The organism is Endothiovibrio diazotrophicus, assembly GCF_054657215.1.
Genome location: NZ_BAAHXB010000044.1, coordinates 1 through 44244, shown reverse-complemented (window position 1 = coordinate 44244; position 44244 = coordinate 1). Strand labels below are relative to the sequence as shown.

22 protein-coding genes and 1 pseudogene are annotated in these 44244 nt (G+C 68.4%); 11 read left to right on the top strand and 12 right to left on the bottom strand.

All coding sequences use genetic code 11. The features are described from left to right. Window positions 1-193 precede the first annotated feature (193 nt). From ACYQ2W_RS12620 to mpl, 3 genes are read left to right on the top strand one after another with little or no spacing between them, the layout of a single operon-like run. Complete coding sequence (locus tag ACYQ2W_RS12620) at window positions 194-1024, top strand: vitamin B12 dependent-methionine synthase activation domain-containing protein (protein ID WP_459867391.1); 831 nt, start codon at window positions 194-196, stop codon at window positions 1022-1024. Beyond that, complete coding sequence (locus ACYQ2W_RS12615) at window positions 1025-1546, top strand: hypothetical protein (RefSeq protein WP_459867388.1); 522 nt, start codon at window positions 1025-1027, stop codon at window positions 1544-1546. Further along, window positions 1543-2901: a UDP-N-acetylmuramate:L-alanyl-gamma-D-glutamyl-meso-diaminopimelate ligase gene (gene mpl, locus ACYQ2W_RS12610; RefSeq protein WP_459867385.1), complete on the top strand. Its 1359-nt coding sequence runs from the start codon at window positions 1543-1545 to the stop codon at window positions 2899-2901. Before ACYQ2W_RS12615 ends, mpl begins: the two co-directional genes overlap by 4 nt. A gap of 83 nt (window positions 2902-2984) precedes the next feature. On the opposite strand, the gene ACYQ2W_RS12605 is transcribed toward mpl, so the two are convergent. Continuing rightward, on the bottom strand, window positions 2985-4046 hold the full coding sequence (locus tag ACYQ2W_RS12605) for a methyltransferase domain-containing protein (protein ID WP_459867382.1): 1062 nt from the start codon (window positions 4044-4046) through the stop codon (window positions 2985-2987). A 167-nt stretch (window positions 4047-4213) separates the two neighbouring features. On the opposite strand from ACYQ2W_RS12605, the gene ACYQ2W_RS12600 reads away from it, so the two are divergent. Continuing rightward, complete coding sequence (locus ACYQ2W_RS12600) at window positions 4214-4498, top strand: hypothetical protein (RefSeq protein ID WP_459867379.1); 285 nt, start codon at window positions 4214-4216, stop codon at window positions 4496-4498. Window positions 4499-5253: 755 nt separating this feature from the next. On the opposite strand, the gene ACYQ2W_RS12595 is transcribed toward ACYQ2W_RS12600, so the two are convergent. From ACYQ2W_RS12595 to glnE, 3 genes are all read right to left on the bottom strand, one after another. Then, a complete protein-coding gene (locus ACYQ2W_RS12595; RefSeq protein WP_459867376.1) occupies window positions 5254-8568 on the bottom strand; it encodes a tetratricopeptide repeat protein in 3315 nt (1104 codons plus the stop codon). A gap of 22 nt (window positions 8569-8590) precedes the next feature. Further along, window positions 8591-9826, bottom strand: coding sequence for an AAA family ATPase (locus ACYQ2W_RS12590; RefSeq protein ID WP_459867373.1), 1236 nt, complete (start codon window positions 9824-9826; stop codon window positions 8591-8593). Between the two features lie 169 nt (window positions 9827-9995). Then, window positions 9996-12941: a bifunctional [glutamate--ammonia ligase]-adenylyl-L-tyrosine phosphorylase/[glutamate--ammonia-ligase] adenylyltransferase gene (gene glnE, locus ACYQ2W_RS12585; protein ID WP_459867370.1), complete on the bottom strand. Its 2946-nt coding sequence runs from the start codon at window positions 12939-12941 to the stop codon at window positions 9996-9998. Between the two features lie 121 nt (window positions 12942-13062). Between glnE and ACYQ2W_RS12580 the strand changes: the two genes are divergently transcribed. Together ACYQ2W_RS12580 and ACYQ2W_RS12575 are read left to right on the top strand one after the other, a co-directional pair. Further along, entirely contained in the window at window positions 13063-14703 is a 1641-nt protein-coding gene (locus tag ACYQ2W_RS12580; protein WP_459867367.1) for a GmrSD restriction endonuclease domain-containing protein, read from the top strand. Then, a complete protein-coding gene (locus ACYQ2W_RS12575; protein ID WP_459867364.1) occupies window positions 14704-15924 on the top strand; it encodes a type II toxin-antitoxin system HipA family toxin in 1221 nt (406 codons plus the stop codon). A gap of 85 nt (window positions 15925-16009) precedes the next feature. Here ACYQ2W_RS12575 and ACYQ2W_RS12570 read toward each other — a convergent pair whose 3' ends face one another. Further along, entirely contained in the window at window positions 16010-18403 is a 2394-nt protein-coding gene (locus ACYQ2W_RS12570) for a glycine-rich domain-containing protein (RefSeq protein ID WP_459867361.1), read from the bottom strand. A 512-nt stretch (window positions 18404-18915) separates the two neighbouring features. Beyond that, window positions 18916-19890 (bottom strand): helix-turn-helix domain-containing protein, encoded by a 975-nt coding sequence (locus ACYQ2W_RS12565; RefSeq protein ID WP_459867358.1) that lies wholly within the window; start codon window positions 19888-19890, stop codon window positions 18916-18918. Window positions 19891-20242: 352 nt separating this feature from the next. On the opposite strand from ACYQ2W_RS12565, the gene ACYQ2W_RS12560 reads away from it, so the two are divergent. The 4 genes from ACYQ2W_RS12560 (at window position 20243) to ACYQ2W_RS12545 (ending at window position 35691) form a co-directional block, all read left to right on the top strand. Continuing rightward, on the top strand, window positions 20243-25396 hold the full coding sequence (locus tag ACYQ2W_RS12560) for a hypothetical protein (RefSeq protein WP_459867355.1): 5154 nt from the start codon (window positions 20243-20245) through the stop codon (window positions 25394-25396). Window positions 25397-25525: 129 nt separating this feature from the next. Then, window positions 25526-31558: an alpha-2-macroglobulin family protein gene (locus tag ACYQ2W_RS12555; RefSeq protein ID WP_459867352.1), complete on the top strand. Its 6033-nt coding sequence runs from the start codon at window positions 25526-25528 to the stop codon at window positions 31556-31558. Window positions 31559-31743: 185 nt separating this feature from the next. After that, complete coding sequence (locus ACYQ2W_RS12550) at window positions 31744-34137, top strand: transglycosylase domain-containing protein (RefSeq protein WP_459867349.1); 2394 nt, start codon at window positions 31744-31746, stop codon at window positions 34135-34137. Between the two features lie 237 nt (window positions 34138-34374). After that, on the top strand, window positions 34375-35691 hold the full coding sequence (locus tag ACYQ2W_RS12545) for a sialidase family protein (RefSeq protein ID WP_459867346.1): 1317 nt from the start codon (window positions 34375-34377) through the stop codon (window positions 35689-35691). 673 nt (window positions 35692-36364) lie between these two features. On the opposite strand, the gene ACYQ2W_RS12540 is transcribed toward ACYQ2W_RS12545, so the two are convergent. The 3 genes from ACYQ2W_RS12540 to ACYQ2W_RS12530 all read right to left on the bottom strand — a co-directional run bounded on the left by ACYQ2W_RS12540 (window position 36365) and on the right by ACYQ2W_RS12530 (window position 42532). Then, window positions 36365-36766: a barstar family protein gene (locus ACYQ2W_RS12540; protein ID WP_459867343.1), complete on the bottom strand. Its 402-nt coding sequence runs from the start codon at window positions 36764-36766 to the stop codon at window positions 36365-36367. Next, entirely contained in the window at window positions 36766-41265 is a 4500-nt protein-coding gene (locus ACYQ2W_RS12535; protein ID WP_459867340.1) for an RHS repeat-associated core domain-containing protein, read from the bottom strand. Before ACYQ2W_RS12535 ends, ACYQ2W_RS12540 begins: the two co-directional genes overlap by 1 nt. 784 nt (window positions 41266-42049) lie before the next feature. Then, complete coding sequence (locus tag ACYQ2W_RS12530) at window positions 42050-42532, bottom strand: hypothetical protein (RefSeq protein WP_459867337.1); 483 nt, start codon at window positions 42530-42532, stop codon at window positions 42050-42052. A gap of 238 nt (window positions 42533-42770) precedes the next feature. On the opposite strand from ACYQ2W_RS12530, the gene ACYQ2W_RS12525 reads away from it, so the two are divergent. Beyond that, window positions 42771-42935: a hypothetical protein gene (locus ACYQ2W_RS12525; RefSeq protein ID WP_459867334.1), complete on the top strand. Its 165-nt coding sequence runs from the start codon at window positions 42771-42773 to the stop codon at window positions 42933-42935. A 449-nt stretch (window positions 42936-43384) separates the two neighbouring features. Here ACYQ2W_RS12525 and ACYQ2W_RS12520 read toward each other — a convergent pair whose 3' ends face one another. The 3 genes and pseudogenes from ACYQ2W_RS12520 to ACYQ2W_RS12510 all read right to left on the bottom strand — a co-directional run. Then, the gene (locus ACYQ2W_RS12520) at window positions 43385-43528 is read right to left on the bottom strand and encodes a DUF6364 family protein (protein ID WP_459867331.1); all 144 of its coding nucleotides are present in this window, start codon (window positions 43526-43528) and stop codon (window positions 43385-43387) included. Window position 43529: 1 nt separating this feature from the next. Beyond that, window positions 43530-43748 (bottom strand): type II toxin-antitoxin system HicB family antitoxin, encoded by a 219-nt coding sequence (locus ACYQ2W_RS12515; RefSeq protein ID WP_459867328.1) that lies wholly within the window; start codon window positions 43746-43748, stop codon window positions 43530-43532. After that, window positions 43729-44244 (bottom strand): annotated as a pseudogene (locus ACYQ2W_RS12510) (hypothetical protein); the annotation flags it as partial. The gene ACYQ2W_RS12515 and the pseudogene ACYQ2W_RS12510, both read right to left, overlap by 20 nt.

Sequence of the window (44244 nt, the reverse complement as noted above, 5' to 3'; positions counted from 1 at the left end):
TCCCAAAACAGGAAGTTATTCTTTCGCGAGCCCTAAGGGCCGCTCCTACAGGAAACCGAAGCGCCACGCACCAACGGCGACGGCCAAAACAGACTTAGATTACCTCCCGGTGGGGGTGTCGGCCAGCCATTGTCTTCACCGCCCGCCACCCCCATTGGGGTATCATGCGTCCTTTCCCCGATCCCGCCCCGCCATGACCGAACGCTCCGCCATCCGCCACGACAACCCGCTGCCGACGCCCCCCTTCTGGGGCTCGAAGTGCCTGGAGCAGATCCCGCTGCGCTCGGTGGCGCCGTACATCAACCGCACCGCCCTGTACAAGTTCCAGTGGGGCTTCAAGCCGAAGGGGAAGAGCCCGGAGGAGTACCGGGAGTGGGCGCGCCACGAGGTGGACCCGCTGTTCACCCGCCTGCTCGCCCAGAGCGACGCCGAGGGGATCCTGCGCATGCAGGCGGTCTACGGCTACTTCCCGGCCCGCGCCGAGGGTGACGAGCTGGTGATCTACAGCGACCCGTCGGGGGCGGCGGAGCGCTGCCGCTTCCCCTTCCCCCGCCAGAGCACGGCGCGCCGCCTGTGCATCGCCGACTTCTTCCGTCCGGTGGAGTCGCAAGAGATGGACGTGGCCGCCTTCCAGCTGGTCACCGCCGGCCAGCACGCCAGCGACTACGCCCGCGAGCTGTTCGAGGCCGACCGCTACCAGGACTACCTCTACTGGCACGGCCTCAGCGTGGAGGCGGCCGAGGGGTTGGCCGAGTACGTACACAAGCGGATCCGCGCCGAACTGGGCTTCGCCCGCGAGGACGCCCGCGCAATCCCCGAGATGATCAAGCAGAAGTACCGCGGTTCACGCTACTCCTTCGGCTACCCCGCCTGTCCCAATCTCGCCGACCAGGACAAGCTGCTGGAGCTGCTCGACGCCGGGCGCATCGGGGTCACCCTCGGCGACGAGGACCAGTTGTGGCCGGAGGACTCCACCTCGGCGATCGTCGTCCACCACCCGGAGGCGAAGTACTTCGGTGTTTGAATGCACGAACTGATTCTCCGTTTCTGGTCCATCTGCCTGATGAAGGCCGGCCCCCAGGACCTGCCCTCCTCGCGCTTCCTGGTGCTCGCCTCGCTGGCCGCCTACCTGGGCAGCGGCACCACCCTGATGCTGGCCGACACCCCGCCGCTCTCGGCCTTCGCGCAGACCGCGGTGGACGCCGCCGGGCTGGCGCTGGTCACCACCCTGCTGCTCAACCTGCGCCGCCACCCGCTGCGCCTGACCCAGACCTACACCGCCCTGGTGGGTAGCGGCACCCTGCTCAACCTGGCCGCCCTGCCGGTCACCCTGGGGCTGCTCGCCGCGCAGACCGCGGGCGGCGGTATCGGGCTGTTCGCCATGCTCTGGCTGGCGCTGGTGATCTGGAGCCTGATGGTCACCGGCCACATCTTCCGCCACGCCCTGGAGATCCCCTTCCCCGCCGGGATCATCGTCGCCATGGCCTACATGGTGCTGATCATCGAGGTGACCCGCTCGCTGTTCCCCGCGGAGGCGGTCCAATGAAGATCCACATCCTCGGCATCTGCGGCACCTTCATGGGCGGCGTCGCGCTGCTCGCCCGCCAGGCCGGCCACGCGGTGGAAGGGTCGGACGCCGGCGTCTACCCGCCGATGAGCACCCAGCTCGAAGAGCAGGGGATCGCGCTCTGCGAGGGCTACCGGGCGGAGCACCTCGGCGAAACGGTGGAGCAGGTGGTGGTGGGCAACGCGCTCTCCCGCGGCAACCCGGCGGTGGAGCACCTGCTCGACCGCGGCCTGCGCTACACCTCCGGCCCCCAGTGGCTGGCCGAGAACGTGCTCCAGGGGCGCTGGGTGCTGGCGGTGGCCGGCACCCACGGCAAGACCACCACCGCCTCGATGATCGCCTGGATCCTGGAGTACGCCGGGCTCACCCCGGGCTTCCTGATCGGCGGCGTGCCGGCCAACTTCGGCGTCTCCGCGCGCCTCGGCAACGACCCCTTCTTCGTCGTCGAGGCCGACGAGTACGACAGCGCCTTCTTCGACAAACGCTCCAAGTTCGTCCACTACCGGCCGCGCACCGCGGTGCTCAACAACCTGGAGTTCGACCACGCCGACATCTTCGACGACCTGGCCGCCATCCGCCGCCAGTTCCACCACCTGGTGCGCACCATCCCCGGCAGCGGGCTGATCGTCGCCAACCGCGACGAGGCGGAGATCGAGCGGGTGCTGGAGATGGGCTGTTGGACCCCGGTGGAGGGGTTCGGCACCAACGGCGAGTGGCGCGCGCGACCCGAGGCCGAAGACTTCAGCGCCTTCGAGGTGTGGCTCGCGGGGCGCCACGTCGGCACCGTCCGCTGGGGGCTCTCCGGGCGCCACAATATGTACAACGCGCTGGCCGCGATCGCCGCCGCCCGCCACGCCGGGGTGCCGGTGCAGCACTGCATCGACGGCCTGGCCGAATTCAAGGGGGTGAAGCGGCGCCAGGAGGTGCGCGGGGTGGTCGACGGGATCACCGTCTACGACGACTTCGCCCACCACCCCACCGCCATCCACCTGACCCTGGAGGGGCTGCGCCGCAAGGTCGGCGAAGCGCGCATCCTCGCCATCCTGGAGCCCCGCTCCAACACCATGAAGCTGGGCCACCACAAGGCGGAGCTGGCCGCCTCGCTCACCGCCGCCGACCGGGTGCTGATCCTCGACCCGCCGGAACTGCCGTGGAGCCTGACGGAGGCGCTGGCCCCCCTCGGCGCCAAGGCCGAGGTGCTCGACTCGGTGGCGGCGATCGTCGAGCGCGTGCGCCGCGAGGCACGCCCCGGCGACCACCTGCTGGTGATGAGCAACGGCGGCTTCGGCGGCATCCACCAGAAGCTCCTCGACGCGCTGGCCGACCGGTCATAGGGCGGCCCGTGGCCGCCGTGCCGAACGAAGGCACGTCACCAGCTGAACGGCGGGAAACATCAAGGACAGGACGTCGATCGCCACTATTCGCGCTCGTTCGCCGACGAGCCCCGCGCAAGGGTCACCAGACGACGCAGCGGCCCCGTGATCCGCCACGAGGTGGATTGGCGGACCGCCTGCAGCGCGGCCTGCACATCGTGCAACGCCCGCTCCGTCGCGCGCAGTGCCGCCTCGGTTGCTTGCCGCTCCGCCTCCGCGGCTTCCGCCCGCTCCTGCGCGGCCTGCCGTGACGCGGTCAGCTCGGCAACGGCCTTGGTCCGGGCACAGCCCTTGGCGGTCAGGGCGCCGAGCCCCGACGACTCCTCCTCGACCGCATCCAGCGCGATCTGCTGCCGGGAACGGTGCGGCCCGCCACCGTTCTTCGCCAGCACGAAGAAGAACTCCGAGGCCGCACCCGCCCGGAACACCTCCTCCCGCATACGAATCAATTCCAGTTGGTACAACTCTTCGGCAATCAGTCGGAAGGAGGAAGGGATGAACACCCAACCGTGCATATCGTGGTATTCACCGCTGGCCAACGCTCGCTGGAAGAGCGCGTAGCAAGTCGCCAGATCGTACTGCAACTGCGCCTCGCCGCAATCATCGGCCAGCCACGCATGGGCACCGTTCAATACGACCGAGCGCGCCCCATACTCGAAGGCGGCGGCGCTGCTGTGGCGTACCCGCCCCTCCATATGGGCCTGCAGCACCTCGCCGGTGGTCGAGGGCGGGCGCATCGCGTCGAAACAGCGGCGCTTGTCGGGGACCGCCAGCACCAGCCGGCCGTCCGGTTTCAGCAACGTTTCGCAATCCTTGAGGAAACCCAGGAGGTCGGGGACGTGTTCGACGACGTGGGAGGCCAGGATCCAGTCGTAGCGCCCGGTCTCGCCGACCACCTCGACCAGCGAGCGGCCGTCGGATACGAAGTCGACCTCCTCGATCGCCGCGACGTCGACGCCCGGACTTTCCCGGTAGCGCTCGCGCAACGTCGGGGCATCGGCATGATCGAAGGTCTCGACCCGCCAGCCGTCCCTTTTCGGGGCGATCGGGCTGTGCAGCGGCCCGATCTCCAGCCCGATACCGTCCCGCTTCAACCATGAACGCAAAATCTCCGCCCGATCCATCACCTTCCCCTTCCAACCGCAGCCAATGCCTTCACCATCCACCACCCGCAGGCGAACCCACGTTGTTCGCCATTCGACGGAAATCGCAATCTATTTTACGTTAACGGAAACGTCTTGTGCGCATTTCTCACCGACCTCCGCGATGTGGAGTGGAGTGCTCGCTCCGCTACGAGGCCTGGCGTGAAAACATGGGGGCCATCTTCGACGTCACGATAGTCGCCAGCAGTGCCCCGACGGCTGGCGGAAGGACACCCCCGCGAAGGGGCGCCCGCTCCTCGGCACCACCGATATCCCACCCGCGCCGGCTGCTCGGCCAGAGCGACGCCGAGGGGGTCCTGCGCATGCAGGCGGTCTACGGCTACTTCCCGGCCCGCGCCGAGGGCGACGAACGGGTGCGCACCATTTCGCCCACCACCCCACCGCCATCCACCTGACCCTGGAGGGGCTGCGCCGGAAGGTGGGCGAGGCGCGCATCCTGGCGATCCTCGAACCCCGCTCCAACACCATGAAGCTGGGCCACCACCCGGTAGACCGGCAGGAGCCGCCCCCCCTTGCCAACCCGCCGCATGGCCCGATCGACTCGAATCGCCTCGACGGCTCAGTCGAACGAGGGCACTTCGCCGACAGGCCTGCAGAAACCCTCAAGGAGCGAGCTTCGCTCACCGCCCGGCGCGCACGGCGCGCCCTATAGGGCGGCCCGCGGCCGCCGTGTCAAACGAAGGCACTTCGCCGCAGTTTGGCGGAGCCGCACCGAAATCCCCGACGACATCGGTCCGACGGCTCGGTTGCGCCAAACGACAATGGTCGCAACTTGAATCAGGGCTCCCTCCCGTGGGCATCCCCATCCGCACCGACGAATCCCTCTACACAGACGCGAAAAAACGCGCCAATCAGCGCAAGGCGGTCAACGACGCCATCCGCGACCCCAAACGCTGATACACCGCAAAAAAGCCATGTCTGAATTACGTGTTGCGATCGATAGCTAGCGCCGTTATTCACTGTAGGAGCGGCCCTTAGGCCGCGATCACGACGGAGTGAGGCGCCTCGATTTGGCAAGTGGTAGGAACGGACATGGCGCCCGGCTTCCGCATCCTGCTCACGCCAAGTACCTACATCCCTGTAGGCAATCGCGGCCTACATTCGAGAAATGTCGCAACAGCCAACACGGACATAGCCCAAAAAAGCCCCCCTAATCCGCGGAGAGTCGCGCGAACATTCGCTGCGCGGCGGTGCGGACTTCGGGCTCCAGCTCCTCCAGCATCTCCGGGCGCCGCGCCAGCGCCGCCTCGAAGGCGAGCAGCAGCGGGCGCGCCGGTTTGTCGAAGCCCAGCTCCCGCAGCGCGGCGAGCGTAACGGCCCCCTGGTCACGCGCCCCGATCAACGGGGCGAGGAACCCTTCGACGAAGGGATCGCTCACCAGGGCGGTGGCGGGATCCGGGTGCGCCTGCAGCAGTTTTCCCAGAGCGGCCCGGAGCCCCTCGGGGTCGTTCGCGGAGAGGGCGTCCAGGGCGGCGGAGACCCGCAGGCGGGTCTCGACATCGGAGCGCCGCTGTAGCCAGAACGGGTGTGGTTCCTCCTCCAGTTCCGCGCCTCGAGCATAGGCCTCCAGCGCCTCTTCCCAGCGTTCTTGGCGTTCCAATAGACGGCCGAGGTTGTACCTTGGCAGGGCATATTTCGGGTCGATCTCGATCGCCTTGCGGTAGGCGCTCTCAGCCTCGTCGGGGCGGTCGAGTTTGTCCGCGAGCAAGTCACCAAGGTTGTTCCAAGGCCGTGCGTACGCCGGGTCGATCTCGATCGCCTTGCGGTAGGCGGTCTCGGCCTCGTCGGGGCGGTCGAGTTTGTCCGCGAGCAAGTCACCAAGGTTGTTCCAAGACCATGCCAAAGTTGAGTCGATCTCGATCGCCGTGCGGTAGGCGCTCTCAGCCTCGTCGGGGCGGTCGAGTTTCTCCTCGAGCAAGGCACCAAGGTTGTTCCAAGGCCATGTGAAGGTCGGGTCGATCTCGATCGCCTTGCGGTAGGCACTCTCGGCCTCGTCGAGGCAGTCGAGTTTCTCCGCTAGCAAGACGCCAAGGGCATTCCAAGACCATGCGAAGGTTGGATCGATCTCGATCGCCTTGCGGAACGCGGTCTCGGCCTCCTCGGGGCGGTCAAGTTTCTCCGCGAGCAAGAAACCAAGGTTGTTCCAAGGCAGTGCGTCCGCCGGTTCGATCTCGATCGCCTTGCGGAACGCGGTCTCGGCCTCCTCGAGGCGGTCGAGTTTCGCCGCGAGCAAGAGACCAAGGTTGTTCCAAGGCGGTGCGTCCGCCGGTTCGATTTCGATCGCCTTGCGGTAGGCGGTCTCGGCCTCGTCGGGGCGGTCGAGGTTGCCGGCAAGCAATAGGCCCAATCCGTTCCAAGGGAACGCATCGTTCGGATCAAACTCGATGGCGATCCGATACGCCTTCTCGGCGGCGTCGAAATCGTTCTCCTTCTCGCTTAGAAGGGTGGCGCGTTCATACCAGCCCCTCGATGATTCGCCTTTTTCCATCGCGAGGCTCAACAGGCGCTCCGCGGCGGCGTAGCGCTTGGAGCGGCGCATGGCGCCCACGACGTTGGCCCACTCCGTGGCCGTCGCATCGGCAGCGTACTCCCGGCCCCACTCGATCCACGCCTGTGCGATCTCGTCGCCAGGAAACCTGACCTTGTCTCGGGTGCCGAGCAGTCGCCAGACCATGAGTCGTAGGTGGGGCGACTCATCGACGGCGCAAACCGCCTCGACATCGTCGGTGGTGAGCACGGGGAGGGGAAGCTGTCCTCTTGCACGCAGGGCGTAGAGCAGCGGGAGATCCTCTTCCAGCAGCCCACGGTGGAGCAGCCGGTCGCGCTCTTCGCCCAGGCGGGCGCGGAGCCGCTCCCGCGCGCCCTCCGCTTCGTCGGGGTCGCACAGCGCCTCCACCCACCGCTCCTTCTCCTCCTCCCGCAACTCCAGCGAGCCGAGCAGCGCGTTCCGCTCCTCCTCCATCAACTCGCCACAGGCGCTGCGCTGGAGCCTATCGCACAGCCGGAAGTGCCTCTCCAGATCCTCGGGGAGGTCACCGGGAGCCAGATACTCACCGATCTCCCCCCCGCCGGCCCGAAGGTGGTGCAACACTCGATCGGCGCCGTGCGCCTTGAGCGCTCGCCGCATGGGGGCGGCGCCGGCGGTGTCGGACACCGCCTCGAAATAGCGGGCGTCGTTGAGCGGGGAGGCGCCTGCGTCGCCCAGGTGCGCCTTCAGCTCCTCCAGGTCGAACATCGCCTCCAGGAACTCGGTGAGGCCGATGACGTTCTGGCGGATGCGGCGGGTGCCGCGCATCTGCAGCCAGAGGCGGAAGAGCTGCTCGGCGATCCGGTACTGGGTGCGGCCGTGGGCGGAGGACTTCTCCACCAGCCCCTCCCGTTCGAGGACGTTCATCTGGGTCGATACGGTGCCGGTGGTGAGGTGGGTGTGGGCGGCGATGGCGGCGGCGCTGTGGCCGAAACGCAGGGCGCTGCCCGCGTCGGCGCCGGGGCGGCAGACGGCGAGGGCGTGCATCACCACCTGGGCCTGGTCGGCGAGATCCTCGAAGCGTGCCTTGTAGTAGGGGGTGGTGAGGTCCATCAGGTTGTGGAAGTCCTCGACGGCGCGGCTGCCGGCCCCCTGGCGCAGCAGCTCGAAGATCAGCCCGAGGGCGCGGGGGTTGCCGCCGGTGAGTTCGTAGAGCGCCTCGATGCGGCCGGGGCGCTCGCTCAGGCGCCGTTTCACCTGCGGGGCGTCGCGGACCTCGGCGAGGTGTTCGATGACGCTGCGCGCCTCCTCCAGGGAGAGCTTGCCGAGACGCTTGGGGAGGAAGAAGTCGTAGAACGCCTTGTCGTAGTCGGTGAACGGCTCGGAGAGGCGGGCGGAGCCGCCGATGACGATGGGGGAGCGGGTGGTGGAGAGCGCCTCGCGCAGCGCCCAGTAGACGGGAGAGTCGGGGTTCTTGCGCTTTCGCCCGCTCTTTTCGATGCGCTGGAAGATCAGGTCGAGATTGTCCACCAGCAGCACCGGGCGCCGCTCCAGCTCGTCGCACCCCTGCAGCAGCCGCTCCAGCCCCCCGGTGTCGGTGGGGTCGTCGCCGGCCGCGGCCCGGGCCTGCTCCACCCGATCCATCAGCCGGTCGCCGCGCTGCGTCTCGCCCCGCCGGTCGAGTTCGTCGGCGAGCGCCTCGCAGGTGGCCCACCAGAAGTCGGCGAGGTTCTTGACCTGGTAGAGCTCCTCCGGAAAGGAGAGGGGGAGCAGGTGGTCGTTGAGCTGCGGATCGCGGCGCAGGGCCACCGCGAGGCGTTTGAGCAGCGTGGTCTTGCCGGCCCCGCGCAGCCCGACCAGCAGATGGTGCTGGACGCTCCCCTGGCGCGGGGCGCGGATCAGTTCGCCGCGCAGGAACTCGAACTCGTCGCGACGGGCGACGAAGTTCGCCTCCAGGTCGTCGTCGTCGAGCCAGTCGGGGTTGTAGTGGTTGCTCATGGGATTGCTTAAATGGGGTCGCTTATAGGGTGTCCCGTTTCAGCCACCAGCGGCGCAGGGGCTCCAGACGGAATCGGTAGCGGCGGGCGCCTTCACGCTCCTCGACGTGCCAGTAGGCGTCGCGAATCAGGATGTCGCGCAGCCGGATGAAGGTGCGTCTGGCACTCTCGGCGGTCTGCCCGGGGATGCGCTCCTGGAGGGTCGCGAACAGCATCTCGGCACGAACGCCGTCGGGATTGAATGCGGTGCGGCTGAGCAGCGCGCGAGCGTGCTCGGCATCGGCCGCCAGCAGTTGGAGATCGAGTCGCGATTCCCAGTGGTGGAAGTCGTTGTCCTTGCCCGGGTCGATCAGGCGCTCGACGGCGGTGCCGAGCAGTTCGGGGAGGGGGGATCCGCGCCCTTCGGCCAGGAGGGCGCGCAGGTGGTGAAAGGTCGCTTGGAGATAGTAGGGCTGCGCCCAGCGCACCGCGTGGACGAGACTCAGGATCTCCTCACCGGTCAGGTCGATGTCGTAGCTGCCGGCCAGTTCTTCGAGCAGGGCGACCGCCTCCTCGTCACTGAACGCTTCGAGGGTCTCGTGCTTCATGCTGTTGATGGTGTCGGCCATGCCGTGCTGCTGCACGAGGGTGTCGAGGCCCACGGAGCCCGATACCAGCCAGTGGATATCCCCGGCCTTGGGAAGCGCGCGAACGTCGTTGCGGAACCAGTCGAGAAAGCGGCGCACACGCTGGATGCCGTTCTCGGGATCGTTGCGGATCAGCGCAAAGAGAAAGATGGGCAGCTCGTCGATGTAGATGAGCCAGCGATCGTCATCGACGCCGGAGATGCGCCGCAACAGGTCGTCGGCGACTCGGGACCACTCCTCCGCCCCTTCCTGATCGAAATCGACCCCAACCGTTCCCGCGCCGGGAACCGGAATCTTGATCGAGCGGATGCGCCCCGTGAAGGCCGTGATCGACTCAAGGGCTCCACTCAGTTTTCTCGATGTGGCCGACTCCAGCTCCTGTTTCAGGGCGTCCAGCAGCTTGTCGAGAAACCCTCTTTCGTGAGGACAGGAGGCGACGTTCACCTCAACGCATCGCCACCCCTCGTCCCTCAAGTCCGCCATCACCGCGCGGGCGGCGGAGGTCTTGCCGATGCGCCGCGGACCGAGCAGCAGTACATCGTGGTGGTTCAGGAGCTCGCACAGCCGCGCGACCTCTCTCTGCCGACCGAAAAAGTTCTCGCCCTCGACCGGCGAGCCGGCGATGTTGTGCATTGCGGCATCCCCCCTTGCCCTGTTCTTTGCAAAGAAACATTAGCGCAAAAAATATTTTGCGCAAAATTTTCTTTGCATTCAGGCAATGGCGGGCAAATCGCCGGGCACTCCTCCGTCCAGAAGGGGGCTTCAGTCCAAATCCCCGGGGAGTGGCGTTGTACAGAGTGGGTTAGTCGAAACGATGCGCCTCCAGCAACCGCCCCCACACCGGCGCCACCCCGGCGCGCAGCTCGGCCACCTCCGCCTCCGCCACCCGCGCCGGCTGCTCGGCCAGCTTGCAGCGGTGGACGGTGGTGCGATAGGCGCGGTAGGCGCGCTGCAAGCGCTCCCGCTCATCCTCCTCGATCAGCCCCACCGCGGCGCAAGTGTCGAGGGTGCGCATGTCGTCGGAGCGCAGGGTCAGCTCCGGATACTCGGCAGCCCAGCCGAGCACCAGGTACTGGACGATGAACTCGATGTCGACGATCCCCGAGCGTCCCTGCTTGAGGTCGAACAACGCCACCCCGTTCTCGTCCCGGCCGCTCTTGTCCAGGTTGTCGCGCATCTTCTGCCGCATCTCGCGCACCTCGACCCGCAGCACCTCGCGATCACGGGGGCGGCGCAGGATCTCCTCGCGGATGGCGTCGAAGCGCTCGGCCAGCTGCGGGGCGCGCTCGCGGGTGATCGCGCGGGCGCGCACCAGCGCCTGATGCTCCCAGGTCCACGCCTCGTTGCGCAGGTAGTCGGCGTAGGCCTCCAGGCTCACCACCAGGGCGCCGGAGTTGCCATGGGGGCGCAGCCGCATGTCCACCTCGTAGAGCACCCCGGAGGGGGTGAGGGTGTCGAGGGTGTGGATCAGCCGCTGGCCGAGGCGGGCGAAGAAGGTATCATTGTCCAGCGAACGCTCGCCGGCGGTCGCCTGCCGCTCACCGGCGCTGTCGTGGAGGAACACCAGATCGAGGTCCGAGCCGTAACCCAGCTCGATGCCGCCCAGCTTGCCGTAGCCCACCACCAGCAGGTCCGCCTCGCGCTCGACGCCGTCGACCACGCAGCGCGGCACCCCGTGGCGCTTCACCAGCTGCTCCCGGGTCACCGCCAGCGCCTGATCAAGCACCGCCTCGGCGATCCAGGTGAGGTAATCGCTCACCTTCATCACGGTGAACGCCGCGCCGCCGGAGAGATCGGCGGCGGCCACCCGCAGCACGTTGGGGTGTTTGAAGCGGCGCAGGGCCTCCATCTGCCCCTCCTGGTCGCCGGCCGCCACGTTGGCCATGCGCCGCGCCAGCTCCTCCACCAGCTCCGCCTTGACCAGCGGACGGTAGAGGGTGCGCGAGTCGAGCAGCTCGTCGATCAGCGCCGGATGGCGCACCAGGTAGGCGGCGATCCACGGACTGGCGGCGCACAGCCGGGTGAGCTGGGAGAGCGCCATCGGGTTCTCCACCAGCAGCGCCAGATAGGCGGTGCGCCCGGCGATCGCCTCGATCAGGTCGATCAGCCGCACCAGCACCTCGTCGGCCCGCCCCGCGCCGCCCGCCGCCCCACCCACCGCGCCGAGCAGCAGCGGGATCAGCCGATCCATCCAGCGCCGCCCCTGCTCGCCGGTATGACGCCGCGCCCGCCCCTCGCGCAGCTGTTGCAGGCGGCGCAGCGGCTCCTCGGTGCGTTCGAAGCCGGCCTCCGTGAGCACCGCGACCGCCCGCTCCGCCTCCAGCTCACCACGCCACAGCGCCGCCAGATCGGGCGAGGCGCCGGCATGATCCCCCTCCTCCGCCTGGGGGGCGTAGAAGGTCTGCTCGAAGCGCTCCTGCACCGCCCGGCGGTGCCCCTTCAGCGCGGCGCTGAACGCCGCCCAGTCGGCGAAGCCCATGGCAAAGGCGAGCCGCGCCCGCCCCGCCTCGTCCTCCGGCAGCAGTTGGGTCTGCTCGTCGCGCCACTCCTGCAAGCGGTTCTCCACCCGGCGCAGGAAGCGGTAGGCCTCGACCAGCCGGCGGCTGGCGTAGGCCGGCAGATGACCGAGTTCGGTGAGCCGGGCGAGCACCTCCAGGATGCGCCGCTCGCGCAGCGCCGGCTCCCGCCCGCCGAAGATCAGTTGCAACGCCTGGCCGATGAACTCCACCTCGCGGATGCCGCCGGGGCCCAGCTTGACGTTCTCCGCCATCCCCTTGCGCACCAGCTCGCGCTCGATCATCCCCTTCATCTCGCGCAGCGACTCGAAGGAGCCGAAGTCGAGATAGCGCCGGTAGATGAACGGGCGCAGCATCTCGATCAGCTCCGCCCCCGCCGCGCGGTCGCCGGCCACCACCCGCGCCTTGATCATCGCGTAGCGCTCCCAGCTCCGCCCCTGGGACTGGTAGTACTCCTCCATCGCGCCGAAGCTCAGCACCGGCGGCCCCGACTCCCCATACGGGCGCAGGCGCAGGTCGACGCGGAAGACGAAGCCCTCGTAGGTGGTGGTATCGAGCGCGTTGGTCAACGCCCGCCCCAGGCGGACGAAGAACTCCTCGTTGTCCACCGCCCGCCGCCCGTCGGTCTCGCCGCGATGGGGGTAGGCGTAGATCAGGTCGACGTCGGAGGAAAAGTTGAGCTCCCACGCCCCCAGCTTGCCCATCCCCAGCACCACCAGCCGCTGCTCCTCGCCGGCAGGGTCCCGCGGCGTCCCCCAGATGCGGCAGAACCACGGATGGAGCCGCTGCAACGCCCCGTCGATGCACGCCTCGGCGAGCCACGAGGTCTCCTCCAGGGTCTCCTCCACCGGCGCCCAGCCGGCCAGCTCGCGCCAGGCGATGCGCACCATCTCGCGACGGCGGAAGCGGCGCAAAGCCGAGCCCAACGCCTCCTCCGTCTCCACCCCCTCCAGCCAGCCGTCGAGGCGGGCGACGTAGGCGTCGTAAGCGCCGTAGCCGTCGTTGCCGAGGTCGCCGCTCTGCCACAGCTCGATCAGCAGCCCCGGATCGCGGGCGCAGCTCTCGGCGACGTACTCGCTGGCGGCGAATACCGCCGGGAGTGCCGCGAGCAGGCGTGGGGCATCGGGTAGCGCCCGCTCGCCAAGGCTTTCGACAAAACGGGTCCACAGGGCCTCGGCGGCAGGGCGGATGGACTCGGGCAGGGAGTCGAAGGGAGGTGAGGTGCTGTTCATGGGGCCAAGAGCTTACCGTCTCGCCTGCGATCGAACCAGACGACGAAACCCTCATCGCATGGCTGGAGATCGTTTTGGTTATACTGTTCGAAACCTCAGCAAGCCGCGAAATACGCTACCAATGGCAGTATCGAAAAAACCCACTCCGGAAGCCCTGGAGCGCCCCCCGGAAACGCGAATATTCAAGGTTGAAGACCTCCTCTTCGAGGTCCGCCAGGGACGGGTGCGCATTCCCCCCTTTCAGCGTGCGTTGAGGTGGAAACCCGCCGACGCCCTCCAGTTGATCGACAGCCTCTATCGCAGCTATCCGATCGGCACCCTGCTGTTCTGGGAAGCCGAGGCTGAACCTGGGGAGGAACAGCTCGGCACGTTGAGAATTCAGGCTGGCGGACGCCCCGACGCCCTGTGGGTGGTGGACGGCCAGCAACGCATCGTTGCTCTCTCCCGCGTCCTGCTATCCGCCCTCCCCGAGAACGACCAGTTCTCCCTCTACTTCGATCTCGACAACGAAAAATTCTCTCCTCCACCCAACCCGGCGGGGCGAAAGCGCGACCCGGCGCGCTGGATACCGATGACCGAGGTACTCGACGCCGAACGATTGATGCATTGGCTACTCGATCACTCCGCCAGCGATCAGCGGACGCGACTGGAACGTGCAATCCAACTCGGCAGGCGTATTCGGGAATTCGAGATCCCTGCCTGCCTGATACGCACCCGTAATGAGCAGGTCCTGCGCGAGGTTTTCGAGCGCATCAACTTCTCCGGAAAACGTCTGGAAGCCTCGGAGATATTCGATGCCCTGCACGGCAGCCGCGGAGCGCACTGGCCCACCACCATCGCAGAAATCGCAAACGACCTGGAGGCCCTCCATTTCGGCCACATCGAGGAAAGTGTCCTCTACCAGTTGCTGCTGGCGCTCCAGGGAATCGACGCCGCGAAGGGTTCATCCAATACCCCGCCACGCTTGAGTGGAGAGATAGCTGCCAGCGCCTACCGAGAAACCGCCCGGGCTGCTGCGGATGCCATCCATTTCATCAAAGACGCTGGCATTCCCCGCTACGAGTTGCTCCCCTACAAACGCCCCTTGGTCATTTTGGGCAAGTTCTTTCACTACCACCCGACACCCAACCCACGCTCCCGCCAGTTGCTCGTCCGTTGGCTCTGGCGCGGCGCATTGAGCGGGGCCCACCGCGGTTACACCGCCGCCGCCCGAGTCACCCACGGGCGAATCGATCCGCTGAACGAAGAGCGGTCGGTCCAGTGCCTGCTGGAATCGCTCAACCACCAGATACCTGCGCCCCCCGACGTCACCCTGGAATTCAACATCCGCTGGGCAAACAGCAAACTCCAGGCACTGGCGCTACTCGCCCTCGCTCCCCGCGATCTGAAGAACGGCAAGCCGCTTTCCCCTAATACACTGACCATCCTCCGGCCAAGCTCTAACAACCTCCAGGTACCACGGATCCTTCCGTCGGAGGAGGGGTCTCCCCTCTTTTTCTGCGCAGCAAACCGAATCATTCACCCAGCACTTCGCAGACTGCGCGAGCAACTGATAGCGGTCACAGACCCTGCCATTTTCCGGTCCCACGGAATCACCAAAGAGGCCGTATCTTCCCTGCGCGCGGGGGACACTTTGGGCTTTCTCCGACAACGCGCCGAGCACCTTGCAGCTCACTTCGAAAAGTTCTTCGCGGAACGCGCCCGCTGGGAAGAGTCCGACCGCCCCTCACTGGCCTCGCTGATCGTCGACGAGGAGGGATAGATGGTCAGGATCGACACCTTGCAGGTACGGCTCAACGAAACCCCGGTAGGCACCCTCACCCTCGATCGCAACGAGCGGTGCGAATTCCGCCTGCTGGAATCCTACAAACGGAGCTATCCCCGCCCGGTCCTCGGCCAACGATTTCTCGACGACCCGGACCGGGTATACGCCACCCGCGCCCGCGTCCCGCCGTGGTTCTCCAACCTGCTCCCGGAAGGACCGTTGCGGGGATTCATCGCCCGACAGGCGGGCGTTGTCTCGTCGCGAGAATTTTTTCTGCTCCACCATCTGGGCGGAGACCTGCCTGGAGCGGTGCGGATCACCGCAGACGAACCGCCAACACACCCGGACGACACTTCTATCCAAACCGCCGGGTCCGAACCTGAAAATGAGGACGGACTGCACTTCTCCCTGGCCGGCGTCCAGCTCAAGTTCTCCGCCAACCGAGCGGATCGCGGCCTCACTATTCCAGTCTCCGGCCGCGGCGGCGACTGGATCGTCAAGCTCCCCGACAACCGCTACCCCCGCGTCCCCGAAAACGAGGCGGCCACCCTGAGCTGGGCGCGCGCGGCCGGCATCGAGGTCCCCGCGTTCAATCTGGTCGATATCGACGCCATCGACGGCATCCCGCCCGCCCTGCGCACCTTCACCGAGCGCAAGGCGCTCTCCATCCGCCGTTTCGACCGCGAGGATGGGGGAAGACGCGTCCACATGGAGGATTTCACCCAGATCCTGGGGCTGTTCCCGGAAGAGAAATACGACAAGTACAACTACGAAACCATCGCCCGCCTGACCCTAGCCCTCACCGGCAACGAGGGACTGAACGAATTCATCCGCCGCCTGGTGTTCGTCATCGCCTCGGGAAACGGGGATGCCCACCACAAGAACTGGACCCTCCTCTACCCCGACGGCCAAACCCCGAAGCTCTCCCCCGCCTACGATCTGGTATCGACCATCCAATACCTCCCCGACGGCAAGCTGGCCCTCAACTTCGGCAAAAGCAAGCAGTGGGAAGACTACTCCCTCGATGCTTTCCGACGACTGGGGAGGAAACTGGAAATGAACGAAAACGACATCGCCGAACAAGCCGAACAGGCCGCGCACGACACCCTCGCCGCGCTCTCCTCCGACCAAGAGCAGACGGGATATTCCGCCGCCATGCGCGCCACCCTGCGAGACCACTGGAAGCGGATACCCCTCCTCGCAGCTCACGCCACTTGAACCACGGCGGATGGAGCAGGAGAGAGGCTGCCCGTGATCGGGAGCCTGTCGGACGCAGGATGAATCGGCTGCGAAAACGGTCCCCTTAGCGGATCGATCCATCCTCCTGGATGGTTCCCACAACGCCATAGGTCTCGTTCGCCACCATATCGGACCATGGGTCACCGAACACCACCGACCCCCGGCCGTAGCCCAGCGCGAACTGCGATCCTGCCAAGGCGCGCAATAGAGCCAGCGGTATCGTCCCCAGATCGACCGGCACCACACCGAGACTGGAAACGGTGCTGAAATACTGGCCCTTTGCGGCGGCCGGGTCATACGCCTGCCAACCCTCGGTAGAGGAGAGAAGGAATACCGCACCGCCATGACTCGCCGGGAAGGCAGCCACCACATAGATGGCGCCCGGCCGGCCGAGATCGGTCGCCTTTGCGGTGATCGAGCCCGCGACCTGGAGACACGCCCCGCCCCCGCCCTGTCCTTCCGGGCAGCTCGCGGGCGTGCCTTGCATTACGTACGGCGATGAGGTGACCTCGACCGCCACCTCCGCCGAGCTGCCGAGGGCGTCGGTGAGGGTGATGGTCGGGGAACCCGCCGCGACGCCGGTCACGGTAGCGGTGGCGTCGGTCACGCCGACGGTGGCCAGCCCCTCGTCGCTGGAGGTCGCCGTATAGGGCCCCAGGCCGCCGGCGATCTGGATGGTGGTGCTCTGGCCGACGCCGAGGCTCGCGTCGGCAGCGCTCCCCGTCAAGGGCTCCACGCTGCCGACATAGCCGAGGGTCCCGGAGGCCTGGGCGATACCGATACCGCCGCCGCCCGTCAGGTCACCGTCGAGTAGATCGAAGTTCAGCACGCCGGATACGCGGTTGGAGGCGAGCGTCACCTTCGGCGTAATGGTGGCGGTATCGATGGCGCCGGTGGCGGTCAGATCGACCACCAGGGTGTCGTCGGCGCTGAGGGTGGTGGCGACCTCCCGGGCGTTGGCGGAAGCGATACCGCCATAGGTCGCGCCGGTGAAGCGCACCCCGGAGGGGGCGACGATGCGGATCGTACCGCTGCTCAAGGCGTCGCCGACGTTCTCGCGAAGGGTGAGCGTCGATAGTGCCTGCTCGCCGGTTCCCCTCGACAGCTGCACGATGGGAGCGGCGACCGTCAGCGTCACCTCGGCGGTGACCGTGTCCCCGCCCCAATCGGCCGCGCAACGGGCGGACTCGCCGCCGAAGGCGCCGGCGCAGCTCCAGCTCCACGGCCCTTCGCCGGCAACGGCGGTGGCCGTTCCCGAAAGGCAGAGATTTCCCGCGGGCGCGCGATCGAACGTGCCCCCGTCACTGGCACCGCAGGCCCCGTCGACCGCGGCATGGGCCGCGGAGCACTGGGCGGTGACGCCGCCGTTCTGGCCGGCGCAGATCCAGCGCCAGCGGCCGTCGTCGCGGACGCCGCTCGCCACGCCGGCGCTGCACAGGCCCCGGCCGGGTGCGCTGACGAAAGTCCCGCCGAGGCTGCTGCCGCAGGCGCCGTCGACCGGGGGCGGGGGCGGCGGGGGGATATACACGCCGGCCGAACAGCTGGCGCTGGTGCCGCCGTTCTGGCCGGCGCAGCTCCAACTCCACGGCCCGCTGCCGCTGACGCTGCCTGCGCTACCCGCGGCACACAGGTTCTGACCGGGGGCGCTGGAAACGCTGCTGCCGTTGCTGCTCCCGCAGGTGCCGTTGATGCCCGCGCTCCAACTCACGACGACCCGTCCCGCGGCACCATCGCTCGGCGCCAACGACCCGTCGGAGGAGGAGGTCCCGCCGCCGCCGCCGCCGCCGCCGGGCGCGGAACCGGCCGCCGCATGGCTGGTTTGGCTCGCCACCTCGCCCGCACCGGCGCCGCCGGCCCCGCCGCCCGCCGGCGCCCTCCCGCCGGCGCCGTAGGTCGTGTTGGAAAAGTTGGAGACGATACCGTCGCCGCCGGCACTGCCCGCCGTGCCCGTACCGGCGGAGCTGCCCCCGCCGCCGCCGCCGGCGTTGGCGGTGAAGTAGACCCCGTCACCGCCCTTGCCGCCGGCGTAGCCGACGAAACTGCCGCCGGTGGCACAGCCGCTGCCGCCGGCCCCACCGGTACCGTTGGTAGAGGCGGTACCGTTGAGGTCACCCAATTCGCCACCGCTGCCGCCGTTGGCGGTGACGGTGACCGGCGAGCCGGAACCCGGGGTATAGCCCGCCGAGGAGCTGCCGCCGGCCTCGCCGTTGGTCAGGCTGTTGCTCTGGGTCCCCGCACGGCCGCCGGCGCCGACGGTCGCGGTGAGCGTATCGCTCGCCGCCGTGGTCGTCACCGTGTACTTGCAGTAGCCGCCACCACCACCCGCGCCACCGGTGTAGGCAGGGGTGCTGCCGAACAGGTCCGGGCCGTTGGTGCGACCGCCGCCGCCGCCGCCGCCCCACACCTCGATGGTGACCGCGGTGCCGGCGGGCAGATCGCAGGTCGCCCCGTTCGACATCGCCGTACCGCTCACACAGGCCGCGCCCCACGCGGTCCCGGCGAGGCTCGTGGCAACCACAGCGAAGACGGCGGTCCTGGCGCAACGGGAAACGGCACCGCGATGGGGGAGGACAACGGCTGGGACAAGTGGTTTGAGCTTCATGGGTTGGTCTATCGAGTGATGGGTAAAAAGTGTTTGGGCGTGGCTCGCTTCTCCTTGCGAATCCCTCCGACTTTTGCGGATCATGCCCCGGCGCTCCAGGCAACGACCGTTGGCGCCGCGGGCGATTGTGGCCGCTTGTACGGGGATCGACCGGAGATGCTAGGCCGTGTGGCATCCGGTGAATATCGGATTTGCGCAAAAAGGAGCGATCGCGGCGCGCCCATCGAACGAGGGCAGTGAATTTTGCGGTGGCAGTGCCGTTTTGATCGGGAACGCTACGCTTTGCCCACCCTACGGCTACGGGAGGATTTCATCCCGAATATCAGGGGGACGGAGTACACCAGAGGAGAAGATAGAGGGGTGCCTGGTCAGGCGGTTATCCGCGACAGCGCGCGGTTCAGGGTTTCCGACGGGTACTCGCCGAACAGCCGCTGGTAGTCGCGGGCGAACTCGCCGAGGTGGAAGAAGCCCAGGTCGGTGGCGACGTAGGTAACGGTAGTCGCGGCCGTGGTGGCGGCGCGCAGCGCGCTGCGCGTCCTGTTGAGCCGCAGGATGCGCAGGTAGGCCACGGGGGTCAGCTGCATGGTCTCGCGGAAGGCGTACTGCAGGGTGCGCGCCGATGCGCCGGTCTCCGCACAGATCTCCACGATGGACGGCACCCGCCCCGCCTGCAGGCTGGCGTCGATGAATTCGCGCGCCACCTTCACCCGCTGGCTGGCGCGCCGGCGGGCGAGATAGTCCGGGGTATCGCCGGCCGACACCCGGGTAGCCCGGCTGAGCGACAGCAGGATGGTGTCGAGGAGCAGGGCTTCCACCTGCGGGGACAACGGGGGGCGTGGGGTGTTGCCGGTGGGCAAGGATGGATTGAGCAGACCGGTCAGATCGTTGGCCAGCCTGTCGGCATCGGGCGTGTGGAAGGCCTGAAGCTCCCGGGGCGTCTCCTTCCAGGAGGGTTCGTCGAGGATGCGGGCGCCCGCCATCAACCGCTCCTGGTCCAGCAGGACGTAGACGGTATCGATCCCCCCGGGGACCTGGATGTCCAGCTCGGTGTCACCCGGCAGCACGAAGATCTGAGCGCGTTCCGGATGTTGGAAATGGGAAAAGCGCATCGCCGGGTTCCGGCGCAGGAACATGGAGACGGTGCAACGCCCTTGCGGCAGGGTGCCGGTCTTGTGCACGAGCCGGTTCTGGTCTTCGTGGACCACGCGCATCCCCCCGGTGTTCAGGGAGGTGCAGGTGCCGCGGTAGGTACCCGAACCGATCTGATGGATCTCCAACGGAACCCATGCCTGCGCTGCCGCTTGCAGGGTGGCGTCGATCAACGCTTCGGATTTAACCAGCATTCCCGGGTCGATCGATGGTTGCGGCAGCTGGTGTGTATTCATCCATCGCATCAAGCATCTGCGGTCCACAACGGCACTGAAGAGAATCCGGCGCTTTATGCCTCGATTCCGAAAGGCCGTCAATTTCCCGGGGCGCTGGATCCCTTACGGCACGACCAACGGTTTATCGGGACGACTTATCGGGACTGCGGCAAGTATTCAAGCAGCTGTCGAAGGAGCGGTTGACGCCGGAGGAGAGTGCCCGGGTGGAGGAAAACGCCGCCTTGCCAGGTGCCAGCCATCGGTTTACGGTGCCGTCACCACCTTTCGTGCCCAACGGAGTTCCGGCTCGGTGCCGTCGAGGAATTCTCCCATGCCGCGTCCAGCGCTTCACTTCATCCTGCGGACCACCGCCTCGGCCCTGCTGCTGTGGGCAGCCGCCACCACCGCGGCCTCCCTCGAACCGACCGCCGTCCCGGCTCGCGACACCCGGCAGAGCCTGGTGCGGATCGAGCACTTCGGTCGCTACGCGATCACCGCCGAGAGCGGCCAGGGGACGGCGCTGCAGCTGGTCGAGCGGATGACCGGCCCCGGCCCGGTGATGGGGCGCGCGGGGGAGCGCGACGGGCGCATCGACCGCTTCCTCGACCGTGGCGAGTACCGGCTCCTCACCCATGCCCACCCCGCCGGCGAGGGGGAGGCGAAGCTGGCGCTGCACCCCTTCGTCGAACGCAATCCCCATCCGGCCCCGCGGCTGATCGAACAGCGGCTGGTGAGCGAGCCGCTGGCCGATTTCGAGCAGCGCTCCTACTGGCTCGACATCAAGGAGCGGCGGACGGTGGTGCTGGAGGCGGCCGGCCGCAGCCTGGCGGACCTGCGCCTGTGGCGCGACGGGGAGTGGCTGATCGAGGCGCAGCCGGCGCGCGAGGAGCTGACCCCGGCGGCGGGCCGGCCGCTCACCGATCTGACCCTGGTCACCGCCCTGGAGCCGGGCCTCTACCGGGTGACCGCCTACGGCGGCCCCGCGCTGCCGTGGGCGGAGGAGTCCGCCGAGCAGCCGTTCCACCTGCGCCTCGGCATCCCCAAGCTCGGCGAGGCGGGCAACCACGCGCTCACCGCCTCCCCCTTCGGCCGCGACCGCTGGCGGCTGCCGGCCAGCGCCAACTACGTCCGCCTGGCGCTGCCGGAAGCGGAGGCGGCCGCGCTGGCGCTGCGCGACTACCGGCCGGAGCAGCCCCTCGCCGGCACCCCCGAAGGCAGCGCCGCGGTCAGCAAGAAGAGCGTGCCCCCGGTGGCCGAGCTGACCGTGAAGGGCGCCGACAGCGGCTGGCGGCTGCTCACCGTCAGCCGCGAGGCCGGCAAGCCCTACCGACTGCAGCACTTCCGCAGCGACCTCGCGCGCATGGTGTCGGCCTCCGGCCGCTACTGGGTCGGCACCCTCCAGTCCGGCCACGGCGAGGATCTGGCCGACGCCACCGCGCTGATCGTCTACCGCCCCTCGTTCGGCCAGTCGCGCCTGCAGCAGGCCGCCGCCATCGAGCTGGATCACGCCACCGCCTGGCAGCGCCGCTTCAACCTGGCGGGCGACACCACCCTCCACCTGGAGGTGAAGGAGGCGGGGGAGTACACGGTCACCACCGCCGGAGTGCAGGCGCGGCTGCGCCTGGAGCCGCTCATCCTCCGCCCGCCGCGGGGCTACCAGCGGCCGCCGTTGCAGGACGGGAGCGTGACGCAAACGCTCGACCCCGGCTTCTACCGCCTCACCCTGCAACCCGACGACGCAGGGCACAGCCGCGGCATCGTCACCCTGGGGATCACCGCCGCCGGGCGCGAGCCGGCACCTGCGGCGGCGCAGGTCGCGGTCCACCTGCCGGGGCTGGAGGTAACCCATGGCGACCTCTATACCATTTACTGCAATCGACGCCCGGGCGTCACCTCCGGGCTGGTGATCCGCCCCCTGCCGATCGATCTGGAGGAGCCGCTGCCGCTGGCCCTGGCCGCCGGCGAGACGGTCGAGCTGGAGCTGTCGCTGCCGGGGAGCGGGCGGGTGGAGCTGGTCGACGAGGAGGGCCGCCCCCACCCCCTGCGCATCGACGACCGGCCGCCGGCGGAGGGCTTCCGCCTCGACGCCGGCCGCTATCGCGCCCAACTGGCCAACGCCGGCCGCCACCCCGCCAACTTCTCGCTGCAGTGGCTGCCGGACCGGCTGCTCGCCGCCACCCCGCTGCCACCGCTTTCGTCCGCGGCGCTGGCCCGGCTGCCCGCGTTCCCGCCGCTGCGCGCCGGCGAGGAGCGGTTCCTGGCGCTGGAGCGCGACCAGCGCGACACCGTCGGCGTCACCGTCGGGACGCCGGGCCTCTACCGCCTGGAGTCGACCGGCCTGCTGCACACCGAGGGGACCCTGCGCAGCCGGGTGGTCACCGATCTCGAACGCGCCGAGGGCAACGGCAGCGGACGCAACTTCCTGATCACCCGCTACCTCGACCCCGGCGACTACCAGCTCACCACCCGCCCGCTCGGCCTCAGCCGCGGCGAGGCGGGGCTGCGCCTCACGCCCATCGCCCTGCACGACGGCGGCGAGCTGAGCCCCGGCGTGGTGACCCGCCGCCGGCTCCCCGCCGGCGAGGGGGTACGCTACGCCTTCCACATCACGGATGCCGGCGACTACCGGCTGCGCAGCCTCGATCTGCACGACAACGTCCGCTTCCGCCTGGAGGACGCCGACGGCTGGCCGCTGATCCCGCCGGGCCGCGAGCACGACGTCACCCGCCGCTTCGCCGCCGGCGACTACCGCCTGGTGCTCCCGCCACAGCCGGTGGAGAGCCGGGTGATCACCCTGCTGGAGGCGGTGCGCCACACCCCGGCGCGGGAGGGCCACGGCCCCCACCCGATCGCCCTCGACGGCACCGTCCGCCACCTCTGGCGCGAGCCGGCGGAGGGCAGCACCCGCGACCCCGACCGCTGGCGCTTCACCCTGCCCGCCGCAGCCCAACTGCGCATCGACCTCGGCGCGGGGATGGTGGGCGAGCTGCACCACCTCGGCGGCGCGCCGGTCGAGGTGGCCACCGTCTACGGCAACCGCCCCTGGCACCACCCGCTGCCCCGCGGCGAGTACGAACTGGCGGTGCGCAGCCAGCGCCCCGACCAGGGCCTCCCCTACACCCTCACGCTGCGCCCCGACGAACTGCTCGCCGGGATGACCCGCCGCCTCGCCGCACCGGGCGACACCCCCCTCGCGATCGGCGAGGAGGGCGCGGTGGAGATCGCCTCCTTCGGCCAACGGGACCTGCGCGCCACCCTCTACGACGACCAGGGCCGGCGCCTCGCCGACGGCGACGACCGCCCCGGCGACTGGAACTTCCTCCTCGCCACCCGGCTGGCGGCGGGCCGCTACCGCCTCCAGCTGGAGCCGGTGGGCAGCGCGGAGGCCACCACCGAGGTGTCGCTGCGCACACCGAGCCCGCAGCTGGAGGCGGCGCGGACGCTGCCCGCCCGCCTCCGCGTGAACGATACCCGGCCCCACACCTACCCGTTGCAGCTCACTCCCGCAGGGGGCGCCGCCGCGGGGGGGCTGCTGCTCTTCTCCGCCACCGCCGCCGACAGCGTCGGTCTCGCCCTGGAACGGCGCGAGGGGACGGGGTGGCGCAGCCTCGGCAGCCGGGTCGGCATCGACCCGCTGCTCGCCCTGCCGCTGCGCCGGGAGGAGGGCGAACTCCGCCTGCAGGTCTGGTCCGCCTCCGGACGGCCGCTGCCGATCACCGTCGACGGCCGCCGGCTGGAGCGCGAGCCGGCGACGGAGGCGCAGCTCGCCGCCGGCCTGGCACTGCAACCGGTGGCGGATTTGGAGCGCCCGGTGGGCGTCGCCAGCGTGGCGCTGGAGGGCGCGGGAAGTCTCCAGCTCACCCACCCCGATCCGCAGCTCCAGTGGGGGGCGGAGTTCGACACCACCCTGGGCGGCGACCGCCGCGGCGCGCTCGGCGTCCACGCCGAGCGGCTGTGGCTGGTGCGCCCGTTGCAGGACGGGGCGGCGGCGACGGCTGCGGCCCGCCGGCTGTACCTCGCCCCCGGCGAGGAGCTGGCGCTGACCGTCGCCGCCGACCGCCCGACGCCGCTCGACCTCGCCGCGGCCGGCGGGGAGGGGGTGCGGCTGCTGCTCGCCCGCTCCTCCGTCGGACAGCCCGGCCTGCGTCTCGACGGCGGGGCGCGCGCCGCCCTCCAGGGCGCCGCCGAACGGCAGAGCGCGCTGCTGCTCCCCGCCGGCGCGCCCACCGGCCTCGCCGTGCTCGGCGACGCAACGCAGCCCAATCCGATCCCGGTGCGACTCGCCCTCCACGTCTTCGCCGGGGATACCTCGCGGGAGATCCACCCCGGCGACAACGACCTCACCCTGGCGGCGCGCGTCGTCCTCCGGCTCACCCTGCCCGAGGGGGCGGCGAGGTTGGAACTCACCCTGCCCCCCGGAGTCGCCGCCGAACTGCTCGACGGCGACCGTCCGGTGCACACCCTGTGGAGCGGCTCCCGCGCGCAATCCTTCGAGATCGGCGTGCGCGTCGACGGCGCGCGCCTCTACAACACCGCCGACCAAACGCTGCAGGCAACGGCGAGGGTGATCTCGTCGCCGCGCAGCGCCGCCCTCACCCCGGCGGAGCCGCTGATCCGCCGCTTCGCTGCGGCCGGGGTGTGGGTGGTGCCGCTCCCCCTGCCAGCCGAGGCGCGCCACCAGGGAGTGCGGCTGGCGTTGCGCGGCGCCCACCGCGGGGCACAGCTGGTGCAGCACGACGGCCGCGTCCACGGCGGCGAGCGGCCGGCGGTGGACGACGCCGCCATGCTCCAGCTCCACCACGGCGCCGGTATCGTCGCCGCCTGGCTGGCGACCGCCGAGGGGGCAACCACCCTTCAACCGCAACACCGGGCGGAGGGCGATTCGGGGAGCATTCGACTACACGGAGCGAGCACCGGAGTAACGCTGCACAGCGAAGGCGTGGCGGGGCTGGAGCTGAACTACCCCGAACCGGTACTGCTCCAGTGGCGCGGCGCGGACGGTGAGGAGCGCCTTTCACTGGAGGAGCGCGGCGCCGCACTCACCCTGCCGCTGACCGCCGGCGACAACCGGATCGCCCTCTACGGGGTGGACGGGCCGCTCAGCGGCGACCTGCAACTGCACACCCCGCCGTTGGTCACCCTCCGCGAGGGGATCGGCGACCCGCTGCTGCTCCCTCCCGGCGGCAGCCGCCTGTTCCGCATCACCCTGCCACAGCCGACCACCATCGGGCTCGGCATCGACGCCGACCGCGACGAGGTCGGCGGGATCCTGTTCGACGCCGGCGGCCGACAGCTCGGCGAGGGGCTGGTGCAGATGCACGAGCTGGCCGCCGGCGACTACCTGTTCCGCATCGCGGCGCCAGCCGACGGCCCCGCCGTCACCGTCCACCCGGTGCTGGTCGGCACCGAGCTGCCCGACGCCGGGACACCGCCGGCGGAGGTGGTCCGAAAGTATTTGCGGGAGGCCGGAATCGAGCCCCGGTAGGAGCGGCCCCAAGGCCGCGATCGTAACGGAGTGAGATGCGTGAACCCGGCTCGCGGCAGAAACGGACACGGCGCCATCGCGGCCTAAGGGCCGCTCCTACAGGTGAGGCACACCCTTGTGAGCATGAAGATGACGGGAACCAAAATCCTACGCACCCTCTTTCGCGGCGTCCTGCCGGCCCTGCTGATGCTCGCCGCCGCACCAACGCTGGCCCCGCAGGCGGCCCACGCCGCCGCCCCGGCCACCCTCGCCGCGCCGGCGGGGGCGACCCTGGTGCCGGAACACTACCTGCGCCGCTGGGACCCGGTGACCCTCTTCTTCCGCCAGCCCAGCGGCCCGGCCGCGGGCGGCGCCGAGCACCACCCCGATCGGTTCGTCACCCTCCAGCCCGCCCACCCCGGCGTCTACACCTGGCTCGACCACCGCACCCTCCAGTTCCGTCCCGCCGACCCGTGGCCGCCGCTGACCCGCTTCACCTGGCGCTTCGACGATCACCAGCAGACCCTCGCCACCCTCTTCGAGCCGCCGGTCGCCAGCGGACCGGCGGACGGCAGCCGCGACCTCGACCCGGTGCAGAGCATCACCCTCGCCTTCAACCAGCCGATGGCAGCGGAGGCACTGGCGGAGATGGTGCGCATCGAACTGCGCCCGCTGCCGGGGGTCTCCGCGGAGGGCGCGCAGTGGCTCGACCGGCGCGACTTCGACGTCAAGGTGCTCGACCGCGCCGCCACCGACGCCCCCGCCAACTACGTGCTCCAGCTCCACCGGCCGATCCCGGCGGCGACCCTCGCCACCCTCCACCTGCGCCTGTCGCTGGACGACCGGGCAGAGGCGTCGTTCACCCGCATCGAGTTCGCCACCGCCGAACCCTTCACCGCCTCCCGCCTCGGTTGCGCCGGCGCCAGCCTGCCGCTCAGCGCCGAGGGGGTGCGCTACGACCCCGGGCAGGCGCTGCGCTGCCCCCCCAGGGAGCGCGAGCTGGAGCTGACCTTCACCGCGCCGCCGGAGGCGATCGACCCGCTGCAGGCACGCAATCTCCTGCGCTTCGCCCCCGCGGTCGACGGTCTGACCTTCCGCACCGCCGGCCACTCGCTGCTGGTGGCCGGCGACTTCCTCTCCGACACGCTCTATCAGGTGACCCTGCACCCCACCGCGCTGCACGACGCCCGGGGCCGCCCGCTGGTGATGAAGGGCGCCAGCACCCTCCACCTCTTCTTCCCCCGCCGCCACGATTTCCTGCGCTGGGACGGCAACGGCGGCATCCTGGAGCGCTTCGGGCCACAGATGCTGCCGCTGGAGGGGCGCGGCGAGGGGCGCGTCGACCTGCGTATCTATCCGGTCGATCCCTATGACCGCTCCTTCTGGCCCTTCCCTGGGAAGCCGGTGGTGGTCGACGAGAACCGCCGCCCGCCCGGCCCCGGCGAGGCGGCGGAGCCGTACGGCGAGCCCGGCCGCGCCATCTCCGCCCGCGAGCTGGGCGAGCAGATCGCCGCCCTCGGCTCGCCGCCCATCTCCACCCTGGTGGAGCTGCCGCTGCGCCGCGACGCCGGCGGCGCCCGCTTCGGCCTCGACCTGAAGCCCTACCTGGCCCGCCTCGCCGGCGGCGAGCGGCCCGGCAGCTATCTGGTCGGCCTGCGCCGCCTCGGCGAGGCCAGCCGCTCCTGGGTGCGGGTGCAGGTCACCGACCTCGCGCTGACCACCGTCGAGGAGCGCGAACGGGTCCACTTCTACCTCACCTCGCTGGCCAGCGGCGAACCGCTGGGCGACGGCCGCATCCGCATCGAGGGCCACCGCCGCGGCAACGGCGGCGAGCGCTGGGAGACCCTGGCCGAGGGGCGCACCGACGGTAGCGGCCACTTCGCCTGGGACGCCCCCGGCCTCGGCAGGACGCGTGCGGAGGTGCGGCGGATCGTCGTCGAGCGGGGCGACGACCGCCTGGTGCTCGACCCCAGCCGGCCGCCCCAGCGTTTCGCCAAGGGGCGCTGGGACGACGACCACGATACTTGGTTGCAGTGGGCCTTCGACCCGCTCGACCACCGCACGCCACCCGCCCAGCAGCGCTGCCACCTGTTCACCGAGCGGCCGGTCTACCGCCCGGAGGAGCCGGTGCACATCGCCGGCTGGATGCGCAGTAGCAACGACGGCCGCATCACCCCCACCGCGGGCGACGGCGAGCTGGTGATCGACGGCCCGGGCAACGCCGAGTGGCGCTACCCGCTGACCCTCTCGGCGAGCGGCGGCCTCTACCACAAGTTCACCGAAAAAGACCTGCCCACCGGCCGCTACAGCGTCACCTTCCACCACAAGAAGCTCGGCCTCTGCGGCCGGGTCAACTTCACCAAGGAGGCCTACCGCCTGCCGCGCTTCGAGGTGACCCTCAACGGCCCGCGCCACACCGCCCTCGACGCCCCGTTCAAGCTCCTGCTCAACGCCCGCTACTACGCCGGCGGCCAAGTAGCCGACCGCCCGGTGCGCTGGCGGGTGACCCAGTTCCCCTACCGCTGGACACCACAAGCCTGCATTTCCCGCCAGTCCCCTACTGCGGCCGCCGATCCTCCCGCTGTGACGGGGCGTGCTCCCTCCGGGCTCCTCAACATAGGGTCGACTATGCCTTCGTCGCCCTCCGGTCCGCGCGCCCCGTCACAGCGGGGTCTCGACGCCCTCGCTACGGAGACTGGCGGGAAATGCAGGCTAGCGACAGGCTTCGTCTACTCCACCGACTCGCGCTACGGCGGCAGCGACACCTTCCGCGCCACCCCACGGCACGAGGAGCAGGGCGAGACCGACGCCGAAGGAATGGCCGAACTCGCCCTCGACCCGACCATCGAGACCACCGCCCAGCCGCGCCGCTACGTGGTCGAGAGCACCGTCACCGGCGCCGACGACCAGACCGTCAGCGCCACCCACGAGGTGCTCGCCCTGCCCCCCTTCGTGCTCGGCATGAAGCTGCCGCGCTACCTGGAGCGGGCGGAGGCGATCGAGCCGGCGATCATCGTCGTCGGCCCCGACGGCCAGCCGCTCGCCGGCCAGGCCTTCAAGCTGCGCCTGCTGCATCGCCAGTGGCACTCCCACCTGCGCGCCGCCGACTTCAGCCGCGGGGATGCCCGCTACGTCACCGAGGAGGTGGAGACGCCGCTCTTCGAACGGACGTACCGGAGCGGCGCCGAAGCGCTCGCCCCGAGTCTTCCGATCGACCGCTCCGGGGTCTACGTGGTGGAGCTGGAGGCGCGCGACCGCCTCGGCCGCACCCAGGTGCTGCGCCTCGACCTGTTCGCCGGCGGCGACCAGCCGGTGACCTGGGCGCGCCCGCCGGCGCGCACCTTCAGCGCCACCCCGGCACGTAGCGACTACGCCCCCGGCGACGAGGCCGAGATCGTCCTCGAAAGCCCGTTCCAGAACGCCCGCGCGCTGGCCATCGTCGAGGAACCCGACGGGCGCAACCGCTACCAGTGGCTCGACGTGCGCAACGGCACCGCCACCTTCCGCCTCACGGTGCGCCGCGAGCACCTGCCGCGCCTGCCGGTCCACTTCGTGCTGCTGCGCGGCCGCCTGGCGGGGGCGCCGCCGCGCAACGACGCCCTCGACCTGGGCAAGCCGGCGACGCTGGCCACCACCGCCTGGATCCGGGTCAACGACGCGGCCCACCGCATCGACGTCGCCCTGGAGTACCCGGAGAAGGCACGGCCGGGCGACGAGGTGGAGGTGGCGATCACCCTGCGCGACCGCGACGACCGCCCGCTCGCCGGCGAGGTGGCGCTGTGGCTGGTGGACCAGGCGGTGCTCGCCCTCGGCCAGGAGCAGCGCCTCGACCCGCTGCCCGACTTCATCCCCAGCCGCGAGAGCCGCACCACGCTGCACGACACCCGCAACCTGACCCTCGGCCACCTGCCGCTGCGCCGCCTGCCGGGCGGCGACGGCGCCATGAACGAGATGGCGGCGGCCAAGGCGCTGCTCGACAAGGTCTCGCCGCGCCGCAACTTCCAGCCGGTGCCCTACTTCGCCCCGGCGATCCGGGTCGGTGACGACGGCCGCACCGTGGTCAAGGTGAAGCTGCCGGACAACCTCACCAACTTCTCCCTGCGCGCCAAGGCGGTCTCCGGCAACGACCGCTTCGGCTTCGCCGAGGGGCGCCTGGCGGTGCGCCTGCCGGTGATCGTCCAACCCTCGCTGCCGCGCTTCGTGCGCCCCGGCGACCGCTTCAACGCCACCGCCATCGGCCGCATCGTCGACGGCGACGGCGGCCCCGGAGAGGCCGCCGTCGACACCGAGGGGCTGAAGGTGGACGGCGCCCCCCATCAGAGCTTCAAGTGGGACACCGGCACGCCGCAACGGATCGACTTCCGCCTCACCGTACCCACCCCGGAGTACGACGAGGAGGGGCGGCCGACCCGCGACAAGGTCTCGGTGAAGATGGCGGTGGAGCGCAGCGCCGACCACAGCCGCGACGCCTTCGCGGTCACCCTGCCGCTGCTCCCCGACCGCCGCCCGCGGGTACGCCGCCAACTGGCCGAGCTGGCGGCCGGCGAGACGCTGACCCTGCCGGCGCTCGACGAAGAAGTACGTCCCGGCACCCTGCGCCGCACCCTGCTGCTCAGCGACCAGCCGGCGCTGGTGCGCATGGCCGCCGGGCTCCACTACCTGATGGAGTACCCCCACGGCTGCACCGAGCAGCGGCTGAGCCGGGCGCGGGTGCAACTGGGCAGCGGACGCCTCGACCAGCTGCTCCAGCAGCCGGGCGACGACGCCCGCCGCCGACGCGACGTCGAAGGCACCATCGACTGGATCGCGCGCGTGGTCCACGACGACGGCACCGTCGGCTACTGGCCCGGCTCGGAGGGCTACCTCTCACTCACCGCGTGGAGCGCGATCTTCCTGCTCGAGGCGCGCGACGCCGGCTTCACCCCCCCGCCGCAACTGCTCGACCGGTTATTGGAGGCGCTGCGCCAGTCGCTGCGCTCCGACTACCGCGAGCGGATCTTCGGCGGCCCCTACAGGGAGCGGGTGTGGGCGCTCACCGCGCTGGCCCGCGCCGGACGCCTCGACGCCGGCTACGCCGCCGAACTGGTGCGCCGCGCCGACAGCCTCGATCTGGAGTCGGTTGCCCTGCTGCGCCGCGCACTGAGCGACAGCCCGGCCGCCACCCCCGAGGCGCTGCGGCAGCTCGACCGACGGCTGTGGGACGGCGTGGTGCTCCAGCTCTACCAAGGCCACGAGCGCTACGCCGGCCTGCAGGAGACGGCGAGCGCCGCCCCGCGCGAGGTGCTCCCCTCGGAGACCCGCACACTCGCCCAGTTGCTGCGCGCCGAGGCCCACGCCGACGACGGCGTCGGCCCGGCCGACGGCCGGCAACTGCTGCTCGACGCCCTGGTCACCCTCGGCCGCGGCGACGGCTGGGGCAGCACCAACGCCAACGCCGCCGCCCTGCTCGCCCTCGGCGAGCTGCTGGAGAGCGGCAGCGGCAGACCGGTACGGGAGGTGGCGCTGCATATGGCGGAACGCAACGAAACGCTTCAGGTGGGGGGCGGGCAGCCGCTGCAACGCCTCCACCTGGACGGGCCGGAGGCGATCGAGCTCCAAGCCGACTCCGTCACGGAGAGACGCCTGCTCAGCGTCCAGTTGGACACCCGCTACCTGCCCGCCGCACCGGGCAGCGAGCAGCGCGCCGAGGCCGCCGGCTTCGTCATCCGCCGCGAACTGGAGCTGGTGCGTGACGCAGGAGAGCCACCGACCCGCGTGGCGCTGGAGCAGCCGGGAATGCAGGTGCCGTTGACGGTGGGCCAGGTGGTGGAGGAGCACGTCGAGCTGGTCAACCCGGAGGCGCGTCACTTCGTCGCGGTGGTGGTGCCGCTGGCCGCCGGCATGGAGCCGCTCAACACCGCGCTGGCCACCGCCCCGCCGGAGGCGACGCCGAGCGCGGGCAACACCCTCGCCCCCGCCTACACCGCGTTCCTCGACGACCGCATGGCGTATTACTACGACGCCCTGCCCAAGGGCACCTACCACTTCCACTTCCGCACCCGCGCGACCATCCCCGGCGCCTACACCCAGCCGGCACCCTACGCCGAGATGATGTACCGCGAGGCGGTGCGCGCCGACGGCAACGGCGCACGCATCCTGATCACCGCCGAAGGCGAAAAACAACCGCCCAAAAAAGCGGAATGAACCGCAGATTTCGCTTCGTAGGTCGGCGCTACCGCGCCGACGCAAACGGGGGCACCGCCGAAAAACCCCGCACCGCCCCAGCCGAACGGGAGCCGCGCTCGGCAAGGACCTCCCGCGCCACACCCCGCTGCCCCCGTTCACGTCGGCGCGGTAGCGCCGACCTACACCCCGTTCGACGCTGAGCAATGCGCCTTCTTGACCTCACCCGCCGGCAACGCCGGCTGACAGCCCTCCTCCTCGTGCTCACCGCCCTGAGTTGGCCCTGCCTGCGCGCCTGGCAACTCGCCACCCTCCACGCCCCACCCCCCACCCTGCTGCTGCTCGACCGCCACGGCGCCTTCCTCACCGAAACCGGCGACCCGGACCTCGGCTACGGCTACTGGCCCATCGAACAGCTGCCCCCCCGCCTGGTCGCCGCCACCCTCGCCCTCGAAGACCGCCACTTCCACGACCACCCCGGCGTCGACCCGCTGGCCATCGGCCGCGCCCTGTGGCAGAACCTGCGCGCAAGCGAGCGGGTCTCCGGCGCCTCGACCATTGCCATGCAGGTGGCGCGGATGCAGGACCCCGGCCCGCGCACCTACGGCCGCAAGGCGCTGGAGGCGCTCACCGCCCTCCTCCTCACCCTGCGCCACGGCCGCGAGGCGGTGCTGCGCCACTACCTGCGGCTGGTCCCCTACGGCAACCGCATCCACGGCATCGCCTACGCCGCCCGGCGCTACCTGGACAAGCCGGTGGGCGACCTCAGTTGGGCGGAGATCGCACTGCTCGCCGCCATCCCCCAGTCGCCGACGCGGATGAACCCGCTACGCCCCGCGGGGCGCCGCCTCGCCACGCGCCGCGCCGAACGCGTCCTCGACACCCTGGCGGGCGCCGGGTTATTCGATGCCGACGCCCTGGCCCTCGCCCGCCACCAGCTGACCCAACTGCGCATCCCCGACCCGGCGATCCGCGAACCGGCGGCGATGCATGCGCTGCTGCGGCTCGCCGACGAGCTGCACCCGCCGGAGCATGGCGAACCGCGCCTCCACACCTCCCTCGACCTGACCTTGCAACGGCGCCTCACCGAGCTGACCGCCGACCGCGTAGCGGGCTGGAGCGAACGCGGCGCCCACCAGGCGGCGGCCGTGGTGATCCGCCGCAGCGACCGCCAGGTGCTCGCCTGGGTCGGCTCCCCCGACTACTTCGCCACCCCCGGCGGCGCGATCGACTACGCCCGCACCGCGCGCTCGCCGGGGAGCGCGCTGAAGCCCTTCATCTACGCGCTGGCCCTGGAGCGCGGGGTGATCGACAGCGGCACGATGCTCTACGACCTGCCGGCGTTCGCCGACGGCGTCGGCAACATCGACGGCGAATTCCTCGGCCCGCTGCTGCCGCGCCAGGCGCTGGCCAACTCGCGCAACGTCCCCGCCACCTGGCTGGTGGCGCAGACCGGCGTCGACGAGGTGTACCACTTCCTGCGCCGCCTCGGCCTCGACGACGGCCGCCGCCCGGCCCGCCACTACGGCCTGGGGATGGCGGTGGGCGCACTGCCCACCACCCTGGAGCGGCTGCTGCGCGCTTACGGCGCGATCGCCGACGACGGCGTGCTGCACGACCTGAACTGGCTCCGCGATACCCCGCCCGACCCCGGCCGACGGGTGCTGAGCAGCGAGAGCGCCCGCCTGATCACCCGCTACCTCGCCGACCCGCTGGCCCGCCTCCCCTCCTTCCCGCGCATGGGCACCACCGAATACCCCTTCCCCGTGGCGGTGAAAACGGGCACCTCGCAGGACTACCGCGACGCCTGGGCGGTGGCCTGGTCCACCGAATACATGGTGGGGGCGTGGGTGGGACGGGAAGACGACCAGCCGATGGAGCGCCTCGGCGGCGCCGACAGCGCCGCCGTGCTGGTGAAGGCCGTACTGAGCGAATTGCAGCCGAAGGCAACCACCGGCACCGCCGACCTCGCCTTCCCGCCACCGGCCGGCTATCGCCGCTTCGAGCTGTGCGCCTACACCGGCGGCCGCGCCAGCGGGCTGTGCGCCCCGACCCTCAGCGAGTGGCTGCCGGAGAACCATCCCCCGCCGCTCGACCAAGACCATCTGCGGATCTGGATCGACCGGAAAACCGGAGAACCGGCCGGTCCCGACACCCCCGCCGACCAACGCGAGGCGCGCACCATGGTCCGGCTACCGGCACGGCTCACCGCATGGGCGAAGCAACACCAAATCGCCATGCTGCCGGCGCCCCCCCCGGACACCGCCGACCACCCGGCGGCGACGGCGACCGATCCCCCCGCCGCACCGCGCCTGCGTGAAAGCGAGCGCCCGATCACCCTCACCCTGATGTCGCCCACCTCCGACCTCCACCTGCTGCGCAACCCCGAGGTCCCGGCGGAGCTGGACACCCTCACGCTGCGCGTGGACCCCGTTCCCACGGTAGCCCAGGTGGTGTGGTACGTGGACGACCAGCCTTACCAAGTGAGCCCGGCCCCCTTCGATGCACGCTGGCCGCTGACCCCCGGCGTCCACACCATCGAGGCGCGCCTCCCCTACCGACCGGAGCGCTCCCGGCGGGTCACGGTGACGGTGGAATAACGCCTTGGGAACGACGTCCCAACGCCCGAGACAACTGGCCGCCATCAACTCCGGGTGGTAGATTTGCACGGCTACGACTTATAGGACTTTTACATCACAAGACCGATAACCCATCCGTCGATGATGGCGTCTTCCAAGCACTCGCCGACCCGATGCCGTTTGCCGCCCCAGGAACCTGTCGGCCAAACACCGGAACATCGGGTTCTCTCTCCACTCCCCAGAACAAGGAACCACCTCATGCTCAAGACCCTTTTGCGCCCGACGATGCTGAGCGCCCTGCTCCTTGCAGCGAACACCGGTGTCCAGGCCCAGGCGCTCTTCGACGACAGCGACCAGACCCTGCGCATCCCGCTGGTCATGGTGATGAACACCGACGGCACCGCCAACGAATACTATTCCGTCACCTTGCGGCTGGCCTCCGCCAACCCCCTGGTGTTCGCCCTGCAGTCCGCCGCCCCCGGCGACGAGAGTCAGGTGGATGGCAGCGAGCCCTTCTTCGACACCGCCACCAACCGGATCACCCTGGACAACGTGCAGGCCAACATCGGCGGTGAGACCCTCTACTACGACCTGAGCATGCAGTTCGGCGCCCAGGGCTTCTCCGTCACCAGCCTGGTCCCCCGCGACACCGCGAACAGCGACAGCGGCGAACAGGGCAGCAGCGGCACCTCCAACTTCACCGAAGAGAGCGGCTACCGCCTGACCAGCGCCGCGGCCAGCTCCACCGTGGAGCTCGCCGACGGCAGCTTCCGCACCTATTTCACCGACGGCTACCACGTCGACATCTTCACCGCGACCTCCGCGGACGGTCTGAACTGGTCGACCCCGGAATACATCCAGGGCATCACCGCGCAGAACCGCGACGGCGATCCGGTCTTCCACGCCCCGTCGGTGATCCGCCTGGAGGACGGCTCCTTCCTGATGGCCTACCAGTCCACCACCGAAGGCTCGGGGGGCACCCAGTCCAGCACCATCTATCTCGCCACCTCCACCGACGGCGTCACCTTCTCCGGCTCCTCCACCGAACCCTCGGTCATGCCCTGGTCCGGTGGCCTCGAGGTGCGCAGCCCCGGCCTGATCCAGCTGGACGGCACCACCCTGCGCATCTACTACGAGGACTACTTCTCGAAACTGCGCAGCGCCCTATCCACCGACGGTGGCGCCAGCTGGACCCCGGAAGGCGAGATCGGCCTGAGCGGCGCCTCCGGACTCTATCCGAGCCTCGACGACCCGGAGATCGTCCGCCTCGCCAGCGGAGAGTACCGCCTCTACTTCGCCGGCACCCCGGTCTCGGAGGTCACCGACACCACGGCCAGCCGCGGAGACATCTACGCCGCCACCTCGACCGACGGTCTCAACTTCACCATGGAACAGGGCCTCCAGATCGCGGGCTCCGCCAGCCGGCGCGTCAGCAGCCCCGACGTGCTGACCTTGAGCAGCGGCGGCACGCGCCTCTATTTCCGCGAGATCACCTACGACGCAAGCGGACTGCCGGTCTACCAGGAGGGTTGCAGCTACTGCGGCAACATCGGCAGCGCGTTTTCCAGACAGTGAGGCGTCGCCCTCCCTCTCGTGCGAGGGGGGGGCGATAGATGATCCAGCGGAACCATTTGCCCCCCCCGGATTGGGGGGCTCTGCCGCTGTTGTGAGCTTGCAGCCACTATGCAATGTGAAAGACCTGACCCCACCGCTGCGCCGACCCACCATGCAAGAGATGCTGCCCTCGGTGTCCATCACATCCAACTGACCGCCCCCCCGCCCAAGATCCCCACCCCGCCGGTGACGGCCATCACAAATGGCCGCCGACGCGGCGGGGGATAGCAAGTAGCCTGGATGGAGCATAGCGGAATCCGGGGATTCCCGAAGGCTGTCCCACACGTCCTGGATTCCGCTACGCTTCATCCAGGCTACTTGCTCATCCCACATTACAGTATCGACTTACCGTCACCCAGTAAAGATATGCTTCTCCGTAAGATCCCAAGCTCTTCACTTGAGATCTTTCATATATCACGTCAAGAAAAGAAAGCATTGCCTTGTATGCTTGCACCTCACTCGATTATATATTTTTTTCATCGATCCCTGAGATTGGAGAAAATAGTATATTGATCTCAGCCAATATTCGAAGAAGACGCTTGATGCCAATGATCTCCGAGAGGATCTCGTTATTTGGAGATAATATATCGCCAATTCGGCCACACCACCACACACTTGAACTGCAATAGCACCTTTATTCTAGAGAAAAAATCAAATGAAAATACACACCTTCTCCGCCCCATTGTTGCGCTGCCCCTAGCCACGATTCAACTAGTCGCCCAGCAGTTTCAGTGGAACTCTCCCAAAATCTTCTCGCACCAGAAACAAACACAACATATCCCGGCAAATCAATCCACTCAAGATCAGCTACGCACTCATCAAACGCATCCCAATTGTTTCCAAAGTAATCCGGAAAACTCAATGCCGTTGAGAAAGCATCAAAAAATTCTACATCCGACGCCACTGCAAACAAGTCGACATCAATCACTTTCACTCCGCTTTCAAGCAGATCTTTTCTCACGTTTCTGGATGAATCAGCACTCAGAAAGTGAATGCATTGCCAGCTTGGCGCCGTCATGGCATCTAATGTTCTCATTAATGGCGTCTCGGGTCGATTTCAACAAATGATCGATAGTGATCGTTCGAGTAGTACGTCCTTCCGGTGTTTTCATCCCGTACTATCCGCCGAGCACCACGATTGCTTTGTCCGGGAGTGGGAACCGTGTATTCACGATAATTTCCATCCGGCAATTTTCCCTCTCGATTGAAGAATTGGGTTCCGTCTTTTCTGTATAGCATTGGGCTGCCATTTTCTATCCGATCAAGAACCTCGTTGATTTCTCGAACAATGGCATCGTCCGAGAAGGGTAAATTTCTGGCACCTTCGGCAACGTTATCACATTGCCGAATAATACCAATCCCTGCCGGCAAGAACGGAACAGCAGCTCCCAGCGCATCAAATGCTACCCCCAAGCCATTCAGCAGGCTAGGCTCCCTACGGTATTCGTCGATACTCAAGCCGAGACTGATGAGGTCGAAGGCTGTCTCCGGGGTAAACGCCAAACCACGCGGATCAACCCACCGAACAGGGTTCTGGCCGGAATAGCCGTAGGTATTCAATCCCCCGTCAAGCCCGACCGGATCACTCTCCACATACCGTCCGCTGGCCGGATCGTAATCGCGGAAGTAGTTGTAGAAGAGCCCCGTCTCCGCATCCTGGTACTGCCCAGGGAAACGCAACGCGATCTCGGTGTCGATGCCGTCCCCATCCGGGTCGGTCTCCGGCGGCTGCGCACCGAAGGCGTCCCCCTGCCAGCGCCAGACCAGCCGGCCGGTGGCGTCGGTTGCCCAACGCGGGGTGGCGAGGTGGTCGGTGTGGAGGTAGAGGATCGCCTCGCTGCGTACCGTACCGTGGGCGTCGGCGTTCAGGTCGATACGGGCGACGGGCTGGTCGTCGGCCCACACCCAGGCGTGGAGCGGGCGGCCGTCGGCACTGGTCTCCTCGATCAGCCGGCCGGCCACGTCGTAGTGGAAGAGGCTCTCGGCACCGTTGCCATTGCCGTTGCTGTTGACGTTGACCCCGCCGTTCTGGCCGGGGGCGGTCTCCAGGCCGTAGGCGTTGCCATGGCCGTTGCCGCCGGCGGCACGGCGGCCGCCGGTGACCACCGCCTTGGCGATCCGTCGGCCGAGGGCGTCGTAGCGGTTGAGCACCGTCCGATTGCCCGACTGGACCTCGCTCAGGCGGCCGGCGGCGTCGTAGGTGAATACGCGCCCTTCGGCGTCGGTGAGGGTGTTGCCGGCGGCGTCCAGGGTGACCGGGCTGCCGGCGATGGCAGAGAGCCGGTTGCTGTCGGCTTCGTAGGAATAGCTCCCCCGCGTGCTGTCCTCGGTGCGGTTGCCGTTGGCGTCGTAGGCGTAGTCGATCCGGCCGCCCGGGGTGGTCTCGTCGATCAGTCGATCGAGGGCGTCGTAGCCGTAGTCGTAGGTGGCGCTGGTGACGTTCTGGTTCAGCAGGTTGCCGTTGGCGTCGTAGGTGAGGAGCCGCTGGGCGACGCTGCCCAGCTGCTCGTCGGTGAGCCGGCCGCGGAGGTCGTAGCGGCGGCTCTCCACCAGGCCGTTGCCGAAGGTCTGGCCGGTGAGCCGGCCGGCGGCGTCGAAGCTGCGCTGGTCGGCGAGCACGGTGGTCACGCCGTCGAGGATGGAGTAGACCGCGGTGATCCGCCCGAGGGCGTCGCGGGGAGTGTGGATCTCGCGGCCGTCGGGGTAGGCGACGGCGGTGAGACGGTCGGCGGCGTCATAGCCGTAGCGGGTAGCGAAGGTGGTATCGCCCTCCTCCCGCGTCGTCTCGCTGACCCGGCCGAAACCGTCATAGGCGTAGCTCAGGCGGGTGTGGCTCTGCTCGATGGCGCAGAGCCGGCCGAGGCCGCCGCTGCAGTCGTCGTAGGTGTAGGCGACGTCGTCGGCGGTGTCGGGGTAGTCGATGGCGGTGAGGCGGCCGGCGGCGTCGTAGGCGTAGGTGGCGGTGATGCCACGGGCGTCGGTGCGGCTCGTCCGGTTGCCGGCCGCGTCGTAGGTGTAGGTGGTGGTGCCGCGGTCGGGGCTGCTCTCCTCCAGCCGGTTGCCGAGGTCGTCGTAACGGTAGCCGGTGGTGGCGCCGTTGGGGGCGGTGACCGAGGCGAGGCGGTCGGCGACGTCGTAGTCGTAGCGGGTCACCCCGGCGAGGGCATCGACTGTCTCGCTGAGGCGGCGCAGGGGGTCGTAGCTGTAGGCGGTGGCGTTGCCGTTGGGATCGGTTTCGCCGGTGAGGTTGCCCACCGCGTCGAGCAGCCGGTCGGTGATGGCGTCGGCCTCGTTGATCCGGGTGACCCGGCTGCGCAGGTCGTAGCCCCGCTCGATTCGCTGCACCAGGGTGCCGGCGGGGTCGCGCAGCCGTTCGACGGTGCGGTTGCCGGCGGCGTCGTAAGAGTAGCCGACCCGGTTGCCGAGGGCGTCCTCCACCGCGGTCAGGTCGTGGGCGGCGTCGTAGTGGTAGCGGAGGGTGGCGCCGTCCGGGGTGGTCAGCGAGGTGAGTTGGCCCGCCGGGTCGTAACCGTAGGTGGTGGTGCGGGCCGCCCCTTCCAGCGGAGTCTCGATCACTTCGGTAAGGCGACCACGGGTGTCGTAGCGGTAGCCGGTGGTGAGGCCGTCCGGGGCGGTGGTGAGCTGGAGGCGGCCGTTGGCGTCGTAGGCGTCAAAGGTGGTGGTGTGGCCGAGGGAGTCGGTGACGCTGGCAAGCCGGCCGCAGCGGCCGCCGTCGGTGCAGTCGTAGTAGCTGAAGGTGGTGGTATCGTCGACGTCGGTGCGCGGGCCGTCGCTGGCGGTGAGGCGGCCGCGGTCGTCGTAGCTCAGGGCGACGCTGCGGCTGACCGGGTCGCCGTCGGGGGTGAAGCCTTCGACGGTGAGGGTGACCGGCTTGAGGGCATCGTTGTAGTCGATGCGGGTGACCTTGAGCGCACCGTCCTGCACCGAGGGCTCCTTGATGCGGGTGGGGAGGTCGAGGTCGGGGTCGAGGTAGGTGATGGTGCGTTCTCGGGCCTCGGGGGTGCCGTCGGCCTCGATCACCGCGATGCGCTGGTGGGTGTCGTTGTAGCGGAAGGCGGTGGCGACGCCGGCACGGTCGATGCTGCGCACCCGGTTGTTGGCGGCGTCGTAATCGTGCCGGTAGCTGGAACCGTCGGCCCCGTCGATCAGCTCGGTGAGGAGATGGGCGCCATTCTGCTCCAGGTAGTGGCGTTCGATGGTGGTGCCGTTGGCGTCGGTGACGGTGGAGGAGAGACCGTCGGCGGCGTAGTCGAAGGTGAAGCGTTCCTGGGGAACGCCGTTGCCGGTGTCGGGGAAATGGGTCTCGACGACCCGCCCCTCCCCGCCGTAGCGGTAGGAGACGTAGCGGTCGCCGTTCTCATCGACGATGCCGCTGAGGACCGGGGCGTCGGGGTCGTCGTAGCGGTAGCCGCGGGTGGTGGCGTCGGGATAGGTGACCGAGGTGAGGCGGCCTTCGCCATCGTAGTAGTAGCTGGTGCGGTTGCCGGCGGGATCGGTGAGGCCGATCAGGTGGCCATCGGCACCCCAGATGAGCGCCAGGCGGTGGCCATCGGGGTCGGTGATGGAGGTGAGTTGGCCGGCGGCGTCATAGCCGTAGAGGGTGGCGTTGCCGGCGGGATCCCGCTCACTGAACAGGCGGCCGTCGAGGGCGTAGCGCTCTTGGGCACCGCCGGGCAGGTGGAGGGTGAAGCCGTCGAGCGCCTCGGTCAGGCGCAGGGCGCTGTCCGGATCACCGGTCCACACCCCATCGGCGCCGGTGAAACTTTCACCGCGACCGCTCCCCTGGCGGACGGTGATCGTCGTGCCTTCGATCTCCAGGCGCTTGAAGCGGTCACCGCTCCAGCCGATGCCGAGACCCAGGTCGCCGGACCACTGACTGTTGTAGCTGCGGGTGAAGGTGAGGCCGGTGGGGGCGGAGTAGTCGACCGCCTGGTGGTAGACGTTGCCGTTGGCGGCGTTGCACGGGTCGCCGACGGTGCTGCCGCAGGGGGGCTTGCCGAGATCCTTGTCGTTGGCATTGGCCGTCGTCGGGACGGGTTCCAATTCGACCCAAGCATAGGTCGTTTGGGCGCCGGCGAAGATGGTCATGAAGGCGGTCTGGGGCAGGGTGGCCGGATTGCCGGCGAGGTCCTTGCCGTCCCACACCACCGTGTGGGTGAAGCGTGCGTACTGATTGAACCAGTAGCTGTAGGTCCATGGTGAACCATAGCTGCTGATCGGGCCGTACTCAGCTCCGGTAAGCTCGCCGACCAGTTGCTGGCCGGCGACGTCCACCAACACCAGCGGGGTGTACATCTGGCTCGGTACGGTCCAGTACCAGTTGGCGTACTCGAAGGTGGTGACCTGAAGGGTGACCGGCTCGCCGGGGGTGAACGGGTTCGGCACGGCGCTCTGGCTCTCCGGCCAGATGGCGTTGCAGGTGCCGTAGGTGCTGCACGCCGCAGCGGGCCGGGCGCCGAGGAGAGCAAGCAACAAAAGTGCAAATAGCGGGAGAAGACGGAGGGCGCGATCCATGGCGAAGGGCTCCTTGGGTATCGGTGTATTGCGCAGCCGATTGGGTATTTCTACGGTATATATCGGTTAACTCTAACCCGAGAGCTGATCACGAAACCAGTGCAGAATACTGAAATCATTGTAGGAAATTTCGCAAAAAATAGCGCATTTTCCTGATAGGCTACCGGAGAATCGCTCATAGAGGTTCATTCTGAAGGAACTCTGAGTGAGGCATTTGATGGCGGCGAGTCGCCCCGCTGGTCCACCAGCACAAACAGGTCCCGGGCGCGGCCAAACACGTTCGATTCTCAAGGCGGGAGGACGACGGCCGCAGGGACACCATCCTGAACTGTCGCCACGACGTCACCAAGCCGTGCAAGCAATGGAAGGTCGGTGGTAATCCTGATACCGCCAACTGGGAAACGAGGTCTGCTCCAATGGGCGGGAATGCACAGAGAAGACACTCTCCTGTTGAATCGAGTGGCTCCTGTCCAAGAATGACCGCTGTCGGCCAGGAGCGGACAAGGGCGTAGGAAAAAGGCAAGACCCTGTCGCACGCAAGCACGCAAGCGGACTGCCGGTCTACCAGGAGGGCTGCAGCTACTGCGGCAATATCGGCAGCGCGTTTTCCAACCAGTAAGATGTCGCCCCCCCCTCTCGCGTGAGGGGGGGGGGCGACAGGTGATCCACCGGAACCATTTACCACCCAGGTAGAGGGGCTCTGCCGCCATTGTGAGCTTGCAGCCACTATGCAATAGAAAGACCTGACTCCGCTGCGTGTTTCAACGGGAGAGGCCGAAAACGATCAGAACGGCTGAAGGGCATTAACCGGCACACTGTAGGTCCCTAGCGTGGTGCCGTTGTACTGAACCTGGACCTGCTCGTGGGCGATCAACGGAGCAACTTCACTACTGCTGCTGGTCCACTCAATGGAACCATAACCGCCTCCGTTGCTACCGCTGGAAATCGCTACGACCCCCGTCTGGCGGGGCCCCAAAGAGACCGGTGTACCTACTGGATCAGAGGTGCCAAACCCCCACCCAGTAGCGATGTTGTCCCCCGCCTCGCTCGCCTCCGTGTAGCTGTACCCAGATTCATCGTATAGGGTGATCTTTACATCTACGCTTGAATTGGATGTATTGGTCACATAGATGATGCAATTCCAGCTGCCAGTACCCTTCAGCCAGGATGGAAGAATAGCGGACCCGCTGCCACCGGCGAGCGCCGTCGACGCAACCCCCAACTGGGTCATCGCACCCGCCACCAGTGCCATATAGACGTTTTTCACTTTGCAATACTCCTATTTCGACTTCCCTCTGTTCATAGGCGGCGCACTGGGGGACCGTCACACCATGGTCGTCCGACACATGAAGCGGAAAACCGTTCCCCAAGCACACGCGAAAATATACCAAAGAGTGGATAGCCCTCACCATGTGGACAGCTTATGGTGCCGTGGAATAAGCGGGTTTCTGGTGAGTTATTCGTCCCGCGCGCCATATTCACCGCCCCCGTTCACCAAAGAACAAGTGCATCCGGGCACCAACGGCCCCAGGGTCATCCACCTATCCAGCGGAAAATACCGCCCCTACTTCACGAGTACGCCAGAAGCGGAGGCCTCCAACACCACGGCTATCCGCGGCGACATCCACGCCGTCACCTCGAACGACGGCCCCAACTTCACCCTGGAATAGGGCCCGCAGATAGCGAGCTTCGCCAGCCGGCGCGTCAGCAAGTAGCCTGGATGGAGCATAGCGGAATCCGGGGATTCCCGACGGCTGTCCCACACGTCCTGGATTCCGCTGCGCTTCATCCAGGCTACTTGCTATTTTTCGTTGGCAATGTTAACGAAGAAATCTCTGTGTCAAGCGCAGTTGTACCTGTAAGCGCTCTTTCAACACTTGGCCTTAGCTTCTCATCAACGTTTATTTCGAAAGCATCCATGTGATTTTCCATATTTGTGCAACATCCAAAAAAGTGAAATCCCGCGGCGTAACCCACCTCCAAGGACGTTGAAGTTGATCGCGTAAGCATCGGGAGCGCCGCCATTTTCCGTGCTGACGGCCACGATAATGGCCATAGGCAAGACGGACGCTCGAGCCGTACAACACCCACCGGCAACAACTCAAGGCTAACCGCCCAATCACAACGCCTCGGACGGCGCTCCTTCTTCGATTCGCCGCATCCGGCGCAGATAGCGATCGATGAACTCGGCGACCGTCAGACCGTGCTCCTGCGAATAGTTCTTAGCGAACTCTACGTCTTCGCGAGGCAGGCGAACCGTCACCTTATGCGACCTGATAGATAACCGGGCGATATTCCGGCGGTGGAATGGGCTTTCCATTCTCTTTTGCAGCGGCCAACCAACTCTCTTTGGCAGCAAGGACTTCCGTCAGGGCTTGATTGGGTGTTTCCGCGAAAGCTGAGCACGCTTTAAGATCCGGGATATCCGCAATATAGCCCTCGTCCTCTTCGCTATAAAAAATATTAATGTGATAGTCTTTCATCACTCGCCTCAGGCGCGACCTGCTTTGCGATATCCGGTGAAGCGCAAGCGAGGGAGGAGACCTCCCCGACGGAAAGCCCAACGATTTCGGCCACCTCGTCTGCCGATACGCCCCTGGCCAGAAGGGTTCGGGCGATTCGCCTCTTTCCCTCTTCCAATCCCTCTTCCCGGCCTTCGCTCCGCCCGAGTTCTCTCCCCTCCTCCATCAACAACCGACTCCACCGCTCCACCGCCTCGGGATCATCCAACGCCGGCGCCGCCGGAGGTTCCACGTCATCGCCATACCCCGGTGCCGTCGGCAGCGTTCCCACCGCATCGGCGCCGAAGAGGCCATCGAGCTTCTCCCGGCTGGCATCCAGTACCCGGCCGGCCAAGTCGAGCACCTGCTCGCGCAGCACGGTGAGCTGCTCGTCGCTGATCCGGTACTCCTTGGAGTAGCGCGCCTCGATGTAGGCGCGCTTGAGCAGGTCGAAGCGCTCGCGGTCGTCGGGCGCGCC

What these genes read in the sequence shown, in the direction of transcription:
- ACYQ2W_RS12570 (WP_459867361.1), bottom strand. Translation starts at nt 18,403, where the DNA reads ATGTCGAACGGGGCGACCTGCGATCTGCCCGCCGGCACCGCGGTCACC.
- ACYQ2W_RS12575 (WP_459867364.1), top strand. Translation starts at nt 14,704, where the DNA reads ATGGTCAGGATCGACACCTTGCAGGTACGGCTCAACGAAACCCCGGTA.
- ACYQ2W_RS12590 (WP_459867373.1), bottom strand. Translation starts at nt 9,826, where the DNA reads ATGCACAACATCGCCGGCTCGCCGGTCGAGGGCGAGAACTTTTTCGGT.
- ACYQ2W_RS12545 (WP_459867346.1), top strand. Translation starts at nt 34,375, where the DNA reads ATGCTCAAGACCCTTTTGCGCCCGACGATGCTGAGCGCCCTGCTCCTT.
- ACYQ2W_RS12620 (WP_459867391.1), top strand. Translation starts at nt 194, where the DNA reads ATGACCGAACGCTCCGCCATCCGCCACGACAACCCGCTGCCGACGCCC.
- ACYQ2W_RS12550 (WP_459867349.1), top strand. Translation starts at nt 31,744, where the DNA reads ATGCGCCTTCTTGACCTCACCCGCCGGCAACGCCGGCTGACAGCCCTC.
- ACYQ2W_RS12580 (WP_459867367.1), top strand. Translation starts at nt 13,063, where the DNA reads ATGGCAGTATCGAAAAAACCCACTCCGGAAGCCCTGGAGCGCCCCCCG.
- ACYQ2W_RS12595 (WP_459867376.1), bottom strand. Translation starts at nt 8,568, where the DNA reads ATGAGCAACCACTACAACCCCGACTGGCTCGACGACGACGACCTGGAG.
- ACYQ2W_RS12565 (WP_459867358.1), bottom strand. Translation starts at nt 19,890, where the DNA reads ATGCTGGTTAAATCCGAAGCGTTGATCGACGCCACCCTGCAAGCGGCA.
- mpl (WP_459867385.1), top strand. Translation starts at nt 1,543, where the DNA reads ATGAAGATCCACATCCTCGGCATCTGCGGCACCTTCATGGGCGGCGTC.
- ACYQ2W_RS12615 (WP_459867388.1), top strand. Translation starts at nt 1,025, where the DNA reads ATGCACGAACTGATTCTCCGTTTCTGGTCCATCTGCCTGATGAAGGCC.
- ACYQ2W_RS12535 (WP_459867340.1), bottom strand. Translation starts at nt 41,265, where the DNA reads ATGGATCGCGCCCTCCGTCTTCTCCCGCTATTTGCACTTTTGTTGCTT.
- glnE (WP_459867370.1), bottom strand. Translation starts at nt 12,941, where the DNA reads ATGAACAGCACCTCACCTCCCTTCGACTCCCTGCCCGAGTCCATCCGC.
- ACYQ2W_RS12560 (WP_459867355.1), top strand. Translation starts at nt 20,243, where the DNA reads ATGCCGCGTCCAGCGCTTCACTTCATCCTGCGGACCACCGCCTCGGCC.
- ACYQ2W_RS12555 (WP_459867352.1), top strand. Translation starts at nt 25,526, where the DNA reads ATGACGGGAACCAAAATCCTACGCACCCTCTTTCGCGGCGTCCTGCCG.
- ACYQ2W_RS12515 (WP_459867328.1), bottom strand. Translation starts at nt 43,748, where the DNA reads ATGAAAGACTATCACATTAATATTTTTTATAGCGAAGAGGACGAGGGC.
- ACYQ2W_RS12540 (WP_459867343.1), bottom strand. Translation starts at nt 36,766, where the DNA reads ATGAGAACATTAGATGCCATGACGGCGCCAAGCTGGCAATGCATTCAC.